General features: G+C 72.7%; 34 protein-coding genes. 15 read left to right on the plus strand and 19 right to left on the minus strand.

Going from position 1 to position 45,175, the window contains the following annotated elements; translation table 11 throughout:
* A partial coding sequence (locus FDA94_RS34180) for a hypothetical protein (RefSeq protein WP_137251198.1) occupies positions 1-237 on the minus strand: 237 nt, incomplete at its 3' end.
* Positions 234-911: a TauD/TfdA family dioxygenase gene (locus FDA94_RS34185; protein WP_137251199.1), complete on the minus strand. Its 678-nt coding sequence runs from the start codon at positions 909-911 to the stop codon at positions 234-236. The genes FDA94_RS34180 and FDA94_RS34185, both read right to left, overlap by 4 nt.
* A 196-nt stretch (positions 912-1,107) precedes the next feature.
* Here FDA94_RS34185 and FDA94_RS34190 point away from each other — a divergent pair, with 196 nt between their 5' ends.
* On the plus strand, positions 1,108-3,189 hold the full coding sequence (locus tag FDA94_RS34190; RefSeq protein WP_137251200.1) for a hypothetical protein: 2,082 nt from the start codon (positions 1,108-1,110) through the stop codon (positions 3,187-3,189).
* 5 nt (positions 3,190-3,194) lie between these two features.
* Here FDA94_RS34190 and FDA94_RS39605 read toward each other — a convergent pair whose 3' ends face one another.
* The gene (locus FDA94_RS39605) at positions 3,195-3,452 is read right to left on the minus strand and encodes a hypothetical protein (protein WP_170991248.1); all 258 of its coding nucleotides are present in this window, start codon (positions 3,450-3,452) and stop codon (positions 3,195-3,197) included.
* A gap of 438 nt (positions 3,453-3,890) precedes the next feature.
* Here FDA94_RS39605 and FDA94_RS34200 point away from each other — a divergent pair, with 438 nt between their 5' ends.
* Together FDA94_RS34200 and FDA94_RS34205 are read left to right on the plus strand one after the other, a co-directional pair.
* On the plus strand, positions 3,891-4,616 hold the full coding sequence (locus FDA94_RS34200) for an ABC transporter permease (protein WP_137251225.1): 726 nt from the start codon (positions 3,891-3,893) through the stop codon (positions 4,614-4,616).
* 83 nt (positions 4,617-4,699) lie between these two features.
* Entirely contained in the window at positions 4,700-5,005 is a 306-nt protein-coding gene (locus FDA94_RS34205; RefSeq protein WP_246060305.1) for a hypothetical protein, read from the plus strand.
* Between the two features lie 349 nt (positions 5,006-5,354).
* Here FDA94_RS34205 and FDA94_RS34210 read toward each other — a convergent pair whose 3' ends face one another.
* From FDA94_RS34210 to FDA94_RS34230, 5 genes are all read right to left on the minus strand, one after another.
* Positions 5,355-6,317: an adenylate/guanylate cyclase domain-containing protein gene (locus FDA94_RS34210; RefSeq protein WP_137251201.1), complete on the minus strand. Its 963-nt coding sequence runs from the start codon at positions 6,315-6,317 to the stop codon at positions 5,355-5,357.
* 106 nt (positions 6,318-6,423) lie between these two features.
* Positions 6,424-7,215: an SAM-dependent methyltransferase gene (locus tag FDA94_RS34215; protein WP_137251202.1), complete on the minus strand. Its 792-nt coding sequence runs from the start codon at positions 7,213-7,215 to the stop codon at positions 6,424-6,426.
* A 104-nt stretch (positions 7,216-7,319) separates the two neighbouring features.
* Positions 7,320-9,485 (minus strand): terpene synthase family protein, encoded by a 2,166-nt coding sequence (locus FDA94_RS34220; RefSeq protein ID WP_137251203.1) that lies wholly within the window; start codon positions 9,483-9,485, stop codon positions 7,320-7,322.
* Between the two features lie 196 nt (positions 9,486-9,681).
* The gene (locus tag FDA94_RS34225) at positions 9,682-12,327 is read right to left on the minus strand and encodes a DUF6493 family protein (protein ID WP_137251204.1); all 2,646 of its coding nucleotides are present in this window, start codon (positions 12,325-12,327) and stop codon (positions 9,682-9,684) included.
* The gene (locus FDA94_RS34230; RefSeq protein ID WP_137251205.1) at positions 12,324-13,664 is read right to left on the minus strand and encodes an SWIM zinc finger family protein; all 1,341 of its coding nucleotides are present in this window, start codon (positions 13,662-13,664) and stop codon (positions 12,324-12,326) included. Before FDA94_RS34230 ends, FDA94_RS34225 begins: the two co-directional genes overlap by 4 nt.
* A gap of 56 nt (positions 13,665-13,720) precedes the next feature.
* On the opposite strand from FDA94_RS34230, the gene FDA94_RS34235 reads away from it, so the two are divergent.
* The 3 genes from FDA94_RS34235 (at position 13,721) to FDA94_RS34245 (ending at position 17,670) form a co-directional block, all read left to right on the plus strand.
* A complete protein-coding gene (locus tag FDA94_RS34235) occupies positions 13,721-14,836 on the plus strand; it encodes a serine hydrolase domain-containing protein (RefSeq protein ID WP_137251206.1) in 1,116 nt (371 codons plus the stop codon).
* Between the two features lie 54 nt (positions 14,837-14,890).
* The gene (locus FDA94_RS34240; RefSeq protein ID WP_137251207.1) at positions 14,891-15,718 is read left to right on the plus strand and encodes a metallophosphoesterase family protein; all 828 of its coding nucleotides are present in this window, start codon (positions 14,891-14,893) and stop codon (positions 15,716-15,718) included.
* A gap of 176 nt (positions 15,719-15,894) precedes the next feature.
* Complete coding sequence (locus FDA94_RS34245) at positions 15,895-17,670, plus strand: alpha-amylase family glycosyl hydrolase (RefSeq protein WP_137251208.1); 1,776 nt, start codon at positions 15,895-15,897, stop codon at positions 17,668-17,670.
* 302 nt (positions 17,671-17,972) lie between these two features.
* Here FDA94_RS34245 and FDA94_RS34250 read toward each other — a convergent pair whose 3' ends face one another.
* A complete protein-coding gene (locus FDA94_RS34250; RefSeq protein ID WP_246060306.1) occupies positions 17,973-18,656 on the minus strand; it encodes a GntR family transcriptional regulator in 684 nt (227 codons plus the stop codon).
* A gap of 91 nt (positions 18,657-18,747) precedes the next feature.
* On the opposite strand from FDA94_RS34250, the gene FDA94_RS34255 reads away from it, so the two are divergent.
* From FDA94_RS34255 to FDA94_RS34290, 8 genes are all read left to right on the plus strand, one after another.
* Positions 18,748-20,007 carry an MFS transporter gene (locus FDA94_RS34255; RefSeq protein ID WP_137251210.1) on the plus strand — a complete coding sequence of 420 codons (1,260 nt, stop codon included), beginning with the start codon at positions 18,748-18,750 and terminating at the stop codon, positions 20,005-20,007.
* On the plus strand, positions 20,007-20,417 hold the full coding sequence (locus tag FDA94_RS34260; RefSeq protein ID WP_137251211.1) for a hypothetical protein: 411 nt from the start codon (positions 20,007-20,009) through the stop codon (positions 20,415-20,417). The genes FDA94_RS34255 and FDA94_RS34260 overlap by 1 nt, the downstream gene beginning before the upstream one ends.
* 49 nt (positions 20,418-20,466) lie before the next feature.
* Positions 20,467-21,072 (plus strand): substrate-binding domain-containing protein, encoded by a 606-nt coding sequence (locus FDA94_RS34265; protein ID WP_137251212.1) that lies wholly within the window; start codon positions 20,467-20,469, stop codon positions 21,070-21,072.
* A 38-nt stretch (positions 21,073-21,110) separates the two neighbouring features.
* Positions 21,111-21,356, plus strand: a complete 246-nt coding sequence (locus FDA94_RS34270) for a hypothetical protein (RefSeq protein ID WP_137251213.1) — start codon at positions 21,111-21,113, stop codon at positions 21,354-21,356.
* Between the two features lie 25 nt (positions 21,357-21,381).
* Positions 21,382-21,675: a hypothetical protein gene (locus FDA94_RS34275; RefSeq protein WP_137251214.1), complete on the plus strand. Its 294-nt coding sequence runs from the start codon at positions 21,382-21,384 to the stop codon at positions 21,673-21,675.
* An 82-nt stretch (positions 21,676-21,757) separates the two neighbouring features.
* Positions 21,758-23,413, plus strand: a complete 1,656-nt coding sequence (locus FDA94_RS34280; protein WP_246060307.1) for an ABC transporter ATP-binding protein — start codon at positions 21,758-21,760, stop codon at positions 23,411-23,413.
* Positions 23,410-25,134 (plus strand): ABC transporter ATP-binding protein, encoded by a 1,725-nt coding sequence (locus FDA94_RS34285; protein ID WP_137251215.1) that lies wholly within the window; start codon positions 23,410-23,412, stop codon positions 25,132-25,134. Before FDA94_RS34280 ends, FDA94_RS34285 begins: the two co-directional genes overlap by 4 nt.
* A gap of 9 nt (positions 25,135-25,143) precedes the next feature.
* Positions 25,144-26,223: an iron-siderophore ABC transporter substrate-binding protein gene (locus FDA94_RS34290; RefSeq protein WP_137251216.1), complete on the plus strand. Its 1,080-nt coding sequence runs from the start codon at positions 25,144-25,146 to the stop codon at positions 26,221-26,223.
* 32 nt (positions 26,224-26,255) lie between these two features.
* On the opposite strand, the gene speB is transcribed toward FDA94_RS34290, so the two are convergent.
* Genes speB through FDA94_RS34325 form a run of 8 tightly spaced genes read right to left on the minus strand, consistent with a single transcriptional unit; the run spans position 26,256 to position 34,359 of the window.
* The gene (speB, locus tag FDA94_RS34295; protein ID WP_246060308.1) at positions 26,256-27,242 is read right to left on the minus strand and encodes an agmatinase; all 987 of its coding nucleotides are present in this window, start codon (positions 27,240-27,242) and stop codon (positions 26,256-26,258) included.
* Positions 27,239-28,843, minus strand: a complete 1,605-nt coding sequence (locus FDA94_RS34300; protein WP_137251218.1) for a N,N-dimethylformamidase beta subunit family domain-containing protein — start codon at positions 28,841-28,843, stop codon at positions 27,239-27,241. Before FDA94_RS34300 ends, speB begins: the two co-directional genes overlap by 4 nt.
* Positions 28,840-29,205 (minus strand): cupin domain-containing protein, encoded by a 366-nt coding sequence (locus tag FDA94_RS34305; protein WP_137251219.1) that lies wholly within the window; start codon positions 29,203-29,205, stop codon positions 28,840-28,842. Before FDA94_RS34305 ends, FDA94_RS34300 begins: the two co-directional genes overlap by 4 nt.
* Positions 29,202-29,999: an ABC transporter ATP-binding protein gene (locus FDA94_RS40135; protein WP_212735636.1), complete on the minus strand. Its 798-nt coding sequence runs from the start codon at positions 29,997-29,999 to the stop codon at positions 29,202-29,204. Before FDA94_RS40135 ends, FDA94_RS34305 begins: the two co-directional genes overlap by 4 nt.
* On the minus strand, positions 29,996-31,021 hold the full coding sequence (locus FDA94_RS40140; RefSeq protein ID WP_212735637.1) for an ABC transporter ATP-binding protein: 1,026 nt from the start codon (positions 31,019-31,021) through the stop codon (positions 29,996-29,998). The genes FDA94_RS40135 and FDA94_RS40140 overlap by 4 nt, the downstream gene beginning before the upstream one ends.
* Complete coding sequence (locus tag FDA94_RS34315; protein ID WP_137251220.1) at positions 31,018-31,857, minus strand: ABC transporter permease; 840 nt, start codon at positions 31,855-31,857, stop codon at positions 31,018-31,020. The genes FDA94_RS40140 and FDA94_RS34315 overlap by 4 nt, the downstream gene beginning before the upstream one ends.
* The gene (locus tag FDA94_RS34320; protein ID WP_137251221.1) at positions 31,857-32,804 is read right to left on the minus strand and encodes an ABC transporter permease; all 948 of its coding nucleotides are present in this window, start codon (positions 32,802-32,804) and stop codon (positions 31,857-31,859) included. Before FDA94_RS34320 ends, FDA94_RS34315 begins: the two co-directional genes overlap by 1 nt.
* Before the next feature lie 4 nt (positions 32,805-32,808).
* Positions 32,809-34,359 (minus strand): ABC transporter substrate-binding protein, encoded by a 1,551-nt coding sequence (locus tag FDA94_RS34325; protein ID WP_137251222.1) that lies wholly within the window; start codon positions 34,357-34,359, stop codon positions 32,809-32,811.
* Between the two features lie 189 nt (positions 34,360-34,548).
* On the opposite strand from FDA94_RS34325, the gene FDA94_RS34330 reads away from it, so the two are divergent.
* Positions 34,549-35,211 carry a TetR/AcrR family transcriptional regulator gene (locus tag FDA94_RS34330; protein WP_137251223.1) on the plus strand — a complete coding sequence of 221 codons (663 nt, stop codon included), beginning with the start codon at positions 34,549-34,551 and terminating at the stop codon, positions 35,209-35,211.
* A 241-nt stretch (positions 35,212-35,452) separates the two neighbouring features.
* Here FDA94_RS34330 and FDA94_RS34335 read toward each other — a convergent pair whose 3' ends face one another.
* Positions 35,453-35,650, minus strand: coding sequence for an MbtH family protein (locus FDA94_RS34335; RefSeq protein WP_062331650.1), 198 nt, complete (start codon positions 35,648-35,650; stop codon positions 35,453-35,455).
* The gene (locus tag FDA94_RS34340) at positions 35,647-45,159 is read right to left on the minus strand and encodes a non-ribosomal peptide synthetase (protein ID WP_246060309.1); all 9,513 of its coding nucleotides are present in this window, start codon (positions 45,157-45,159) and stop codon (positions 35,647-35,649) included. The genes FDA94_RS34335 and FDA94_RS34340 overlap by 4 nt, the downstream gene beginning before the upstream one ends.
* Positions 45,160-45,175: the final 16 nt, after the last annotated feature.

The following is a 45,175-nucleotide window of genomic DNA, read 5'->3' on the forward strand; positions in this document are numbered from 1 at the left end:
CAGGGCGCGCAGCCGGTCGGCGGCCGGGCCGCCGTGGCGGACGCCGGTGGCCTGGACGACCGCGTCGAGGCCGTCGAAGGCCGCCGGGCCCAGGAGGGCGCACCCGAGGGCGATCTCGGCCCAGCCCCGTACCGTCCAGGCGGCGGCCTCCGCCCCCGACGCCGGGACGTCCCTGGCCGCCACGGCCCGGCCGGCCGCCCAGGCCCACATGGCCGACTCGTCGCGGGTCAGCGTCATCGCGACCACAGCCGGACGCGCAGCATCAGCCGCCGGGGGTCGCCGAACGCGGTCCGGCCGTGCAGGGTGCGGCGGTTGTCGACCAGCAGGACGTCGCCGGGCGTGAGGCGTACCTCCTCCGGATCGGCCCGCGCCAGCGCGTCGGTGAACGTTTCGGCGGCGGCCCGCCCCTCCTCCGCCGGGACGAGGTTGTCGGGCCGCCAGCGCACGGTGTCGCCCGCGAGCACCGGCAGCGGTGGCGCGCCCCGCCCTCCGGTGAATACGGCCGGCGTGATCCACGACCACTGCGGGCGGCGCAGGGCGGCCTCGGCACGCGCCCCGTCCGGGCGGGCCCGCAGCGCGGCGAGGGCCCGGCTCGCGGGCAGCAGCAGCGAGTGGCCGCCGTCGGCGGCCGGGCGGACCGCGAACAGGCAGACCAGGTCCTCGGGATCGGGGTGGTACTGCGCGTCGGTGTGCAGCGGAACCGGTCCGCCGCGCTGGGAGAACGTGCCGCCGAGTGGTCGCGGCCTGACCTCCCAGACGGGGTGGCCGCCGTCGCGGGCCGAGGGCCGGCCGAACCGGGCGGCGAAACGGAGCGCCTGGGCGTGGGTGGGCACGTCCCAGCCGCCCCGCACGACCACCCATCCCCGCGTGGCCAGCCCGTCCTCCGCGTCGGTCGTTTCGGTTGCCCGCATTGGACGCCTCCTGGTCCGCCGGTGAGTGGTGCCTCCAGAGAAGCGGCATCCTGGGTGCGGTGGCCGGTCGCGAGGCGGGCGAGGTCAGGGCGTTTACGGGTTGACCCTTGCAAGAGTCAGCTCATCTCACTAAGGTTCGCCCAACCTTAGTGAGATATATTCGCAAGTAATGAGCTCATATAGGGGGAACCAAGCGGTGCTAGCCCAGGAGCGAAGGCTTGCCGCGATCGCCGCGGCGTCCGCTGCCGCCTTCCGGCACAGCGACTACCACCAGGTGCGGGCCGAGGACGTCGCCGAACGGGTCCGGCTGCCCCGGGGCGGCGAGAAGGACACCGGCCGGTCCGCCGTGTGGCTCTACAACGAGGTCCGCAGCCGCCGCGTCCTGGTCGCGCTCGCCGCCAAACACGCCTTCGACGAGTTCACCAGCGGCGAGAACGCCCCCGAGCCGGTCGCCTCGATGCTCGGCGCGGCCGAGTCGGTGGCCGCCGCGCTGCGCCGCATCGCCCGCTTCCACCAGGTCGAACGCTTCCTGCTCGCCCAGGTCAGACTGGGCATCGGCGACATCTCGACCTCCGAGAAGCGCCCCTCGGCCGCCCAGACCCCGCCCGTCTGGCTCACCGGCACCTACGGCTCGGCCGCCGCCGCGGGCTGGGAGGGACGGGTGACGGCGTACGCCGAATACCTCGCCCCCCGCCTCGACCAGGCCGCCCGCGCGGTCGCGGTCCCGCCGGAGAGCTGGGCGAAGACGAGCGCCGAGCGCCTGTCCGAGCTGGCCTTCCGCGCCATGTCCGACGACGCCGACGCCCCCGCCGACCGGCAGGCCGAGGGCCTGGCGGCCTACTGGCTGGCCCGCGACCTGATCCCGCTGACCGGCGAGTGGGCCGACCGCCTCCACGCCGCCGAGCGCACCGCCGAACTGGTCGAGAAGATCGGCCCCAACGGCCGCTCGCGCGCCAACGCGCTGCTCGTGGTCTTCCAGGTGCTCCTCGACAGCAGCCCCCTGCTGGCCCGCGCCGCCGAGGTCGGCGCGGAGCTGATCCCCCTGCTGGCGGGTTCACCGGCCGACGGCGTGAGCCTGTGCGACGTGACGTCGCGGCGCGGCCTGGCCCTGCTGCGCCTCGGCGACACCGCCGCCGCGCGGGGGTGCTTCGAGGAGTCGCGGCGGATCGCCGAGAAGCTGCCCGACTCGGCCGACCCGGCGTCACTGGTCGCCCGCGCCGAACACAACCTGGCCGAACTCCTCGTCGACGAGGGCCACGCCGAGAGAGGCCGCGCGATCCTCGCCGACGTGGCCGAACGCCGCAGCGCCGGAGTGCCCCAGACCGGCGCCGGCCCGGCCTGGCGCCGCCACACCCTGACCAGGCAGGCCCTGGCCAGGGCCACCACGAGGGCGGGCCGCGTCGTCGACGGCGTCAGCCTGGCCGAGGCCACCCTGACCGACCGGGAAGACCGCCTCGGCCAGGACAACGTGAACACCGCCTCGGCCCGCGTCACCCTCGCCGAGGCCCTGCTGGCCGCCGCCCATCCCGCCCAGGCCCGCCACCACCTGACCGAGGCGATGCGCCTGCGCTCCCTCTACCTCCCGGGCGAGGGCTACTGGCCCCAATACGACCTGGTCCGCCTGGCCGAGATCGAACTGCACGCGGGTTTCCCCGCCCAGACGGTCCGCCTGCTCGACGACGCGACCGTGACCACGACGTGGTTCGCCGAGCGCGTCTCCCCCCGCCTCCACGAGGAGGCCGTGCTGATCCGCTCCCTGGGCCTGACCGCCTCGGGCGAGGCGCTGACGGCCCTGTCCGACCTGGCCGAACTCCCGCAGACCAAGGCGGTCCTCCGCGCCCAGGCGACCGCCCGCCTGACCGTCGGCGACCCGGCCTCGGCCGCCCGCGTCCTCGACGCCCTGACCCCCGACGAGTCGGCCCCCGAACAGGCCGAGACCCTGCTCATCCGCGCCCGCGTGGCCGCCGCCCTCGGCCGCGAGGCGGCCGCCGAGGAGGCCTGCCAGTCCGTCCTGGCCCTTGCAGGTGACCAGATCGACGCCACTCACCCAACGGTGCTTGGCGCCCGCCTGGGCCTCGCCCTGCAACGCGTCCGCTCGGATCGGGCCGCCGAGGTGGGCGAACTGCTCGCTCCGCTGCTTGATCGCCGGGCCCTCGCACATGGGAAGCCGGCGCTGGGTGACGGGCATCCGCTGCTGGCAGAGGCCATGGCCCTGGCGGCGAGAGCGGGTTCCCCGCCGACGCGGACGCCGGAAGACCAGCTGTGGGAGAACTTCTAGTTGAGTCAGCTCTTGGGGGCGGGGTTGACTTGAGTAAAGCCGGTGTGGACGACGGAGGCGTTTAACGAGCCGATGAGGTCGTTCGGAGCGGCGTACACGATCAAGATATTCGACTTCCCGCCCGACGCGAAGCCCTCTGGGTGTCTCTCGCCGAGAGACACCGAGTCTTGAAGCGTCGTCGGGGCGGCGGTCGCTGAGCCGATCGAATGGGTCGCGTCCATGGCGATGCGGGCCTCGAAGCAGCCCTCGGGGAAGGTCGACACGAGAGGTCTCCAGCGGGCGACAAGCCTCTCACGGCAGCACTACGGCCCTCGGACCCAGCCGGACGCGAACCGCCCAGGTCCGCGCCATGGCCCGTGCCCTGGCACGGCTGGTTCCCGCTCTGGTCTGCGCCGGGTCCACGTAGGTCCACGCCCAGCTCCTGGCCCCGCTCTGCGCCTTGGCCCGTGCCCTGCTCCGGCCGGCTCCCCACCCTGGCCTGCGCCCAAGCCTGCGCCCTGCTCCGGCCGGGTCCCCGCGCTGGTCTGGCGCCGGGGTCCGCGCCCCGCTCCGCGCCGGTCCACGCGCTGGCTCGCCTCGCACCGTTCACCAGACACATCGTCCGGCCGCTCCAGCGGGACCGAACCGGTCCGGCGTCGGGGCCTGCCCCTCCCCGTTCAAGCCGCTTGATAGCAGGCGAAATACTGCGGGGCGTGGAATCCATGTCCCTGATCTCGCTGACACCGGCGCTGCCGATCGCACTGGTTCTGATGGTCGTGGGCGGCGCGGCCGTGGCGGCGCTGGGAGGGCTGGGGCACGGGTGGGCGGTGGTGCGGGCCTGTGCGCGGGCCGTGGTTCAGCTCGGGGTGGTGTCGCTGGTCATCGCCTGGGTCGTCGCGAACGGGTTCGCCGTCGCCGGGTTCATCCTCGCCATGTACGTCTTCGCCACCCACACCGCCGCCCGGCGGATCGGCACCTACTGGGCGGCGCTGCCGATCGCGGCGGGCAGTGCGCCGATCCTCGCGATCCTCACCGTCAGCGGCGTGGTCTCCCTCGAAGGGATCGTGATCATCCCGGTCGCGGGGATCGTCTTCGGCGGTTGCCTGATCGCCACCGGTCTGGCCGGGCGGCGGGCCGCCGACGAGCTGGCGACCCGCCACGGCGAGGTGGAGGCGGCCATGGCACTGGGCTTCACGCCCCGGGAGGCCCGGCTGGAGATCTGCCGGCCCGCCGCCGCCCAGGCCCTCGTGCCGGCCCTCGACCAGACCCGGACGGTCGGGCTGGTCACCCTCCCGGGCGCGTTCGTCGGCATGCTCCTCGGCGGGGCCGGGCCGGTCGAGGCGGGGATCGTGCAGCTGGTCGTCCTGGTGGCGCTGCTGTCCGCGGAGGCCTTCGCCGTCGTGCTGACCATCGAACTGGCCGCCAGAGGACGGCTGATCAGGCCGTAAATTTCTGCCCCATATCGTGATATGTCCCGAATTCGGGATCTTCGGAGCGGGCACGCCCAACCCGAACCGAAGGGGGTACGCAAGTGATCAAGAAGCTGCACCGTATGGGTCTCAAGTCCAGTCACATGTACACCGCCGCCATGGCGTCGGTCGGGCTGTCCTTCTGCACCTGGATGATCTCCAGGCAGATCGAGGACGCCGGTCTCGACCGGGCCGACCGCTGGGGGATCTTCATCGGCCAGTGGGCGCCCACGCTCATGGCCATGGGCGTGGCGCTCCGCGTCGAGGAGACCCACATGACCGACGACGACATGCGGAAGATGGACTCCGACATGGAGATGGGCTCCCGCACCTCGGGCGGCTCCCGGGTCCACGCGTCCGCCAGGTAGGAGACCACTGGGGCCGCCCCGGCACGCATCCGACCGGGGCGGCTTCAGACCCCTTCGACGTTGTCGACCACCCGACGCCGCACGCTCCCGGCGCTCCGAACCGTCCGGCTCCCGGAGCGACGCGGGTGCCGCGTCGGCGCCGCCAAGGTCAGCAGGCGACGACCGGTGCTTCAGACCTTCGACACCACATGCTTCAAGCCTCGACACCACACGCTTCAGGCCCATCGACACCAGACGCTTCAGGCCTCCGGACCTGGCGCTTCAGGCCTCCGGACCTGGCGCTTCAGGCCTCCGGACCTGGCGCTTCAAGCCTCCGGACCTGGCGCTTCAAGCCTCCGGACCTGGCGCTTCAAGCCCTCGACACCAGGTAGGGCACCAGTTCTCCCACGCCCCGGACCACCTGGAGGCTCTCCGCCCGCAGCCCGAACCTCGGATGGTCCTCCAGTTCCCCCGCTATCGCGGGGTCGGCCAGGACGCCGCCCGCCGGGGCCAGTGAGGTCAGCCGGGAGGCCAGGTTGACCGTGGTGCCGAAGACGTCGCCCATGCGGCCGATCACCGGGCCGATGGCCAGGCCCACCCGCAGCTGGGGCATCCCCTTGACGCGGGCGTGCGCGCCGATCAGGGAGAGGGCGATGTCGGCGGCGCGGGCGGCCGAGTCGCTCACCCACAGGACCGAGTCGCCCAGGGTCTTGATCATGCGGCCGCCCGAGGAGGCCACGATGTCGGCCGAGCGGCTCTCGAAGCGTTCGACCAGGCGGGCCAGTTCCGTTTCCGAGATCTGGCGGCTCAGCCTGGTGAAGCCCACCAGGTCGGCGAAGCCGACGGCCAGGCGGGCCGAGGCGGTCTCCTGGTCGACGATGCGGCCGGCGGAGGCAGCGAGGTGGCGGCGCCAGGCGTACACGAGAAGGCGTTCCAGGTCGGGGACGACGCGGTCGGCGCGGCGCTGCCACGCGTGGCTGCGCTGGGACAGCGGGACCCCGGCCAGGTCGAGGCTCTCGGCGCCCAGTTCGGCCTGTGACTCCGCGAGGCGGGCTGAGGCCCGGCCGAGGGAGCGGGCCATCAGCATGATGTGCTCGTCGTCGTAGGTGCCGTCGGCGAGCAGGCCCATGAGGGTCTTCAGCGCCTCGACGTCGGCGTCGGTGAACTCGATCGCGTCGTCGGCGACGTTGGCGAAGCCCAGCGCACGCCAGAAGCGGCGGGCCCGGTGGAAGGGCACGCCGGCCAGTTCGGCGACCTGGTGACTGGTGTAGCGACGCTGCTGGCGGAGGAAGGCCTCCGTCAGCCCGTCGACTCGCGGGTCGTCAATCGTCATGCGGAAACCGTTCTGCGACCCATTCCGGAGAACGCACGATACCCGCGCTTTCAGTGGGGGAAAAGTCTTGCCACCAGCCACTTTATCCGGCTATTTCGGTAAATGTTCAGGGTTTGCGGGCCACGCCCCCGTACTGGTGGACCTCGCGGTCCCGGTAGTCGGTCAGCGTGTCGGGCCGCCACTGCGGCAGCGACACCACGCCGGGATCGAGCAGGTCGAGATCGTCGAAGAAGCGGGCCAGCGTCTCGGGAGTGCGCAGGACCAGCGGGGCGCCGCCCCGGCGTTGCCAGACGTCGGCGGCCTTCTGCATCCGCACGCTCGGCGTGCTGCTGGCGATGGCGACGTAGCTGCCCGGCGAGAGGGCGTCGACCAGGGCGTGCACCACGTCGAACGCGAGGGTGTCGTCGGTGACGAACTCGATCACCCCCATCAGCATCAGCCCGACCGGCCGCGAGAAGTCGAGCGTCTCCGAGGCCGCCTCCAGCAGCGGGTCAGGAGAGCGCAGGTCGGCGTCGAGGTAGTCGGTGGCGCCCTCGGGCGTGCTCTCCAGGAGGGCACGGGCGTGGATCAGCACGGCGGGGTCGTTGTCGACGTACACGATCCTGGCGGCCGGGTTGATCTTCTGGGCCACCAGATGGGTGTTCCCGGAGCTCGGGATGCCGGTGCCGACGTCGAGGAACTGGTCGACGCCGAGCTCCCCCGCGAGCAAGGCGACGGCCCGGCCGATGAACTGGCGTTCGGACCGGGCGTTGATCGGCAGGTCGGGCATGACCGCCGTGATCTGGGTGGCCACCTCGCGGTCTGCCGCGAAGTTCTCGGTGCCGCCGAGCCAGTAGTCCCAGACCCGTGCCGGATGAGGTATCGAGATGTCGAGGCGCTGCCGTGGTGTACCGGCCATCTCCCTCCCTCCTCTCCAGCCAACATAGCTTTCCCGCCATCCCCGCACGGCGAAGCGGAGCCCGTGATCTGGTCACGAACCCCGCTCGCGGTGGGAAAATGCGGCTAACGCCGCGGCAGCGGCCGGACCGCCGAGGTGCCCAGGCCCGACGGGAGCAGCACCAGCCGGGGCGGCGGCGCCAGCGACTCCGCCCGCAGCCGGAGCAGTTCGGGCTCGGTGTAGCGGACGCAGCGGCGGTGCCACTCCATGATCCCGGCCATCCAGTCCTTGAGCATGGCGGCGTGGCGCTCCAGCACCCGGCTCACCCCGGGGTCGCCGATCATGGCGAGCATGGCCGGCAGGCCGTTGGCCAGGATGTGCTCGAACTGGCGCATCCGCTCGTTCATCAGGTCGAGCACGATCGCGCGGGCGGTGACCCGGTCGACGTCGAGGAAGTTCTCGACGACCAGGACCATGTTGTGCAGCTCCCCCTCGAACTCGATCTCCTTCTGGTAGGAGAACAGGTCGTTGGTGAAGCAGGCGTAGTCCTGCGCCGCGGTCTCCAGTTCCCGCATGACCCGCGACTGGTAGATCTCGTCGTCGACCACCTCGGCCGCCGCCAGCCGGGCCAGGCTGGCCGTCAGGTCGGAGCCGAAGGTCTTGCGGCGCATCTCGATGTAGTCGACGGGGTCGGGGATCCGTCCGGCGGCCTGGTTGTCGAGCTCCCACACCCAGCTGTCGATCATGTCCTCGACCGCGGCCCGGAATCCGGCCCGCGCCCGTTCGGGCAGGTTTGCGGCGGTACGCCGCCACAGGTCGGCCAGTCCCCGCTCCATCGGCTCCACGGGCTCCGGCGCGGGCTCCCCCATGATCGCCTTGAGCCGCGCGTTCAGCGCCCTGGCCCCGGCGAGGTCGCGGGTGGCGCCGAAGGCGACCGGATAGTAGTCGTCGCCGTAGGTGCCCCAGGTCAGCCAGTCGGTGGCCAGGAAGACCTCCTCCGGGTTGCCGTCGGCGTTGATCATGGCGGCGCAGTGGGCCAGGTCGATGCCCTTGTAGCGGCGTTCGTCCCAGACCACCTCGTCGAGGAACCCCATCTCCCGCGCCCAGCCGACCGAGTGGCGGCGGGCCGCGTCGAGGTGGGGGCTCATCCGGAGCGGATAGGGCAGCCGGAACTCCGGCACGGGCTGCGGCCCCACCCGCTCGAACGGCGTGTGGCCGTGCTGCCTGGCCCGCTTCTCCGCGCCGATGCGCAGGGTGGACGTACCGAGACCCCGGGGTTTGTGGATCTTGCCGGAGACCATGCCCTCGTTCATGTAGCGGCTCGACCGCATGTGCCACTCGTGGCCGCCCGACTGCCAGTCCTGCAGGCCCTTGGCGTAGAGGGCGACGGCGGCCTGCTCGTGGGGCGGGGCGGCCCGCTCGGCCAGCAGGGCCGGCACCTCGGTCAGCGCGGTCGTCTCGAACTGCTGCAGCCGGGAGGTCAGCAGGTCGTTGACCCGTTCGGCGGCCTCCTGCGTGGTGACGCCGAGGAACGTCTCCAGCACCAGCACGGCGTTGGAGTTCTCCCCCTCCTCGGCCACCTCGCGCTGGTAGGAGAACAGGTCGTTGCGCAGGTGGACGGCGTCGGAGAAGGTGTCGGACAGCACCCGCAGCGGCCGGGTCGCGGCCAGGTGACCGGGCACCTCCGCCCCGACGGCGAACTCGACCAGGTTGGCCGACCAGGGTGCGCCGCCGACGCGGCGGCGCATCTGGATGTACTCGATGGGGTTGGCGATCCGCCCCCGGTCGATGTTCTCCAGCTCCCACATCGACTCGACCATCAGGTTGTGGGTCGACACGACGAAGCGCTCACGCCAGTCAGTGGACATGTGCGGGACGGTCCGCTCCCACAGGTCCCGAAGCCCCGCCTCGGCCGGGTTCTCCGGCTCGGGCGGGGTGTCGCTCATGAACAGTTCCAGCCGGTCGAGGTAGCGCTGGGCGCCGGCGAAGTCGCGGGAGTGCTTGAACAGCTCGAGGAAGTGGTCGTCGAAGAAGAAGACCCACACGTACCAGTCGGTGACCAGATCGAGGGCCGGCCCGTCACAATCCGGGTGCGTGTACGCGCACATCAGCGCGTAGTCCATGCGGTCGAGTTCCTCGGCGGTCCACACGACGCCGCCCCCCGGCTTGGGGGCGTCGAGCATGCCCATCTCCTTGGCCCACGTCATGGTGTGGGCTCGGGAACGTTCCAGGTGGGGGTTGAGCCGGGCGGGATACGGCACGTAGAACTCGGGCATGGTGAAGGCCTTCAAAGAGGCTCCTCTCCTCGGATGGGTACTCGCCGTGACGACACTGGCACTTTCTGTGGGATCACCGCAAGACCCGAAGATCTCACCCTTCCGGCGGACCCGCCGGGCATGTCGGCTACGTGGGGACGTACACGACCGGAGTGGCCCCCGGGTCACGGCCGAGCGGGTGGGCCGGTATCGGGACCGGCCCACCTCGCGGCTACTCCGTGAGCTGCTTCAGGAGGGTTCTGGCCTCCATGGTCACCCGGCTGGACCCCTTCCGGGCCGCCAGTTCCGCCAGACCCGGCACCTTGCCCTTCGCACCGCACACCCGGGACGCCTTGACCGCCACGCCCAGCAGGTCGCCCAGCCCCGAGCGGGGTTTGGCGTTCTCTTCCGGCAGCAGGCCGGGCAGGGCGATCGAGAGCACCTCCCAGACGGCCGCGTGGGCGCCGGCGTCGGCCGACTGGCCGAGGACCTCGGTGATGCGGTTGAGCTTGAGGACGTCGCCCGTCACCAGGCGGCGGATCGCGTCGCCGACGCCCTCGGCCGGGAAGTCGGGGCGGCCCGCCAGGGCCAGGAAGGCCTCACCCGCCGCCGAGCGCTGGACGTCCCGCTGGTGGCCCATCGCGGCGGCCACGGTCGCGGCGACCACGGGGCCGACCGGGCCGGGGGCCACGGCCAGGGGGATGACGGCCTCGCCGGCGGGCTCGCTCTGGTCGGCCCAGTTGCAGATCCAGCGGAGCAGGAAGGCGGCCGTGGCCTCCGGGTGGCCGGGGAGGGTGCCGGCCCAGATGTCGCGCGGGTGGATCCAGTAGTTGAAGTCGTCGTCGGGAGACAGGGTGAAGAGGGCGTCGACGTGGTCGGGGAGTCGCCGGCCCGGGTCCATCGTGACGACCGGCTTGCGCTCGATCCAGCCGTGGCGGTTGGTGACCTTGACCGTCCACTCGATGACCGGGTCGGGCAGGCCGCCCTCGCGGATCCACTCGGCCAGCATGCGGCCCCCATGGCCGCCGATCTTCTCGGCGCGGTCGGCGACCGAGTCGTCGACCTCGCGGGGCAGCCGGAGCAGGGCCTGGGTGAGGTCGGCCGGGAGCGGCTCGCGGTCGCCGAGGGCCTCAAGCCGGGCCAGCAGGGTCTCGGGGTCGACGAGGTGACCCGGGAGCGTCGGGGTGGCGAGCAGGCAGGGGCGGGTCTCCCCCTCGGCGGCCATGCACACGATCTCGGTGACGCGCTGCAGGAACAGGCGGGCGTGCGGCGTCGACCGGCGGTTGTGGGGGTCGCGGGGCGGCAACGCCAGGTCTTTGACGCGCTGCAGGAACGACGGGTTCAGCCCGAGCAGCTTGCGGGCCCTGGCGCGGAATCCCTCGTCGGCGTGCTCGCCGAACAGGGCGGCGGCCCAGAACAGCAGCCAGCCCGAATTGTCGGGGACATGGCTGATGGTCCGGAAGAACTCCCAGGCCGAGGGCTCGAAGTCGGCCTTGAGGTCGGCGACCATGGCGTCGCGGTCGCGGTGGCTCAGTTCCACCAGGGCGGCCATGATGCGCTCGGAGGCGTCCATGTCGCCGGAGCGCTGGACGTCTTTCAGCTCGATCACGAGCTCCGGCACGGTGCGGATCGGCGGCTGGAGCGGCGGCGCGCTCACCAGGGGGACGCCGGTGAACACCTCTTCCTCGGCGGTCTCGGTCACGCCGAACGGGCCGGCCAGCGGCGCCCGTTCGTCGGCGGGCAGCCGGGTGGCCGCCTCGGCGACGGCCGCGCGGGCGGTCTCACCGGCGGCGCCGAGCTTGACCGCGAGGCGGATCGCGCGGGCGCGGGTCGCGGGGGTCTCGGCGGAGAACACGTCGGCCAGGGCGAGCAGGGCGCCCTCGGCCCTGACGGGGTCGGCCTTGGTGACCTTGAACGTCTCGGAGATCCATTTGAGCGCGGCGGCGACGTGCTTCTTCTCGGCCCGCAGCGCCAGCGCGCCGACGGCCTCGCCGAACAGGCCGGCGTCGAGGCGGCCGGCCAGGTCGAGCGCGCGCAGTTCCTCGATCGCGAGGTCGGCGACGTTGGCGGGCCCGGCGGGCAGGCAGCGGACCAGGTCGCGGGCGGGCATCTCGTCAAGGCTGGGCTCGAAGCGGCGGCGCAGCTCCACGAACATGGTCAGGTTCCGGGCGTCGCCGCCGATCAGGAACCGGCCGATCGTGCCGTCGAGGATCACGGCCCGGTCGAACCGGCCCCTCTTCACCTCCGCGAGCATCCGGTCGATGAACTTCACGGTGGCCGGGCTCTCCCAGCTGTTCCGGAAGGGCGCCGCGGCCCCTTCGGTGTCGAACAGGCGCGGCACCATCGTCTCGGCGATCGGGTCGTTCTTCAGGTCGGCCGTGACGAACGCGTGCCACGCCCAGCAGACGACGAACGCGTCGCCCTCGGGTTCGACGCCGGTTTCGAGCACCATGGTCCGGGCCAGGGCGTATCCGGGCGGGCCGCCTTCGGCCCGGCGCCACGACCAGTCGGCGTCGCGGGGCGCCCGGAGCGCGGCCGTCAGCCGCCGGGCCAGGTCGGCGCGCCATTCGGCGGGACGCCCGCGCAGCGCGCCGGCGAGGGCCGTCGCGTCGGCCCACGGGTCGGCGAGTTCGCGCAGCTCCCGACGGTTGAGCCAGGTGGCGACCTGACCGGCCCCGCCGTGGCAGAGGGCGCCGGCGAGCCGCAGCCCGGGGATCTCGTGCCGGTGATCGACCGCGAACCGCCACTCGCCGAATTTGCGCACCCGGGCGGTCAGCTCGGCCAGGAGTTCCTTGCGCCCGGCGGCGTCGAGCGACTCGATCGCGGCGGGGATGAAGGCGTGCCTGCTCTGCCCGATCAGTCCCATGACGGAGCTCACGCCGTCACCTCGACCAGGGACGCGACCTTCTGGGCGGCCAGCACGTGTTTGCACGGCCCTCGCGACCCCCGGTAGTCGATCCACCAGGGACAGGTGCAGGTGGGCGGCGAGCCGGGGGTGAGCCGGACGGTCCGTTCGTTCACCTGGGCCGCGCCGGGCCCGGTGAACCGGACGGCCCCCTGCTCGACCAGGTCGAGCGCCGACTTCAGGCGGGGGTTCATGGCCAGGACCCGGCCGGCGTCGTAGGGCAGTTCGCGGTGGAAGTGGGCGGCCTCGGCGACGTCGTAGCCGACGCGGCCGCCGGTGCCCAGGCGGGTGAGGGCGGCGCCGACGCGGGCGCGGGTCAGGCCCGACTGCTCGGCGAGCAGGTCGGCGTCAAGCCGGGGCTCGAACCGCAGCAGCGCGCCCACCAGGTCGGCGTCGTCGGCCACGGTGTCGCCGCTCAGGTCGTCGAGGACGGCCCCCTCGCCGGAGAATCCTCGCCGGAGCTCGGGCGACAGGGTGAGCGTGAACCGCATGCCGGGCAGCTCCAGCTCCCACGCGGACGCCCTCGGCAGGGTGCCCTCGACGACGGGGCCGTAGACGCGCAGCCCGGTCGCGAACCGCAGCAGCGGCGCGAGCACGGCCAGCCGCTCGGGCCCGGCCAGGCAGACCGCGCCGGGCGCGGGCCGCGCGGTCAGCCGCAGGGACCGCCCGGCGGGCACCGCCCACAGCACGCCGCGCTTGGGCAGGTCGCGCACGAACTTCACGGCCTCGGCCCGGCCCAGCGAGGCGCGCAGGTCGAACCTGGAGGCGATCACCTGGACCTCGGCGAAGCCGCGTAACCAGCGCTCGGGCAGCGGCACCTTCTTCTCCACCACCGCGCCGTCGAGCGTGGTGGCGACCACCTCGTCGTCGCCCACGGCCAGGTGGAGGGGGTCGTTGCCGCCGACGCGGGCCAGCGCCTTGCGCAGCGGCACGTTGACGTCGACGTTGGTGGTGCCGACCTCGACCACGTCGCCGTCGAGGGCCTGCTGCAGCACGTCGAGCCGGGCGTAGACCCCTCCGCACGCGGAGAACGACTCGAACCGCAGCCGGTCGCCGTTGCAGGTCACCACCGGGTCGCGCATGAACGTCACGGCGCGCAGTTCGTAGTAGCGGGTCTTGGCGACGTCGGCCAGGCCGATCAGGGCGGCCGCGGCGGGGGCGGCGTTGGTCAGCACGCCGCTGAAGAAGTGGGGCCGGGCGACCAGGCCGGAAGGGGTGAACCCGCCGGAAGTGGACAGGCCCAGGAGGCCGGCGGCGAGGTCGAGTTCGGAGGCTCGCGAATAGGAGTACGCGATCTGCGCGTCAGACATGGGCGGGACTCTAACGGCGTCGACCGACATTCCAAGAACTCGCTATAATCGAACACATGAGCGATCTCCAGGGCGACGTACAGGCCGCGATCGACGAACTCGTCGAGAAGGGCGTCGAGCGCGGCGTCCAGGTGTCGGTCTACCTGGGCGGCGAGCCCGTGGTCGACGCCGTGGCGGGGGTGGCCGACCCGGCCACCGGGCGCGCCGTGACGCCGGAGACGCCGTTCTACAACTACTCCGTCGGCAAGGGCGTCACTTCCACGGTGCTCCACGTGCTGGCCGAACGGGGGCTGATCGGCTACGACACGCCGATCGCCGAGGTGTGGCCCGAATTCGCCGCCCACGGCAAAGACCGGGCGACGGTCCGCATGGCTCTCAACCACACCGTGGGCGTGCCGGGCATCCCGCTCACCACGATCGAAGAAGACCTCTGCGACTGGGACGCGATGTGCGCGGCCATCGCCGCCGCCGAGCCGTGGTGGGAGCCCGGCACCGAGATGGGCTACCACGCCTACAGCTTCGGCTACATCGTCGGCGAGATCGTCCGGCGGGTGACCGGCCGGAAGATCTCCGAGGTGCTGCTCGACGAGGTCGCCGGCCCGCTCGGCGTGGCCGGCGAGCTTTACTTCGGCATGCCCGCCGACCAGCACCACCGGCTGGCCGTCCTCGAAGACGCCCTGCCCGCCGAGCCGCCGCCGGGCCTGCCGACCGAGCTGCCCGACCTGCCGATGTTCAAGGCCGGTCCGATGGCGCTGTCGCCGACCGCCGCGCTCGGCAACCGGCCCGACATCCTGGCCGCCGACATCCCGGCCGGGGGCAAGATGACGGCCCGCGCGATGGCCCGCCTCTACTCGGCGCTGATGACCGAGGTCGACGGCGTGCGGCTGATCTCCCCCGAACGCCTCCGGGAGATCTCCGCGATCTCCTTCGAGGGCGTCGACGCCGTCTTCGGCAACCCCGTGCGGTGGGGCCTCGGCTACGGCATCGGCCACCCGGGCGCCTTCTCCGATCCCGACCCGACCACGTTCGGCGTCTCGGGCGCGGGCGGCGGCACGGCCTACGCCGACACGAAAAACGGCATGGCCTTCGCCCTCACCAAGAACGTCCTGAGCGCCGACTTCACCACCGCCACCACGATCAGCGACCTGGTCCGGCGAGAACTCGCCCGATGACTGCGAGCCGCTCGCAGGTGGATTTGGGCGTCCAGGTTGGAGAGACTGCCCGTTATGACATTTCTTCTGGCGATCAGCGACGTGCACGTCGGTTATCCCGAGAACAGGGAGATCGTCGAGCGCATCCGACCCCGGTCGGAGAGCGACTGGCTCCTGCTGCCCGGAGACGTGTCCGAGAAGGTCGCCGACTTCGAATGGGTGCTGGGCACCCTCGCGAGCCGCTTCGCCAAGGTCGTGTGGGCGCCCGGCAACCACGACCTGTGGACCCACCCGAGCGAGACGCTCCAGCTCCGCGGCGTCGAGCGCTACGAACACCTCGTGAAGGTGGCCCGTGACCTGGGCGTCGTCACCCCCGAAGACCCCTACCCGACCTGGGAGGGCCCCGACGGCCCGGTCACGGTGGCGCCCCTCATGGTCCTCTACGACTACACCTACCGGGTGCCCGGCGTCACGACCAAAGAGGCGGCGCTGAAGCTGGCCTACGACAAGGGCGTCGTCTGCACCGACGAGATGGTCCTGCACGCCGACCCCTACGACGGCATCGACGAGTGGTGCGCCGCCCGCGCCGAAGAGACCGAACGCCGCCTGGCCGACCGCCCCGGCGGGCTGCCGACCGTCCTGGTCAACCACTATCCGCTGGTCCGCGACCCCACGTTCGTGCTGCGTCACCCGGAGTTCGCGATCTGGTGCGGCACCGACCGCACCGCCGACTGGCACACCAGGTTCGGCGCGATCGCGATGGTCTACGGCCACCTGCACATCCCCCGCACGACCTGGCACGACGGGGTGCGGTTCGAGGAGGTGTCGCTGGGTTATCCGAGGGAGTGGAAGCCTCGGGCGACGGCGCCGGGCCGGCTGCGGCAGATCCTTCCGGTCGGTTAGGCCTCGGGAAGCATTCCGGAATGCCACCTTCTAGGCCGTCACGCTGCGCAACATAGAACGCAACAGGCCGGTCACGCGGTCAGTCAATCCCGTCGCCCCACCGCCACGTCGATGACGGATTGACACCTCCAGGTCACACTTTGCGTTCGCCGGTTTGCGGGCTGTTGGGTTGGTCCATGACAAACGTGGACGCGATCGACCGGGCCGCGACGCCCGGCAGGCCGACGTTAGGGGAGGAATCCGTGCATCCGAGCCCGGTTACGTGGCGTGACCAGTTCCTGTACTTCCTGCTCCCCGACCGGTTCAGCGACGGCCGCGAGGAGACCCGCCCGAAGTACGACCGCACCGACGCCCACCGCGCCCCCGACCCCGTCGCCTGGGCCGATTCGGGGTCGCGCTTCCAGGGCGGCACGATCAACGGCATCACCGGCAAACTGGGCTATCTTCGCGACCTCGGCGTCACCACCCTGTGGCTCGGGCCGGTGTGGAGGCAGCGCCCCGACCTGGAGACGTATCACGGTTACGGCATCCAGGACTTCATGGACGTCGACCCGAGGTTCGGCAGCCCCGACGACTTACGCGCCCTCGTCGCCAAGGCCCACGACATGGGCATGTACGTGCTCCTCGACGTCATCTACAACCACACCGGCGACAACTGGTTCTACGACGACGGCGGCTCCCCCGTCTCCCAGCTCCCCTACCGGTTCGCCCCGCCCTACCCGATGCACGGCTGGCGCTCGGCCCAGGGAGCCAGCGTCCCGCGCATCGCCGGCCGGGGCGACGGCGTCTGGCCGGAGCCGTTCCAGAACCCCGAGTGGTACACCCGCGCCGGCAGCATCGGCCGCTGGGACCCCGAACCCTGGGAGGACCCGCTCCACCCCGACGTCGAGTTCCGTCGGGGCGACTTCCAGACGCTGAAAGACCTGACCCTCACCCGCGACGACGTCCTGTCGGCGGTCGTCGAGGTCTACAAGCACTGGATCGCGTTCACCGACTGCGACGGGTTCCGGATCGACACGGTGAAGCACGTGCCGTGGGAGGTGTCGAAGAACTTCTGCGGCGCGATCCGCGAATACGCCGAGTCGGTCGGGAAGGAGAACTTCCTGCTGCTCGGCGAGGTGACCGGCGGCGCCGCGATGGCCCGCGACTACCTCGACGTGTTCGGCCGCAACGTCGACGCGGTCCTCGACATCGGCCAGCCGGCGGCGCTGATCGCCGGGCTGGTCAAGGGGTTCGCCGACCCGCAGGCGTTCTTCGCGCAGTACCGCGGCCACGACATCCTCGGCGGCCACCGGGAGACCGGCCGCTACCACGTGACGATGTTCGACGACCACGACATGGTCGGCCGCGAGCGCCGCCGCTTCTCGGCGGGGAACGCCGGCCCCCACTCCGACACCCAGGTCGCCCATGCGGTCGGCGTGCAGCTCACCACGCTGGGCATCCCGTGCGTCTACTACGGCACCGAGCAGGCCTTCGACGGCGCGTCCCCGGCCGGGGGCGACGACCGCTACATCCGCGAGTCGATGTTCGGCGGGACGTTCGGGGCGTTCGGCACCCAGGGGTGTCATTTCTTCGACCCGGAGCATCCGGCGTACCGGAGAATCCAGGCTCTGGCGGCGGTGCGCAACCGCCCCGACGGCGTGGGCCTGGCGCTGAGACGGGGCCGCATGTACCTGCGCGAGATCTCGACGGGCGGCTCGTTCCGGCTCCCGGCGACGGGCGAACTGACCGCGTGGTCTCGCATCCTGCACGACCGCGAGGTCCTGGTCGCCCTCAACCCGACCCTCAACCCGATGACGGCCCTGGTCACCGTCCACCGCCCGTTCCACCCGGAGGGATCGGTCCTGTCGGTCCTCTACGGCGAGACGCCCCCGCCCTCGGTCGTCCACCACGACGGCCGAGCACTGGTGAGGATCAGCCTCCCACCAGCGGGCCTGGCCATCCTCGGCTGAGGGTGACCGATCGCCGGCCATAGGGAGACGATCAGCCGTCGGCCGTGCACGGCGATAGCGGAGCTCTGGCCAGGACCGGCCTCCCGTCGGCCGGTTCAGGCGGCCACAAGCCGGACCGACCCCGACAAGACGACCCAGACATCGGTGGTCCACCGCAACCGGCAAAGCACTAGTCGGGATCAGCCTCCCATCGGTCAGTTCAGGCCCACGGGGGCCAGACCGACGACCAGAGAAGACGACCCAGTCGTTGGCGTCCACCACAACGGCAAGCCCTGGTCGGGATCAGCCTCCCATCAGCCGACTCAGGCCCCTCCGAGCCGGGCCGAAGAGCTCGAGTCGAAAGCCGCCTGCAGTAAAGCCTCCGCGTCGTCCAGATACTTCGACAGATACTGCTCCGCCTCCGCCAAGCGCCCCTCCTCCAGCAACCCGGTCAGCAGCCGGTTCCGCGCCACGAACGGCGCGTGGAACGCGCCCGGGTTCTCCATCACGTGAAAGACCAGCCGCAGCTCCGCGAGGAGCTGCCCCATCAGCTCGTCAAGGCGCGAGCTCCCGTGCAGCGCGACCAGAGCCTGGTGAAAGCGCAGGTTGGCCGTCCCGACGTCGCGCCAGCGGTCGTCGGCCGCGGCCCGTTCGCCGTCTTCCACCGCCTCCCGGCAGGCGGCCATGTCTCCCCCGGCCGAGTTGCGCACGGCCGCGCATTCGATGACGCGACGCACCAGGTAGAGGTCTTTCACGTCGGACGCCGACAGCACCCGGACGAACACGCCCCGGTTGAGCTTGTGCACGAGCAGTCTCTCGTGGCCGAGCAGGCGGAAGGCCTCTCTCAGCGTGTTTCGGGAGATCTCCAGTTCGGCGCCGATGGCCTCTTCGGAGAGGCGTTCGCCGGGTTCGTAGACCGCCTGGGCGATGCGGTCGCGCAGGACGCCCGCCACGAGTTCGGCGGTGCTGGTTCGCAGGAGATGGGGCCCGGTCGTCTGTTCACGCACGGTAACCAGCAAAACATGAGAACAAACCCCTTGTCGAATTGTTCAACGATTCTTATGTTGAAAATGGCCCACCTCCCCACGAAGGAGCGTCATGGCAACCTCCCAGTCCCGCCGGGTGATCGTCGCAAGCCTGATCGGCACGTCCCTCGAGTGGTACGACTTCTTCCTCTACGGCACCGCCGCCACCCTCGTCTTCGGCAAGGTCTTCTTCCCGACGTTCGAGCCGCTCACCGGCACCCTGCTCGCCCTCACGACTTACGCGGTCGGCTTCGTCGCCCGTCCGCTGGGCGGCATCGTCTTCGGCCACTTCGGCGACCGGGTCGGCCGCCGGGGGGTGCTCGTCGCGACGCTCCTGTTGATGGGGATCGCGACGTTCCTCATCGGCCTGTTGCCGACCTACGCCGCCATCGGCGTGGCCGCGCCGGTCCTGCTCGTGACGCTGCGCTTCCTCCAAGGGCTCGGCCTCGGCGGTGAGTGGGGCGGCGCGGTGGTGATGACGATGGAGCACGGCGATCCCGCCCGGAAGGGGTTCAACGCGTCCTGGCCGCAGGTCGGGGTGCCGGCCGGGAACCTGCTGGCGGCCGGTGCGCTCGGGGTGCTGTCGGCGACCCTGCCCGAGCAGGCGTTCCTCGACTGGGGGTGGCGGATCCCGTTCCTGCTGTCGGGCGTGCTCGTGGGGGTGGGGCTCTGGATCCGGGTGCGGGTCGCCGAGTCTCCCCTGTACGCCGAGATGCCCGCCAAGGCCCGCATGCCCCTGATCGACGTGATCACCACGCATCCGCGCGCCCTGCTGTCGGCCATCGCCGCCCGCATCGGCGTCGACGTCGCGTTCTACACCTTCACCCTCTACATCCTCACGTACGTGACCGGCACGCTGAACCTCGACCGGCAGACGGGGCTGAACGCGGTGCTGATCGCGTCGGCGTGCCAGTTGTTCCTGATCCCGCTGTTCGGCGCGCTGTCCGACCGGGTCGGGCGCAAGCCCGTCTACCTGGCGGGGGCGGCGGGCGCGGCGGTGTGGGCGTTCGCGTTCTTCCCGCTGCTCGACACGGGGTCGTTCGCGCTCATCGTGTTCGCGACGGTGGTGGCGCTGGCCTGCCACGCGGCCATGTACGGGCCGCAGGCCGCGTTCATCGCCGAGTTGTTCAGCACCCGGCTCCGCTACAGCGGGGCGTCGATGGGCTACCAGCTGGCGGGCGTGCTGGGCGGGGCGCTGGCGCCGATCATCGCACTGGCCCTGCTCGACCGGTTCGGCACCACTCTGGCCATCTCGCTCTACGTCCTGGTCGCACTGGGGATCACCGCCGCCGGCGTGGTCGCGGCGCCCGCGAAGGCCGAGGTGCGGGTGTGATGCGGCGTCTCCTCATCGCCGGTTCGGCGCTGCTTCTGGCGGGGTGTGGCGGGCTGAGCGAGGCCGACACGAAGGCGTGCGGCGACGGCCGCAAGCTCGTCGCCTACGCCCTGAGCATCACCGACGTCGCCCCCGAAGAGCTGGTGGGCGTGATGACCGAGGCGACCGGCGACCGGTTCCGTGCCACCGCCGCCGAGGCCGCCGACGAGGGCGTGAAGAACGCGCTGACCGCCCTGGAGAAGACGATGGCGGGCTTCCGGCCCACGCAGGTGACCGTCACCGGCACGACCATCGGAGAGCAGTACCTAGCGAAGGTCGAGTCCGACCGGCAGCGGCAGGAGAACGTCGACAAACTCGAGGCGACGCTGCGAAAGCAGGGGAAGGCGCTCAACGAGGTGTGCGGGACATGAGGCGGGCGACACGCGACCAAGACTCCGCACGCCACGAAGCAGACCGGACATGAGGCGACCGGCGGCGTTCGGGGTGGCCGTCGCGGTGTCGGCGGCGCTGGTCGCCGGACAGTGGTGGGTGAACCGTCCCGAGGGCTCGCCCGAGTGCCCGGACGGCCTCGCCGAGATCCGGGTCGCCGCCTCGCAGGACAAGGTCGAGCTGCTGCGGGAGGCGGCCGCCGGGTTCGGTACGCGGGACTGTGGCCGGGTCGTGGTCGACGAGGTCAACTCAGGGACCGGAATGGAGGCGCTCGCGCGTGGCTGGGACACCGACCTCGACGGTCCGCGTCCCGACGTGTGGGCGCCGACCGCGTCGGTGTGGCTCACTCTTCTGGAGCACCGCGCGAAGGACACGGGTGGCGTCGCTGCCACGGCGCCACCCGTGCCGATCGTCACCTCGCCGCTGACGATCGCGATGCCGCGTCCGACGGCCGAGGCGCTCGGCTGGCCGGAGCCGATCGGGCGGCGCGACCTGGCGGCGCTCGCCGGCGCGCACGGCCATCCGGAGTGGGGGACGTTCCGGCTCGGCACGACCAATCCGAACCTCTCCACCTCGGGGCCTCGACGCGACCGTGGCCGTCTTCTTCGCGGCGACCGGGACGACGGGGGGATCTGACCTCGGGCGACGTACAGAAGAAGGAGAACCGGGAGTTCGTGCGGGGCATCGAGCGCTCGATCGTCCACTACGGCGAGACCGCGATCGCGTTCCTGGAGAACATGCAGAAGGCCGACGACAGGGGCTCGGCCCTCGGCTGCATCTCCGCGGTGACGCTGGAGGAGATGTTCGTCACCGACTACCACCGGGGCGATCCGTCGGGCGACCCGGCGACGCTCGGCGACCACCTGCCGCCGCGCGTGCCCCTGGTCGCGACCAGTCCCGAGGAGGGCACGACGGTCTGACCACCCCTGCATCGAGCCGGCCTGGATGGACGAGCCGAAGCGGAAGGTCGCCGCGGCCTTCCTGGAGCGCCTGCTCAGCCCGCAGGTCGGGGAGCGGTTTCTGCTGTACGGCTACCGCGCCCACGACGGCGCCACGAGCCCGCTGCTCACAGACGCCGGACCGCTCCCCGCCGTCGGCGCACGTGCTCGACGAGGTCCTCAGGTCGCGGCGGGAGCTGCGAAAGCCGGACTTAACCGATCCGCCTGTTCACCATCGGCTACGGCGGCGGCGACCAGGAGGTGCGACGAGGCGCGCCTCAAGCGGGTCTTCACTCGGTGATCTCGAACTTCTGAACTGGCCCGCGCCACAGGGTTAGTGTAGCCTTACCTAAGTTTTACTGGGGCGAGGCGGAGGGTGACGGGTGAGGGCTGTCCTGTGGCGGGCGATCTCGGGGCAGCGCCGTGACGTCGTCACCGGTGCCGTGCTGGGAGCCGCCCACCAGGCCGGTGAGGTCATGGTCCCGGTGCTGATCGGCGTGGTGATCGACCAGGCGGTGGCCGGGGGCGACCTGCCCGCGCTGGCCCGGTGGCTCGTCGTCCTGGCCGTCGTCTACGTCGCGCTGTCGTTCTCCTACCGCTTCGGCGCCCGCGCCGGTGAGCGCGCCGCCGAGCGGGCGGGCCACGCGCTGCGCATGGAACTCGTCGAACGGGTCCTCGACGCGCGCGGCGGCGCCGAGGAGGGCCGTCTGCCCGGCGCGCTGACCAACACCGCGACCGAGGACGCCAAGCGCGTCGGCGCGGTCAACATGTCGGTGATGCTGGCCGTCTCCGCGCTGATGGGCATCGTGGTCGCGGCGGTCGTGCTGCTGCGCATCTCCGTTCCGCTCGGCCTGGTCGTGCTGGCCGGCACTCCCCTGCTGCTGTTCCTCGGCCACCTGCTGAGCAAGCCGCTGGAGAAGGCCAGCGAAGACCAGCAGGACCGCGCCGCGCACGCGTCCGGCGTCGCGGCCGACCTGATCAAGGGGCTGCGGGTGCTGAAGGGCATCGGCGCCGAGACGGCCGCCGTCGCCCGCTACCGGGTGACCAGCGGTGACTCCCTCGCCGCGACCCTGCGCGCGGCCCGCGCCGAGGCCCTGCAGACGGGCCTGGTCGTCGCGCTCACCGGCGTCTTCATCGCCGTCGTGGCGCTGGTCGGCGGCCGGCTGGCCGCCTCGGGTGCGATCACGCTCGGCGAGCTCGTCTCGGCGGTGGGTCTCGCGCTGTTCCTGATCGGCCCGCTGGAGGTCTTCGCCTGGGTGAACGCCCAGTTCGCGATGGGCCGGGCCTCGGCGGCCCGGATCGCGGAGGTGCTCGCCGCCCCGCACGCCATCGCCGCCGGCGCCTCGGAAGTCGCTGTTCCGATACGCGGCTCGCTCCGCCTCCGCGCCGTCTCCCACGACACCCTGAAGGGCGTCGACCTGGAGGTGGCTCCCGGTGAGGTGCTCGGAGTGGCGGCCGTCGACCCGGCCGACGCGGTCAGCCTGCTGAGCTGCCTGGGCCGGACCGCCGACCCGGCGTCCGGGACCGTGGAGCTCGACGGGGTGGCGCTGGCCGACCTCGACCCGGCCGCGCTACGCGACGTGTTACTCGTCGCCGAGCACGACGCCGACCTGTTCGAGGGCACGCTGCGCGAGAACGTCGGCGGCGCCCACCCCGAGGCGATGGCCGCGGCGGGCGCCGACGAGGTCGCCGACGAACTGCCCGACGGCATCGACGGCCACGTCAGCGAACGCGGCCAGTCGTTGTCGGGCGGTCAGCGGCAGCGGGTCGCCCTGGCCAGGGCGCTGGCGGCCGATCGCGCCGTCCTGGTCGTCCACGACCCCACCACCGCGGTCGACGCGGTGACCGAGGCGCGCATCGCCTCCCGGTTGCGCGACGTCCGGCGCGACCGCACCACGATCCTCGTCACCACCTCCCCCGCGCTGCTCGCGGTGGCCGACCGGGTGGTGCTGCTCGACGGCGGCCGGATCACCGACGCCGCCCCGCACGCCGACCTGGTGTCCCGCAACTCCGTCTACCGGACGGCGGTGCTCGCGTGAGCCGCGAACTGCTCCCCGTCGCCACGGCGGCCCGCACCCGCGCGGTGCTGTTCGACCTGATCCGTCCCTATCGCGCGCTGGCCCTCGGCGGGTTCGCCGTGATGATCGTGGCCACCTCGATCGGGCTGCTCACCCAGCCGCTGCTCGGCGCCATCGTCGACCTGGTCGACGCCGGGGAGCCCGCCGCCGCGATCACGACGCCGGTGCTGGCGCTGGTCGCGGTCGCGGTCACCCAGGGCGGCGCGATGACCCTCGGGCTGGCGCTGGTGTCGCGGCTCGGCGAGACCGTGCTGGCCCGGCTGCGCGAGCGGTTCGTCGACCGGGCGATGCGGCTGCCGCTCGAACAGGTCGAGCGGGCCGGGTCGGGCGACCTGACCGCCCGCGTGACCGGCGACGTCTCCCTGATCGCCGAGGCCGTCCGGGTCGCGCTGCCCGAGATGGCCCGCTCGGGCCTGGCGATCGTGCTCACCCTGGGCGCGCTGGCCATCCTCGACTGGCGGTTCCTGCTGGCCGCGCTGATCTCGGTGCCGGTCCAGTGGCACACCGCGCGCTGGTACGTCCGCAACGCCGGTCCCCTCTACGCCCGCCAGCGGGTGGCCGGAGGCGCCCAGCAGCAGCAGCTCCTCGACACCATCGGCGGCGCGAAGACCGTGCGGGCGTTCCGGCTGGAGGCCGACCACACGGCCAAGGTCGCCGAACGCTCCAACACCGCCGTGGCGCTGACCCTCAAGGGCGTCAACCTGGTGCTGCGCTTCTACAGCCGCCTGCACGTCGCCGAGTACGCCGGCCTGGCCGCCGTGCTGGTCGCCGGGTTCTTCATGGTCCGGTCGGGCGCCGCCTCGATCGGCACGGCGACCGCCGCCGCCCTCTATTTCCACTCCCTGTTCGCCCCGGTGAACACCGCCCTGGTGCTGATCGACGACGCCCAGTCGGCGGGCGCCGCGCTGGCCCGCCTGGTCGGCGTCATCGACCAGCCCGAACCGGCCGCCCTCGACCGGCCGAAGGCCCCGCGGATCGAGGTCTCCGGGCTCGGCCACGCCTACGACGAGGGCCGGCCCGTGCTGCACGACGTCGACCTCACGATCCGCGAAGGCGAACGGGTCGCCCTGGTCGGCGCGAGCGGCGCCGGGAAGACGACCCTGGCGAGGCTGATCGCCGGCATCCACCGGCCGTCGAAGGGCACGATCGCCGTCCCCGGCGAGGTCGGCATGGTCACCCAGGACGTGCACGTCTTCGCCGGTCCGCTGGCCGACGACCTGCGGCTGGCCCGGCCCGACGCCACCGACGCCGACCTGCGCGAAGCGCTGACCAGGGTCGACGCGCTCACCTGGGCCGAGACCCTGCCCGACGGGCTGGCCACGGTCGTCGGCGAGGGCGGCCACCGCCTCACCGCGACCCAGATCCAGCAGCTCGCGCTGGCCCGGCTGATCCTGGCCGACCCGCCCGTGGCCGTGCTCGACGAGGCGACCGCCGAGGCGGGCAGCGCCGGGGCGCGGGTGCTGGAGAAGGCCATCGAGACCACCATCGAGGGCCGCACGGCCCTCATCGTCGCCCACCGCCTCACCCAGGCTGCGGCGACCGACCGCGTCGTCGTCATGGACGGCGGCCGCATCGTGGAGAGCGGCCCGCACGACGAGCTGCGCTCCTCCGGCGGCCGGTACGCCTCCCTCTGGGAGGCGTGGTCCGGAGTCCGCCCCACCAGTGAAAACCCCCTCGAATAAGGAAATTCGATGCTCGGCATTACGAGAGGCATCCGGTTCGCCGCGGTGCTCGCCTCCTCCCTCCTGCTCGGCACCGTCGCCGCCTGCGGGTCGTCGTCGGAGACGGCAACCCCCGCCGCGTCGGCCCCGGCCGCCCCTCCGGCCGGCACGACCGCCCCCGCCGCCGCCTTCCCGGTGACGATCGAGCACAAGTTCGGCGCCACGACCATCCCGGCCGCGCCGCAGCGCGTCTTCACCGTCGGCCTGACCGACCAGGACGCCGCCATCGCGCTCGGCGTCGTCCCCGTCGGCACCACCAACTGGTTCGGCGGCTTCCCCGGCGCGATCGGCCCGTGGGCCACGCCGAAGCTGAACGGCGCCCCCGTCCCGACCCTGCTGGAGGACCCGGGCACCGGCCCGCAGGTCGAGAAGATCGCCGCGCTCAAGCCCGACCTGATCCTCGCCCTGTACGCCGGCCTGACCAAGGAGCAGTACGAGACCCTGTCGAAGTTCGCCCCGGTCGTCGCGCAGCCGGCGGCGTACAACGACTACGGCATCCCGTGGCAGGAGCAGACTCTGATCACCGGCAAGGCCCTCGGCAAGGAGACCGAGGCCAAGGCGCTGGTCGACGAGGTCGAGACCAAGTTCAAGACGATGGCCGCCGAGCACCCCGAGTTCGCCGGCAAGAAGGCCGTCGTGGCCACGCCCTATGAGGGCTTCTTCGTGTACGGCAGCCAGGACACCCGCTCCCGCAACCTCGTCTCGCTCGGCTTCAGCCTGCCCGCCGACCTCGACTCGGTGATCGGCGACAAGTTCGGCGCCAGCATCTCCAAGGAGCGCAGCGACCTGCTCGACCAGGACCTCATCATCTGGACGGTCCCCGACACGAAGAAGGACGTCGAGACGCTGCACAAGGACGCCGTCTACAAGGACATGAAGGTCGTCGCCGAGGGCCGCGAGGTCTTCGTCGGCGAGAGCACCAACTACGGTGTGGCGTTCTCGTTCGTGACGGTGCTGTCGCTCCCGTACGTCCTCGACCGGCTGGTGCCGCAGCTGGCCCAGGCGATCGACGGCGACCCCGCGACCAAGGTGGAGCCCGCCGCCGACTGATCACCGGCAGGGCCGGGAGGGGTCCGCGTGGATCACCTCCCGGCCGGCAGCACGCTGATCAGCTCGTACAGGGCGTGCGCGGCGGCGATGCCGGTGAGCTCGGCGTGGTCGTAGGCGGGGCTGACCTCGACCAGGTCGGCTCCCACCACATGCAGGCCGTCGAGCCCGCGCAGAACCTCCAGCAGTTCGCGGCTGCTCATCCCGCCGGCCTCCGGCGTGCCGGTGCCCGGTGCGTATGCCGGGTCCAGGACGTCGATGTCGAGCGAGACGTAGACCGGCCGGTCGCGCAGCCGGTCGCGGACGCGCTCGATGATCTCGTCGAGCGATCGCCGGGCGAAGTCCCGGGCGTGCACCGCGGCGAAGCCGAGCCGCTTGCTCTCGTCGAGGTCCAGACGGGAGTACAGCGGGCCGCGCAGGCCCACGTGCATCGAGTGCGCGTGGTCGATCAGGCCCTCCTCGGCGGCCCGCCGGAAGGGGGTGCCGTGGGTGTACGGCGAGCCGAAATAGGTGTCCCAGGTGTCCAGGTGGGCGTCGAAGTGCAGGACGGCGACCGGCCCGTACCGCTCGTGGTGGACGCGCAGCAGCGGCAGGGCGATCGTGTGGTCGCCGCCGAGGGTGATCAGCTTGCGACCGGTGCCGGCGAGTTCGGCGGCGGCCCGCTGGATCGTCTCCAGCGCGCTGCCGATGTCGAAGGGGTTGACCCCGACGTCTCCGGCGTCGGCGACGAGCCGGGTGGCGAACGGCGCGGTGTCGAGGGCCGGGTTGTACGGGCGCAGCAGCCGGGACGACTGCCGGATGTGCCCGGGGCCGAACCGCGCCCCGGGCCGGTAGCTGACCCCGGTGTCGAAGGGGACGCCCCAGATGACGGTGTCCGCGCCGGGCTGGTCCTGCAGCCGGGGCAGCCGGGCGAAGGTGTTCTCCCCCGCGTAGCGCGGGACGATCGTCGCGTCGACGGGGCCGCCCGGCGCGGAGCGGGGCTGGTCGAGCGCCGAGACACCGGCTGAGATGTCGGGAATCACGCGTGCCCGCCCAGCCGGTCGAGGACCGTGCGGGTGACGTGCTCGACGAACCAGTCGCGGTGGATCAGGCCGGCCACCCATTCGGAGGTGCCGGAGTTGAAGACGGTCCCCTCGCCCCGGGTGAAGGTGGCCATCATGGCCGAGCCGTAGGTGGGCCGTCTGGTGCCGTCGTCCCGCTCGACCCAGTGGGTGTCGCGGTACTCCTCGATCCCCGCCAGGCCGGGGTCGCCGAGCGGCACCGCGCCCGCGAAGTGGTCCTCCTCGTAGCGGACGGCGGGTCCCATCGCGATGATCTCCAGGTTGCCGGGGGCGCCGTCGGCGCCGGTGGCGAAGGGCAGTCCGTCCCGTACGACATGGGCGCAGCCGTCGACCTCGAAGGTGGCGATCCGGGCGGGGTGCCCGCCGAGGAGGTCGCCGTAGTAGAGGTCGGTGCCGGCCAGCGTCCAGTGCTCGGGCCGATAGACCTGCAGGCCGCCGTGGCCGCGTGGCGCGGAGGCGCCGTAGCCGGCGTACACCCCGGCGAATCCGGTCAGGCCCATGGTGGCCGTGGCGGGGCGGCCGATGAGGGGGTGGTCCCAGTGCAGGGTGACCAGGTGCTGGTCGGGGGTGCCGAAGACCGGGTCGTCCTCGGGCACGTACTTGTGGCAGATCTGGGTGGTGCCCTCGATGCGCACCTGCCAGCAGAAGTTGGCGCCGAACCGGGCGACGTTGCCGCCGCGGTCCACCAGGGCGTCGATCGCGTCGCGCATCCGCCACGACCAGTATTCGTCGTGGCCGACCAGGACCGCGCACTGGTAGCCGTCGAGGGCGGACGGGTCGCGGTCCAGGTCGTCCTGGGTGAGGTAGTCCAGGACGTAGCCCTGCTGCTCGGCCCAGACGGCGAAGGGCCGTTCGTAGGTGGCCCAGAACGCGTCGGCGTGGTGGCGGCCGTAGTCGCGCAGCCGCGCCCACTCGTACACCGGATAGCGCGGTTCCCAGAACGGCGGAACATGCTCCTCGTACCGGTTGCGCGGGGCCCCCGGCGGCTTGCGCAGGAACCCGCGTGACAGCGGGCGGAGCATGGAGAGCCGGGGCGAGGCGACGTCCACGGCGGGGTCGTCGCCGAGGCCCCGGTAGGCGTTGGCGCCGCCCCAGTCGTTGTAGGACAACAGCGTGCTGGTGGTCAGGACGAGCGCGTAGGGGGTGCGCCGGCCGGGCTCGGCCGAGCGGACCACGAAGAAGTGCTCGTTCTCCACGACCTGGCCGCCCGCCTCGGCCCGGATGATGATCAGGTACATGGCCGACGGCCAGTCGCCGGGGATGGCGATGCGCGCGGTGACGGGCCACCCGCAGCCCTCTGCGTAGGCGTCGGCCGGGGTCTCCGGCGCGGTGCCCGGCAGGTCGGTCTGCCGGTGGACGACCTCGGGGTGCGCGCCGTCGCGGATCACGGTGAGGGAGTAACGGTCGGCCGTGGTGTACGCGGACACCTCCACGGTCTCCCCCGGGCCATAGGAGAAGCGGTCGGTGTAACACCAGGCATCCAGCCCCTCCCCGGTCGGCCGCGGCGAGGGCCAGCCGGGCGGGGACCAGGCGGAGCGCGGGACGGGGTAGGCGCCGCTCATCGCGCACCTCCCGGGATCCCGACGAAGATCTTCTCGGTCGCTTCGAGGGTGTGCCACCAGCCGTCGAACCCGGCCGGCACCAGGAAGGACTCCCCCGCCCCGAATTCGCGCCGGCCGCCCTCGGCGTCCTCGATCGCCACCCGTCCGCGCAGCAGGACGCAGACCTCGTGGTAGGGCCAGCTCGGGATGCGCACCGAACCGGGGGCGCCCTCCCAGGCGCCGGCCAGCGCGCCGGGGACGTCGAGGCGGGCCCGGTGCTCGACCTCCCGCCAGCCCGGGGAGACCTCGGCGTAGTCGGTCGGCGGCGGGACCACGGTCACGCCGTCCCTCTTGGAGATCGTCTGGACGTCGAGAACTGTCATAGGGGACGTGCCTCCTCGGCCGCGGACAGTGCCGGGCCGTCCATGCGCGGCGTGGCCGCGACCAGCGATCGGGTGTACTCGTGCCGCGGATGACGCAGCACGTCGTCGGGCAGGCCGCGTTCGACGATCTCGCCGCGGTGCATGACCGCGAGCTCGTCGGCGACGTAGCGCGTCACCGCCAGGTCGTGCGAGATGAAGAGCATGGTCAGGTCGAGCCGGGCGCCGAGGTCGCGCAGGGTGTTGAGCACGGCCGCCTGGACGGAGACGTCCAGGGCGGAGACCGCCTCGTCGGCGATGAGCACCTCGGGTTCGACGGCGAGCGCGCGGGCGATGCCCACCCGCTGCCGTTGCCCGCCGGACAGGCCGCGCGGGCGGGCGTCCAGGACGGCCGCGCCCAGGCCGACCAGCTCCAGCAGTTCGACGGCGCGGTCGGTGGCGGCCCGCCGGTCGGCGACCTTGCGGTGCACCAGCAGCAGCTCGGTCAGGGTCCGCCGGACGGTGTGCATCGGGTTCAGCGCCGAGCCGGGGTCCTGGAAGACCATCTGGATGCGGGTGGCGTCGGCCCGGCCGCGCGGTGTGGGCAGCACCGCGCCGCCGAGCCGGACGGTGCCCGAGGCGGGCGCGGCGAGCCCGGCGATGACCCGGGCCAGGCTGGACTTGCCGCAGCCCGACTGCCCGACCAGGCCGAGGGTACGGCCGCGCGGGATGTCCAGGCTGACGTGGTCCACGGCCGGGTGAGCGGACCGGTAGTCCACCACGACGTCGTCCACCTGGAGCAGCGGAGCGGCCCTCATGCCGTCCCTCCCCCCAGTGGGCTGACCAGGGCCTTCCGGTCCAGCGGCGGCCCGCCGAGGTCCGCCACCCGCAGGCACGCGCTCCTCGACGGCGACCCGGGCACCTCGGCCAGGGTGTGCGCCAGTCCGGCGCAGGCGGGCAGGGCGTGCGCGCACCGGGGGGCGAACCGGCAGCCCTCCGGCCGGTCCGCCGCTCCGGGCTGGCCGCCGGGGATGGCCGCGAGCGGCCGGTCCCTTGGAGTGTCCGGTGTCGGCATGGAGCGCAGCAGGCCCGCGCTGTACGGATGGGTCGGCCGGGTGAAGACCTCGTCGACGGTCCCGGTCTCGACCACCTGGCCCGCGTACATCACCGCGACGCGGTCGCACAGCCGCCGGACGACCCCCAGGTCGTGGGTGACGAACACGATCGACAGCCCGCGCTCGACGCGGATGCGATGCAGCAGCCGCAGGATCTGGTCCTGCACGGCGACGTCGAGAGCGGTCGTCGGCTCGTCGCACAGCAGCACCGACGGCTCGGTGGCCAGCGCCATCGCGATCATGACGCGCTGGCGGAGCCCGCCGGAGAGCTGGTGCGGCCACATCCGGGCCTGCGCCGCCGGGTCGGGCATGCCGACCTCGGCGAGCAGGTCCACCGCACGGCTCCGGGCGGTCCGCCGGCTCCAGCCGTGGCGGGCCCGCGGCCCGGCGGTGACCAGGTCGCCGATCCTCATGGTGGGGTTGAGCGCGGTCATCGGCTCCTGGAACACCATGCCGATGCCCCGGCCGCGCGCCTCGGCGAACCGGTAGGGCCGCAGCGCGCCGTCGCGCTCCAGCTCCAGGGTGCCGCCGGCCTGGCGGACGCCCTCGGGCAGCAGCCCGGTCACGGCGCGCAGGGTCAGGCTCTTGCCCGAACCCGACTCGCCGACCAGCCCGAACGCCTCGCCGTGGGCGACCTCGAAGCCGGCGTGGGACACCGGGCGCAGCGGAGCGTCGGCGGTGCCGGTCTCCAGGACGAGGTCGGTGATCCGCAGGACAGGGGTCATCGCTGCAGCCTCCGCTCCAGGCCGCCGGCGATGAGCCGGACGGCGACGCCGACGAGGATGATCGCCAGTCCGGGCATCACCGACACCCACCACTGGTTGCGCAGGAAGGGCTGCCCCTCGGCGATCATCTGCCCCCACTCGATCCCCGGCGCCTGGATGCCCAGGCCGAGGTAGGACAGCGCCGCGAGATAGCTCAGCGCGAGCACGATGTCGGAGGCCGCGTAGACCACGGCCTGTGGCAGGGCGTTGGGCAGGACGTGCCGCAGCAGGACGCGAGTGTGCCCGAGCCCGGCGGCCTGGGCCGCCCGGACGTAGTCGAGCTCCCGCAGCCGCAGCACCACCCCGCGGACGAGCCGGGCGTAGGTCACCCAGGCGCCCACCGCGGCCCCGACCAGGAACGATCCGGCGCCCGGCCCGAGCAGGAAGACCAGGACGATCAGCAGGATGTAGGACGGGAACGCCTGGATCAGGTCGGCCAGCCGCATGACCGCGGTGCCGATCCAGCCCCGGGCGTACCCGGCGAGCGCGCCGAGCACGATCCCGATCACGGCCGGCACGGCGGCCCCAAGCAGGGCCAGCGGCAGGTCGGTCCCCGCCGCGACGAGCACCCGGGCGAAGACGTCGCGGCCGAGCTGGTCGGTGCCGAACCAGTGCTCGGCGGTGGGCGGGCGGAACCGGGCGGTCAGGTCGGTGAGCGCCGGGTCGTGGCCGGTCAGCGCGCCGGCCGCGAAGCTCGCGGCCAGCAGGAGAGTCAGCAGCACCGCGCCGGTCACCAGGGCGGTGGCGCCGGAGCCGCGCCGGGCCCGGCGGCGGCCGAGCACCTGGACGAGGGCCATCACACCTCCACGCGAGGGTCGAGGAGGGCGACCAGGACGTCGCCGACCAGGTTGACCGCCACGACGGCCAGGGAGAACACGAGGGTCAGGCCCTGGATGACGTTGAAGTCGCGGTTCTGCGCGGCCTGGGTCAGGCTCAGCCCGAGCCCCGGCAGCCCGAAGGTCGACTCCACGACGACCGCGCCGGACAGCAGCAGCGTCGTGAGGGCGGCCAGCAGCGACACCGGCGGCACGGCCGCGTTGCGCAGCACGAACCGGCGGGTCAGCGTCCAGCCCCGCACGCCGGCGGCCTGGGCGGCGGCGTGGTACTCCGAACGCCGCGCCTCGACGATGCCGCTGCGCAGGCTGGCCATCAGGACCGGCGCGACCGAGACGCTGAGGGCCAGGGCCGGCAGCACCGCGGCGCGCAGCACCGTGGCGGGGGTGTCGCCCCAGCCGCCGATCGGGAACGCTCCAGTGGGCAGCGCCACCCCGGCCAGCAGCACGATCCCCAGCCAGAAGGTCGGGACGCCGACGCCGAAGGCGGCCACCACGTTGATCAGCCGGTCGGCCAGGCCGTCGGGCCTGCGGGCGGCGAGCAGGGCCGTCGCGCCGGCGATGACGACGGTGAAGACGGTGCTGACGGCGAGCAGCACCAGCGTCACCGGCGTGCCCGACGCGATCAGGGTGCTGACCTTGGTCGAGCCCGTCGCGGTGGTGCCGAGGTCGCCGGTCGCGACCCGGCCGAGGTAGTGGACGAACTGCAGCCACACCGGCTGATCGAGGCCCAGATGGACCCGGATCGCCTGGAGCGTCGCGGCGCTCGCCCGGGGCCCGGCCACCTGCAGGGCCGGGTCGCCGGGGACCACCTTGAGCATGGCGAAGACGAGGAGGAGCAGCACCAGCGTCAGCGGGATCGCCTGCAGCAACCGCCTGCCGACGAACCAGAACCGTCCGCGGCCGGTCATCGGATCACGACCCGGTGCGGATCCGGACCGCGGCGGCGTCGTAGGACAGGAACGGCGTGGCGGTGAAGCCCTCGACGTAGTCCGCCACCGCGAACGCCGTCGACATGTTGACCAGGCCGATCACCGTCGACTGCGCCTGGGCGTCGTCCTGGATGGCCCGCACGGCGGCGTCCTTGACGGAGTCCTCGGTGGTGGTGGTGCCCTCGGTGAACTTCTCCTTCAGCAGCGCCGAGTCAGCGCCGGTCCAGGGCGACCAGGCGGCCAGGACGAAGCTGATCGGGTCGAACACCGTGGGCGAGATCGCCGACAGGTCGCTGATGAGCATGTCGTAGTCGCCGCTCTGGCCCTGGGAGTAGACCGTGGCGCTGTCGCTGGGCTTGAGCGTCACGTCGACGCCGATCTGGGCGAGCTGGTCGCGCAGCAGCTGGGCCATGGTGGTGAGCGTCGAGCTGGCGCCCTCGAAGCCGAGGGTGAGCGTGACCGGCTTCTGGTCGGCGCGCTTGGCCATCAGCGCCTTGGCGGCGGCCAGGTCGAAGGTGTACGGCGTGGTGGGCGGCACCGAGTTGGGCACGTTGGTCGGCAGCATGCCCGTGGCCGGGACCACGTAGCCCTGCTGGACGCTGGCCAGCGCCTGGCGGTCGATCGCGGCGGAGATGGCCTTGCGCAGGTTGACGTCGGCCAGGGCCGGCCGCTTGCTGTTGAGCATGAGGTCCCGGGCCTGGCTCGGCTTGGGGATACGCGCCTGCTCGGCGGGGAGCTGGTTGCCCTCGTCGGCGGTGAGGCCCTCGATCAGGTCGAGCTGGCCCCCTTGGAAGGCGAGCATCTGCTGGGCGGCGTCGGCCGAGGTCTTGGTGATCACCGTGTCGACGTGGGGCTCGCCCTTGGCGGCGCCGTAGTAGTGGGGGTTCTTCTTCAACGTGATCGTCTCGGACGGGCCGGGGTTCTGCCAGGAGACGAACGCGAACGGGCCGGCGCCGATCGGCTTGGTGAAGAACTCCTCGGGCTTCTTCCCGGCGTAGTCGTGGGGGTAGACCGTCGAGGTGCACCAGGTCAGCAGCGCCGGCAGGAACGTGTCGGGGCGGGTGAGGTGGACCACGACGGTGTGCTCGTCGGGGGCCTCGGCGCTCTTGACCATGTCGTAGTAGGCGCCGCTGGTCTTGCCGTCGCGCCACTGCTCGAAGGAGAAGGCGACGTCCTTCCCGGTGACCGGGGAGCCGTCGCTGAAGCCGGCGTCCTCGCGCAGGTGGAAGGTGTAGGTGCGGGCGGAGGCGTCGTAGTCGTAGGACGCGGCGATGCCGGGCTGCACGCCCGAGCCGTCCGGCTTGTTGGTGAGCAGGTTGCCGTAGATCATCGGCATCGTCGAGATCGACCCCGCGCCGTAGCAGGAGTCTCCCGACATGCCGTCGACGGCGACGGTACGGCCGATGACGAGGTCGTTGTCCGCCTTGACGGCTCCGGTGCCGGAGCCCCCGGCGGCGCCGCCGGTTCCCGAGCCGCAGCCGGCGACCAGCGCGGCGGCGGCCAGGGCGGCGGCCGGCTTGGTCCATGTGTTCATCGCAGCCTCCAAGACATGCGCGGCCTCGTACGGGGGAGACCCGGGCTGGCTTTCGGCGCAAAGCTATCGACCGATAGGCTAGAGACACAACCCCTTCTGGTGTTAACCAAATATTAATTTCGGATTGCCCAAAAACCCTGGTTAAGCTACCTGACGCCACCCCCTCCGGAGGACCGCCATGATGCTCACATGACCCGAGGCGGAGGAGTCACCAGAGACCGGATCCTCGTGGAGGCCTCGCGGCTGTTCGCCGAGCGCGGCTACCACGGCACGTCCACCCGCGACATCGCCGACAAGGTCGGGATGCGGCAGCCCTCGATCTACAGCCACTTCGCGACCAAGCACCTCATCCTGGCCGAGCTGCTCGACGCCGACCTGGTCCCCGCGCGGGCGCGCATCCGCGCCGCCCTGGACCTGGCCGGCCCGGTGGCCGCCCGGCTGCACGCCTATCTGCAGGTGGACGTCGCCGCGATCCTGTCGCTCCCCTACGACGTCCGCGGGCTGTACAACGACGACGTGCTGCGCGCCCCGGAGCTCGCCGAGCAGGCCGGGCGGCGGGCGGAGATCCACGACCTGACCCGCGAACTCATCGAGGCGGGCATCCACGGCGGCGAACTGGTCCCCTTCGACACCGGCTTCGTCCAGCACGCGATCACCGGCCTCCTGCTGGAGGTGGTGCGGGAGCGCGGCGCCGCCCCCTCCGGCGCGCCCGCCGCCCGCGCCCTTGACGTGGCCGACTTCGTCCTGCGCGCCGTCCTCGTCGAGGCCGGCACGCTGGACGACGTCCGTGCGAAGGCCGGCGCCCTCGTCCCCGACATCACCGCCATGGCCACCCCCCGCCCCGTGGCCTGATCACGAGTCCGAGCCACAGACGGGCGGCGACGGCGTGGCTCGGGGGCAGGCGGCCACGGATGCGCACCCGGCTTTTCAGGCAGGTCGTGCAGCGCGGCAAGGTGAACTCGACGTCCCCAGGCCCAGGATCCGGCGAGGCCTGCGGGCCCCGCCGATGAGTTCGCCGCCAGTGCCGAGGCCCTGGGTGAACGGGTCGCGGACTTGAATCGAGGCCGGGCCCGCGAAGGCCCGGCCTTCTGCGTTATCGCAGGCTCTTGGGGCGCATGTCCGTCCACGTCGCCTCGATGTGGTCCAGGCAGGCCTGCCGTGCCGCCGGGCCGAAGCTCACCGTCCAGCCCGCGGGCACGTCGGCGAACTCGGGCCACAGGCTGTGCTGGCCCTCCTCGTTCACCAGGACGGTGTACACCCCGTCGGGGTTCTCGAACGGGTTGCTGCTCATGCGCGGTTTCCCTTCTCTAGCGCGTCGCGCCACTTGTCGGCCAGGTCGGGCGCCCCGGGGGCGCGCGTCCAGGTCGCGGTGAACACGCCGTCCATGGTGACGGCGTCGATGGTGTACGGGTGGGTCAGGGGGGCGTCGGGGTGGTCGGGCGTCTCCTCAGCGGAGGAGTCGACGGTCCAGTCGCCGCCCTCCGAGGAGGTCGAGCGCCCGAGGTAGTTCAGCAGGACCTCCGGTTCGCCGTCGCCGTGGACAGTGATCTTCGTGAACCAGCCGACCGTACGCGACAGGTCGTGGTCGCCGTCGCGGCCGTGGCCCTCGACCTCGATCGTGACGTCGCGGCCGAAGGCCTCCCGCAGCGTCGCGACCAGGTACGCGTCGGTGACGTCGAAGGCCGGGACCTCGGTCACCGACGTGAGCGCCTCGCGGACGAGGCCGTGGACGCCCGTCTCCGGCAGGTCGTCACCGGCCGAAGCCCACCCGCGGAACTGGACCGGAACCGGAGCCAGGGCCTCGCCCCGCCACGCCGCCGCGAGGTCGTCGACGATGACGCCCCACGACACGGCGTCGACCGCCAGGTGGTGGATCGACAGCCGGACGCGGTCGCCGAGCCAGTCGACGGCGACCATCCGGCCGGTGCGCGGGTCGAGGTCGCCCACCGTGAACTCGCCGATGTGGAGGCCGTCGTCGGCGAGCCGGGAGCGGAGCATCGGGTGGCGCTCGGCCACCTGCCGCAGAAGCTCGTCGAACCGATCACGGGTCAGCCCGGCCGGGACGCGGAGCACGGCCGACTGGCAGAACGACTCCATGTGCGGCCGGCGGACCAGGCGGCGCATGATCGGGGTCAGCGGGATCGCCGCCCGCCGGGCCGCCTTCGCGAGGGCCTCGACCGTGCGGTGCTCGAAGATCTGGCGGGCGGTGACCGTCCAGCCCTCGGCGCGGGCGCGGGCGATGACGCGCATGGCCAGCAGGCTGTCGCCGCCGAAGGCGAAGAAGTCGTCCGCCACGCCGATGCCGACGACGCCCAGCACCTCGGCGAACACCGCCGCCAGCGCCTGTTCGGCCTCCCCTGCCGCAGGGCGGCTCTCCGACGGCGTGAGCGAAGGCGCGGGGAGCGCCGCCCGGTCGAGTTTGCCGTTGGGCAGCACCGGCAGCCGGTCGAGGGCGACGAAGGCGCTGGGGACCATGTAGCCGGGGAGTTCCCCGGCGGCCAGGTCACGCAGGCCGTCCACGCCGCCGACGACGTAGGCGACCAACCGGCCGCCGACGACCTGTACCGTCACCTGCGTCGCCCAGCGGCTCAGCACCGCCTCGATCTCGCCCGGTTCCACCCGGTGGCCACGGACCTTCACCTGGTCGTCGGCGCGGCCCTGGTAGTCGAGCCGGCCGTCGGCGGTCCAGCGGGCCAGGTCGCCGGTACGGTACATGCGCTCCCCCGCCGCGAACGGGTCGGCCACGAACCGTTCCGCCGTCAGGCCGGGCCGGTTGAGGTAGCCGCGCGCCAGGCCGGCGCCCGACAGGTAGAGCTCGCCGGTGACGCCGGGGGCGACCGGGCGCAGGCCCGCGTCCAGGACGTAGGCCCGGGTGTTGGCCACCGGGCGGCCGACCAGCGGGGTCGCGCTGTCGCCCGTGTGAGCGACCAGCGCGTCGACGGTGGCCTCCGTCGGGCCGTACAGGTTGACGCCGTTGCGCATACGCGTCCACAGCGCGTCGCTGACCGCCTCGCCGCCGACGCCGACGAGCGCGAGCGGGCCGTCGTCGACCAGGCCCGGCATCTGGGCCAGGAACGACGGGGTGACCTCGATGAAGTCGATCGCGTGGTCGCGGACGAACCGCTCCAGCAGGACCGGGTCACGCCGCGTCTCGTCGTCGGCGACGTACAGGGCGTGGCCGTCGACCAGCCACAGTTGCGGCTGCCATGACGCGTCGAACGAGAACGACCAGGCGTGACCCACCCGGAGGTGGCGGCGGCCGGTGGCCGCCTTCACGCGGTCGTGGAGGTCGGCGCGGTGGCTGTGGAACAGGTTCGCCAGTGACGCGTGCGTGACCACGACGCCCTTCGGGCGGCCGGTCGAGCCGGAGGTGTAGATCACGTAGGCGGGGTGCCTCGGGTCGTACACGTCCGGGAGGTCGGCCGAACCGTCGAGACCCTCCAGCGACTCCAGGACCAGCACCGGAGCGGCGTCGGCGAGCATGTCGGCGACGCGGGCCTGCGGCAGCGCCGGGTCGATCGGCAGGTACGCCGCCCCCGACCGCAGCACCGCCAGGATGGCGATGACGTGGTCGGCCGTGCGCGGCAGCGCCAGTGCGACGATCTGCTCCGGGCCCGCGCCGCGCGCGACCAGCGCCCGCGCCGTCGAGTCGACCGCTTCGGTGAGTTCGGCGAACGTCCACGACCGGCCGTCGGCGACCAGGGCCACCTCGGCAGGGGTGGCCGCCGCCTGGGCCGCGAGCAGTTCGGGGACGGTGCCGCCGGTTTCCAGAACCGCGCCGGCGCCCCGGTCGAGCAGCCACGCGCGCTCCCCCGCCGCGAGGCCGTCGAGGGCGCCCACCAGCGGGTCGTCGGCGACCCGCCTCAGGATCTCCACCAGGGCGTCCGCGACGCGTTCGGCCCTGGCCCGGTCGCCGTGGAACTCGGCCGTCAGCACCAGTTCGTCGCCGGGCTCGACCGCCCAGGTCAGCGGGTAGTGGGTGGCGTCATGGTGGGCGATCGGGGTGAACCGGTCGTGGCCGCCGGCGTCCGGGTAGGACTCGAAGACCATCAGGGTGTCGAACAGGTCCCCGGTCCCGGCGGCCTTCTGGATGCCGGCCAGGCCGAGGTACTGGTGCTCGATCAGCGCCGCCTGCCGGTCCTGGAGGCGGGTCAGGTACGCCGTCATCCGCTCCCCCTCGCGCGGGGTGGCCCGCACGGGGACGGTCGTGATGAACAGGCCGACCGCCGACTCCGACCCGGGCATGTCGCGGCCGGAGACCGTCGCGCCGAACACGACGTCGTCGCGGCCGGTGAGGCGGGCCAGCAGCAGGCCCCACGCGCCCTGCGCGACCGTGTTGAGCGTGAGCCCGGCGGCTCGCGCGTAAGCGGTGAGGCGGTCGGTCTCGGCGCGCGTCAGCCGCACCTCGTGGAGCCGCGGCAGGGCCGGGCGGTGGCCGCCCTGGTCGAGCAGGGTCGGTTCGGCGCCGTCGAGTTCCGCCGCCCAGGCGCGGGCGGCGGCGTCGGCGTCCTGGCGGGCCAGCCACTCCAGGTGGTCGCGGAACGGGCGGGCCGCCGGGTGCGGACGGCCCTCGTAGAGGGCGGTGAACTCCGCCATCAGCGCGGGCAGCGACCAGCCGTCGAGGAGGACGTGGTGGTGGGTGAGGACGAGGCGGTTCCCGGCCAGCAGCAGGCGCAGCAGCGGCGGGCGGTCGACCACGAAGCCGGTCCGCTCGCGGGCGAGTTCGGCGTCGAGGTCCTCCGGGGCGACCTCCCGCCACGGGAGGTCCACCCGCCGCGGGATCACCGCGACCGGGCGGCCCGACGACAGGTGGCCGAAGCCCGCGCGCAGGTTCTCGTGGCGGTCGAGCAGGGCCTGGCCGGCCGCCCGCAGCCGGGAGGCGTCGACCTCGCCGCCGATCTCGTAGACGACCTGGACGGTGTAGACGTCCTCCTCGTCGTAGGAGGCGTGGAAGAGCAGCCCGGCCTGGAGCGGGGTGACCGGCAGGATCGGGTCGGCGAACTCGGCGCGCTCCTCCGGGGTGAAGAAGGTGACCGACCGCTCGTCGGCGGAGGCCTCCGCGGAGACGGCCGCGAGGCCGCGTACCGAACGGAAGCGGAAGACGTCGCGCGGGGTCAGCTGGAGGCCCGCGGCTCTGGCCCGGCCGACCAGGCGCATCGCGACGATGCTGTCGCCGCCGAGGGCGAAGAAGTCGTCCTCGGCGCCGACCCTGTCCAGGCCGAGCACGTCGGCGAACACCCCGGCCAGCGTCTCCTCGCGCGGCGTCGCCGGGAGGGCGTCGCCCGCGGTGAAGCCGGGGGCGGGCAGGGCGTTCCGGTCGAGTTTCCCGCTGCTGGTCAGCGGCAGCGCGTCGAGCCAGACGACGGCGGCGGGCACCATGTACTCGGGCAGCGTCCGGGCCAGGTCGAGCTCGCGCGGCTCGCCGACCACGTAGGCGACGAGCCGGTCGTCGCGGGCCACCACGACGTTGACGCCGCCGATGGCGGCCTCGATCTCGCCGAGCTCGATCCGGAATCCGCGGATCTTGACCTGGTGGTCGGTGCGGCCCAGGTAGGACAGGGTGCCGTCGCGGTTCCAGCGGGCCAGGTCGCCGGTACGGTACATGCGCTCCCCCGCCGCGAACGGGTCGGCCACGAACCGTTCGGCGGTCAGGCCGGGCCGGTCGAGGTAGCCGCGCGCGAGCTGCACGCCCGCCAGGTAGAGCTCCCCGGCGACGCCGGGCGGGACCGGCCGGAGCCACCGGTCGAGCACGTAGGTGCGGGTGTTCCAGATCGGGCGGCCGATGGTGACCTCGTCGCCGGTCACCTCGACGGCCGTGACGTCGACCGACGCCTCGGTGGGGCCGTAGAGGTTGTGCAGTTCGGCGTCGACCCGCTCGTGGAACCGGGCCGCCAGGTCGGCGGGCAGCGCCTCGCCGGAGCAGAGCACCCGGGTCAGGCCGCGCACCTCGACGTCGAGGAACGCGCGCAGCATCGACGGCACGAAGTGGACCGTCGTCACGCCCTCCCGTTCGATGAGACCGGCCAGGTAGGCGGGGTCGCGGTGGCCGTCGGGCCGGGCCACGACGAGCGCGGCGCCGGTGATCAGCGGCCAGAAGAACTCCCACACCGACACGTCGAAGCTCGCCGGGGTCTTCTGCAGGACGCGGTCGGCGGCGGTCAGCCCGTATTCGGCCTGCATCCACCGCAGGCGGTTCGCGATGCCCTCGTGCGGGACGACGACGCCCTTCGGGCGGCCGGTCGAGCCGGAGGTGTAGATCACGTACGCCGGGCTCTGCCCCGGGTACTCCGTCGGCAGGTCGCCGTACGGGCCGGCCGGGAGCGGGCCGTCGACGACGATGACGGGCCTGGCCTCGGCAAGCATGTACGCCCGGCGCTCCGCCGGCAGGTCCGGGTCGAGGGGCAGGTAGGCGGCGCCGGCGCGCTGGACGGCGTACAGAACCGTGACCAGCTCGATCGAGCGCGGCAGCGACACCGCGACGGTCGTCTCCGGGCCCGCGCCGAGACCGGCCAGGACCCGGGCCGTCGCCTCGACGCGGGCGTCGAACTCGGCGTAGGTGAGCCGGGTGTCCTCGAAGACCAGCGCGAGCGCGTCGGGGGTGCGGCGGGCCTGCTCGCGGAACAGCTCGGGCAGGGTGGCCGCCGGGAGCTCGACGGCCGTGAAGGCCGGGGGCTCCTCGACGTGGACGTCGAGGTCGCGTACCCGGGCCGACGGGTCGGCGGCCACCTGGCGCAGGAGCCGCACCAGGCGGGCGGCGAGCAGGTCGGCGGTGGCCTGGTCGAACAGGTCGGCGCTGTACTCGATCCAGCCCTCGACGCCCGCCTCCCGCTCGATGAAGTCGACGCTCAGGTCGAACTTCGCGGTGTCCCGGCCGGTCTCCATTTCGGTGACCGTGAGGCCGTCGAGCGCGGGCGGGGCGGCCTGGCCGGTCAGGTAGACCACCATGACCTGGAACAAGGGGTGCCGGGCCAGCGACCTCGGCGGGTCGAGCACCTCGACGAGCCGCTCGAACGGCACGTCCTGGTGCTCGTAGGCGGCCAGCGCGGTGTCCCTGACCCGGCCGAGCAGCTCGGCGAAGGTCGGGTCGCCGCTCAGGTCGGTCCGCAGCACCAGCGTGTTGACGAAGAACCCGACGAGGTCTTCGAGGCTCTCGTCGCCCCGGCCGGAGATCGGGGTGCCGAGGGGGATGTCCTCGCCGGCGCCGAGCCGGTTGAGCAGGGCGGCGACGGCGGCCTGGGTCAGCATGAACATGCTGACGCCGTGCGCCCGCGCGACCTCCCGGAGGCCCCCGAACAGGTCGGCGTCGAGGGTGAAGCCCGCCAGCCCGCCCCGGAAGGAGCTCTCCGCCGGGCGCGGCCGGTCGGCCGGGAGGACCAGCTCGTCGGGCAGGTCCCGCAGCGCCTCCTCCCAGTGGGCGGTCTCCCCTTCGGGGGCCCAGAGGGTGTAGTCGGCGTACTGGACCCGGAGCGGCGCCCACTCCGGCGCCTGGCCCCGGCGGCGGGCGTTGTAGGCGGTGGCCAGGTCGCGCCGGAGCGGCGCGTCCGACCACTCGTCGGTGGCGATGTGGTGGACGACCAGCGTCAGCACGCCGCCGTCGAGGTGCGCCCGGATGGGGATCTCACGGTCGAGCGCGAACCCGGACGTCACCGGGCCCTCGACCAGCGGCACCGTCACGTCGTCGAGGATCAGCTGGTAGGGCTCGCCGTCGCGGTCGGGGAAGACGGTCCGCAGCGCCTCGTGCCGTCCGGCGACGTCGTTCAGGGCGTGCCGGAGCGCGTCGACGTCGAGCGGGCCCTCCAGCCGCCAGGCCATGGTGATCTCGTAGGCGCCGGCGTCGTCGATCCGGTCGAGCAGCCACATCCGGCGCTGGGCGTAGGAGAGCCTGAGGAACTCCGGCCGCTCCACCGGGACGGGCCCCGGCCGGACCGCCTCGCCCAGCCGGAGGGCGAGCCGGGCCGGGGTGGGCGCGTCGAAGACCGCCCGCAGCGAGACCTCGGCGCCCAGCACCGCCCTGATCCGGCTGACCAGGCGCATGCCGAGCAGCGAGTGGCCGCCGAAGGCGAAGAAGTCGTCGTCGGGGCCGATCTCGGTGCCGAGCACGTCGGCGAAGACCGCGCACAGCACCTCCTCGCGGGCGTCCCGGGGGCGGCGCGACACGGAGATCTTGCGTTCGGGGGCCGGGAGCGCCCGGCGGTCGAGCTTCCCGGCGACCGATCTCGGCAGCGTGTCCATCGCCACGAACGCGGCCGGGACCATGTGGTCGGGCACCTGCGCGGCGACGTGGGCGCGCAGCTCGCCCTCGGTCGCGGCCGAGACGACGTAGGCGACCAGCGTCTCCTCGCGCACGATCACCGCCGCCTGGGTGACGGCCGGGTGGGCGCGCAGCACGGCCTCGATCTCGCCGAGCTCGATCCGGAACCCGCGCAGCTTCACCTGGTCGTCGGCGCGGCCGAGGAATTCGAGCGTGCCGTCGGGGCGGAACCGGGCCAGGTCGCCGGTACGGTACATGCGCTCCCCCGCCGCGAACGGGTCGGCGGTGAACCGCTCGGCGGTCAGGCCCGGCCGGTTGAGGTAGCCGCGCGCCAGCCCGGGGCCCGCCAGGTAGAGCTCGCCCGGCACGTTGGCGGGCTGGGGGCGCAGGCGGGCGTCCAGGACGTACACGCGGATGCCGGCCACCGGGGCGGCCCAGCCGTCGTGCCAGCCGTAGGCGTCGACCGCGCACTCGGTCGGGCCGTAGAGGTCGTGGACGACGACCCCCTCCTGGTTCTTCAGCCGCTCCCACAGCTCGGGCGGGGTGGCCTCGCCGCCGACCGTGAGCACCTTCGGCGCGTAGCCGTCGAGGAACCCGTGGTGCATGAGTTCCCGCAGGTAGGTCGGGGTGAGGTCGACGTAGTCGAGCCGCTCGCGCTCGATCAGGGCGAGCAGCGCGGCCGGGTCGGTCATGGTCTGCTCGTCGGCCACGTACAGCGCGTGCCCGGCCAGCAGCCAGAGCAGCGGCTCCCACGAGCCGTCGAAGCTGAACGACGCGGCGTGCAGCGCCCTGGCCGGTTCGGCGGCGATCAGGTCGCCGGCGTGGCTGGCGAACAGGTTGGCGATGCCCCGATGGGTGCCGACGACGCCCTTGGGCGTGCCGGTCGATCCGGAGGTGTAGATGACGTAGGCCGCGCTGTCGGGCTCGACGTCGGCGAACTCCGCGGAGCCCTCGACGTCGTCGAGGGAGGCCAGCACGCACACGGGCCGGGTCTCGGCGATCATGTACGCCAGCCGGTCGGCCGGATAGGCGCGGTCGATCGGCAGGTAGGCGGCCCCCGAGGCGAGCACGCCCAGGATCGCCGGCACCATCTCGGCGCGGGAGACCGCGAGGCCCACGATCTTCTCCGGCCCCGCGCCCTTGGCTGCGACGTGCGCCGCCACCGCGCGGGCCGTCGCGGCCAGTTCGGCGAAGGTGTAGGCGCGGTCGGCGGTGACCAGAGCGGTGTCGGAGGGCCTGGTCACCGCCAGCTCCTCGACGATCGACGGGATCGACCGGAACGGGAGCGGCCGGTCGTCGCTCCGGACGGGGGCGTCGCCGTCGAGCAGGACGGGCAGCTCGCTGACCCGGGTGTCGAGCCGGAGCCCGCCGAGGAGCCGCAGCGCGCGGGCCGCGAGGTCGGCGGCGGTCCGCTCGGTGAACCGGCCTTCGGCGTATTCGAGCAGCAGGGTCATGGCCGGGCCGTCGACGAAGGTGAAGTCGAGGTCGAACTTGGCCGTCTCGATCCGGGTGTCGATCCACTCGGTCTCCAGGCCGAGCACGCCGGGGTCGCCGGGGTCGCCGCCGGGCCGGTAGTGGTAGCCCATCATGACCTGGAACAGCGGGTTGCGGCCGGGCACGCGCGGCGGGTTGAGGTCCTCGACGAGCCGCTCGAACGGCAGGTCCTGGTGTTCGAAGGCGGCCAGGTCGGCCTCCTTCACCCGGTCGAGCAGCTCCCCGAACGTGGGGTCGCCCGAGAGGTCGGCCCGCAGGACGAGGGTGTTCACGAAGAACCCGACGAGGTCGTCGAGCCCTTCGTCGGTACGGCCCGCGATCGGCGCCCCGATCGGGATGTCGTCGCCCGCCCCCAGCCGGTGCAGCAGGGCGGCGACGGCGGCCTGGAGGACCATGAACACGCTGGTCCCGGTGGCGGCGGCCAGCTCCCTGAGGGCGTCGGCGTGGGGGACGTCCAGGCGGATGACGCCCGAAGGGCCGCCGGGGACGCGCGGGCCGTCGTACGGCAGGGCGATCTCGTCGGGCAGGTCGTCGAGCCGGTCGCGCCAGAAGGCGAGCTGGCGGTCGCCGTCGTGGGCCAGCAGGCGCTCCTGCCAGAGGGTGTAGTCGGCGTACTGGACCGGGAGCGGCTCCCAATCGGGGGCCGCGCCGAGGAGTCGCGCCCGGTAGGCGGTGTCCAGGTCGCGCAGGAACGGGCGGTCGGACCACTCGTCGGTGGCGATGTGGTGCAGGATGATCGCCACTTCGTGCTCGTCCGGGCCGGTCGGCCGGACGGAGACCCGGATGGGCGGCTCGGCCGTCAGGTCGAAGGGCCGGTGGGGGTCGTCGGTGAACGTCAGCGGGAGGTCGGTGACGACCTGGTAGGGCTCGCCGTCGATCTCCTCGATGACGGTGCGCAGCACCTCGTGCCGCCGCACCACGTCGTTCAGCGCCTGCTCGAACGCGGCCCGGTCGAACGCGCCGCGCACCTTCATGACCAGCGGGAAGTGGTAGGCGTCGCCGCCCGAGAGGCGTTCGGCCAGCCACAGACGCCGCTGCGCGGCCGACGCGGGCACCCGGCCGGGCCGGGGC

It is taken from the genome of Herbidospora galbida, from assembly GCF_005233835.1.
Lineage (GTDB): Bacteria > Actinomycetota > Actinomycetes > Streptosporangiales > Streptosporangiaceae > Herbidospora > Herbidospora galbida.

Bases quoted from the DNA above. Each gene is read 5' to 3' on its own strand.
- FDA94_RS34185 (WP_137251199.1), bottom strand. From the start codon at position 911: ATGCGGGCAACCGAAACGACCGACGCGGAGGACGGGCTGGCCACGCGG.
- FDA94_RS34200 (WP_137251225.1), top strand. From the start codon at position 3,891: ATGTCCCTGATCTCGCTGACACCGGCGCTGCCGATCGCACTGGTTCTG.
- FDA94_RS34210 (WP_137251201.1), bottom strand. From the start codon at position 6,317: ATGACGATTGACGACCCGCGAGTCGACGGGCTGACGGAGGCCTTCCTC.
- FDA94_RS34215 (WP_137251202.1), bottom strand. From the start codon at position 7,215: ATGGCCGGTACACCACGGCAGCGCCTCGACATCTCGATACCTCATCCG.
- FDA94_RS34230 (WP_137251205.1), bottom strand. From the start codon at position 13,664: ATGTCTGACGCGCAGATCGCGTACTCCTATTCGCGAGCCTCCGAACTC.
- FDA94_RS34235 (WP_137251206.1), top strand. From the start codon at position 13,721: ATGAGCGATCTCCAGGGCGACGTACAGGCCGCGATCGACGAACTCGTC.
- FDA94_RS34240 (WP_137251207.1), top strand. From the start codon at position 14,891: ATGACATTTCTTCTGGCGATCAGCGACGTGCACGTCGGTTATCCCGAG.
- FDA94_RS34245 (WP_137251208.1), top strand. From the start codon at position 15,895: ATGACAAACGTGGACGCGATCGACCGGGCCGCGACGCCCGGCAGGCCG.
- FDA94_RS34255 (WP_137251210.1), top strand. From the start codon at position 18,748: ATGGCAACCTCCCAGTCCCGCCGGGTGATCGTCGCAAGCCTGATCGGC.
- FDA94_RS34260 (WP_137251211.1), top strand. From the start codon at position 20,007: ATGCGGCGTCTCCTCATCGCCGGTTCGGCGCTGCTTCTGGCGGGGTGT.
- FDA94_RS34265 (WP_137251212.1), top strand. From the start codon at position 20,467: ATGAGGCGACCGGCGGCGTTCGGGGTGGCCGTCGCGGTGTCGGCGGCG.
- FDA94_RS34275 (WP_137251214.1), top strand. From the start codon at position 21,382: ATGGACGAGCCGAAGCGGAAGGTCGCCGCGGCCTTCCTGGAGCGCCTG.
- FDA94_RS34290 (WP_137251216.1), top strand. From the start codon at position 25,144: ATGCTCGGCATTACGAGAGGCATCCGGTTCGCCGCGGTGCTCGCCTCC.
- FDA94_RS34300 (WP_137251218.1), bottom strand. From the start codon at position 28,843: ATGAGCGGCGCCTACCCCGTCCCGCGCTCCGCCTGGTCCCCGCCCGGC.
- FDA94_RS34305 (WP_137251219.1), bottom strand. From the start codon at position 29,205: ATGACAGTTCTCGACGTCCAGACGATCTCCAAGAGGGACGGCGTGACC.
- FDA94_RS40135 (WP_212735636.1), bottom strand. From the start codon at position 29,999: ATGAGGGCCGCTCCGCTGCTCCAGGTGGACGACGTCGTGGTGGACTAC.
- FDA94_RS40140 (WP_212735637.1), bottom strand. From the start codon at position 31,021: ATGACCCCTGTCCTGCGGATCACCGACCTCGTCCTGGAGACCGGCACC.
- FDA94_RS34315 (WP_137251220.1), bottom strand. From the start codon at position 31,857: ATGGCCCTCGTCCAGGTGCTCGGCCGCCGCCGGGCCCGGCGCGGCTCC.
- FDA94_RS34320 (WP_137251221.1), bottom strand. From the start codon at position 32,804: ATGACCGGCCGCGGACGGTTCTGGTTCGTCGGCAGGCGGTTGCTGCAG.
- FDA94_RS34325 (WP_137251222.1), bottom strand. From the start codon at position 34,359: ATGAACACATGGACCAAGCCGGCCGCCGCCCTGGCCGCCGCCGCGCTG.
- FDA94_RS34330 (WP_137251223.1), top strand. From the start codon at position 34,549: ATGACCCGAGGCGGAGGAGTCACCAGAGACCGGATCCTCGTGGAGGCC.
- FDA94_RS34335 (WP_062331650.1), bottom strand. From the start codon at position 35,650: ATGAGCAGCAACCCGTTCGAGAACCCCGACGGGGTGTACACCGTCCTG.